Annotated in this window: 42 protein-coding genes and 3 pseudogenes (1 of these 45 cut by a window edge); 19 read left to right on the top strand and 26 right to left on the bottom strand. The window is 59.6% G+C overall.

Annotated features, from left to right (window positions below; translation table 11 throughout):
• Positions 1-622: 622 nt before the first annotated feature.
• The 4 genes and pseudogenes from AB6803_RS28210 (at position 623) to AB6803_RS28195 (ending at position 3849) form a co-directional block, all read left to right on the top strand.
• Complete coding sequence (locus AB6803_RS28210; protein WP_371111999.1) at positions 623-1456, top strand: enoyl-CoA hydratase/isomerase family protein; 834 nt, start codon at positions 623-625, stop codon at positions 1454-1456.
• A gap of 134 nt (positions 1457-1590) precedes the next feature.
• Positions 1591-1884, top strand: a complete 294-nt coding sequence (locus AB6803_RS28205) for a DUF1330 domain-containing protein (protein WP_371111998.1) — start codon at positions 1591-1593, stop codon at positions 1882-1884.
• A gap of 138 nt (positions 1885-2022) precedes the next feature.
• Positions 2023-2636 (top strand): annotated as a pseudogene (locus AB6803_RS28200) (transposase).
• Positions 2637-2886: 250 nt separating this feature from the next.
• Entirely contained in the window at positions 2887-3849 is a 963-nt protein-coding gene (locus AB6803_RS28195) for a dihydrodipicolinate synthase family protein (RefSeq protein WP_371111997.1), read from the top strand.
• Between the two features lie 223 nt (positions 3850-4072).
• On the opposite strand, the gene AB6803_RS28190 is transcribed toward AB6803_RS28195, so the two are convergent.
• Positions 4073-4780 carry a GntR family transcriptional regulator gene (locus tag AB6803_RS28190; protein ID WP_371111996.1) on the bottom strand — a complete coding sequence of 236 codons (708 nt, stop codon included), beginning with the start codon at positions 4778-4780 and terminating at the stop codon, positions 4073-4075.
• Positions 4781-5099: 319 nt separating this feature from the next.
• On the opposite strand from AB6803_RS28190, the gene AB6803_RS28185 reads away from it, so the two are divergent.
• Positions 5100-5588, top strand: coding sequence for a hypothetical protein (locus tag AB6803_RS28185; RefSeq protein ID WP_371111995.1), 489 nt, complete (start codon positions 5100-5102; stop codon positions 5586-5588).
• 99 nt (positions 5589-5687) lie between these two features.
• On the opposite strand, the gene AB6803_RS28180 is transcribed toward AB6803_RS28185, so the two are convergent.
• From AB6803_RS28180 to AB6803_RS28155, 6 genes and pseudogenes are all read right to left on the bottom strand, one after another.
• A complete protein-coding gene (locus tag AB6803_RS28180) occupies positions 5688-6470 on the bottom strand; it encodes a glucose 1-dehydrogenase (RefSeq protein WP_371111994.1) in 783 nt (260 codons plus the stop codon).
• A gap of 53 nt (positions 6471-6523) precedes the next feature.
• Positions 6524-7238: pseudogene (gene tpiA, locus AB6803_RS28175) on the bottom strand (triose-phosphate isomerase).
• A 38-nt stretch (positions 7239-7276) separates the two neighbouring features.
• Positions 7277-8065, bottom strand: a complete 789-nt coding sequence (locus tag AB6803_RS28170; protein ID WP_371111993.1) for an SDR family oxidoreductase — start codon at positions 8063-8065, stop codon at positions 7277-7279.
• Positions 8066-8088: 23 nt separating this feature from the next.
• Positions 8089-9567: a sugar ABC transporter ATP-binding protein gene (locus AB6803_RS28165; protein ID WP_371111992.1), complete on the bottom strand. Its 1479-nt coding sequence runs from the start codon at positions 9565-9567 to the stop codon at positions 8089-8091.
• Between the two features lie 22 nt (positions 9568-9589).
• Complete coding sequence (locus AB6803_RS28160) at positions 9590-10519, bottom strand: sugar ABC transporter substrate-binding protein (protein ID WP_371111991.1); 930 nt, start codon at positions 10517-10519, stop codon at positions 9590-9592.
• A gap of 117 nt (positions 10520-10636) precedes the next feature.
• Positions 10637-11617: an ABC transporter permease gene (locus AB6803_RS28155; RefSeq protein WP_371111990.1), complete on the bottom strand. Its 981-nt coding sequence runs from the start codon at positions 11615-11617 to the stop codon at positions 10637-10639.
• A gap of 223 nt (positions 11618-11840) precedes the next feature.
• Here AB6803_RS28155 and AB6803_RS28150 point away from each other — a divergent pair, with 223 nt between their 5' ends.
• The 7 genes from AB6803_RS28150 to AB6803_RS28120 all read left to right on the top strand — a co-directional run bounded on the left by AB6803_RS28150 (position 11841) and on the right by AB6803_RS28120 (position 19260).
• A complete protein-coding gene (locus tag AB6803_RS28150; protein WP_371111989.1) occupies positions 11841-12650 on the top strand; it encodes a transketolase in 810 nt (269 codons plus the stop codon).
• Positions 12650-13606, top strand: a complete 957-nt coding sequence (locus AB6803_RS28145) for a transketolase family protein (RefSeq protein ID WP_371111988.1) — start codon at positions 12650-12652, stop codon at positions 13604-13606. The genes AB6803_RS28150 and AB6803_RS28145 overlap by 1 nt, the downstream gene beginning before the upstream one ends.
• Before the next feature lie 65 nt (positions 13607-13671).
• The gene (locus AB6803_RS28140) at positions 13672-15138 is read left to right on the top strand and encodes an FGGY family carbohydrate kinase (protein WP_371111987.1); all 1467 of its coding nucleotides are present in this window, start codon (positions 13672-13674) and stop codon (positions 15136-15138) included.
• Between the two features lie 21 nt (positions 15139-15159).
• Positions 15160-16122, top strand: a complete 963-nt coding sequence (locus tag AB6803_RS28135; RefSeq protein WP_371111986.1) for a sugar-binding transcriptional regulator — start codon at positions 15160-15162, stop codon at positions 16120-16122.
• A gap of 177 nt (positions 16123-16299) precedes the next feature.
• The gene (locus AB6803_RS28130) at positions 16300-17250 is read left to right on the top strand and encodes a GNAT family N-acetyltransferase (protein ID WP_371111985.1); all 951 of its coding nucleotides are present in this window, start codon (positions 16300-16302) and stop codon (positions 17248-17250) included.
• Positions 17247-18053 (top strand): SDR family NAD(P)-dependent oxidoreductase, encoded by an 807-nt coding sequence (locus AB6803_RS28125; RefSeq protein WP_371111984.1) that lies wholly within the window; start codon positions 17247-17249, stop codon positions 18051-18053. The genes AB6803_RS28130 and AB6803_RS28125 overlap by 4 nt, the downstream gene beginning before the upstream one ends.
• Before the next feature lie 448 nt (positions 18054-18501).
• Positions 18502-19260 (top strand): SDR family oxidoreductase, encoded by a 759-nt coding sequence (locus tag AB6803_RS28120; protein ID WP_371111983.1) that lies wholly within the window; start codon positions 18502-18504, stop codon positions 19258-19260.
• Between the two features lie 30 nt (positions 19261-19290).
• On the opposite strand, the gene AB6803_RS28115 is transcribed toward AB6803_RS28120, so the two are convergent.
• Positions 19291-20235, bottom strand: coding sequence for a DMT family transporter (locus AB6803_RS28115; protein ID WP_371111982.1), 945 nt, complete (start codon positions 20233-20235; stop codon positions 19291-19293).
• A gap of 231 nt (positions 20236-20466) precedes the next feature.
• Here AB6803_RS28115 and AB6803_RS28110 point away from each other — a divergent pair, with 231 nt between their 5' ends.
• Complete coding sequence (locus tag AB6803_RS28110) at positions 20467-21234, top strand: LamB/YcsF family protein (protein WP_371111981.1); 768 nt, start codon at positions 20467-20469, stop codon at positions 21232-21234.
• A gap of 23 nt (positions 21235-21257) precedes the next feature.
• Here AB6803_RS28110 and AB6803_RS28105 read toward each other — a convergent pair.
• The 3 genes and pseudogenes from AB6803_RS28105 to AB6803_RS28095 all read right to left on the bottom strand — a co-directional run.
• A pseudogene (locus AB6803_RS28105) lies at positions 21258-21437 on the bottom strand (IS6 family transposase); the annotation flags it as partial.
• A 16-nt stretch (positions 21438-21453) separates the two neighbouring features.
• Positions 21454-21594, bottom strand: coding sequence for a hypothetical protein (locus AB6803_RS28100; protein WP_371111980.1), 141 nt, complete (start codon positions 21592-21594; stop codon positions 21454-21456).
• 16 nt (positions 21595-21610) lie between these two features.
• Positions 21611-22705, bottom strand: a complete 1095-nt coding sequence (locus AB6803_RS28095; protein WP_371111979.1) for a diguanylate cyclase — start codon at positions 22703-22705, stop codon at positions 21611-21613.
• Positions 22706-23095: 390 nt separating this feature from the next.
• Between AB6803_RS28095 and AB6803_RS28090 the strand changes: the two genes are divergently transcribed.
• From AB6803_RS28090 to AB6803_RS28075, 4 genes are all read left to right on the top strand, one after another.
• Positions 23096-25042, top strand: a complete 1947-nt coding sequence (locus AB6803_RS28090) for a methyl-accepting chemotaxis protein (protein WP_371111978.1) — start codon at positions 23096-23098, stop codon at positions 25040-25042.
• 494 nt (positions 25043-25536) lie between these two features.
• Positions 25537-26400 carry an ABC transporter ATP-binding protein gene (locus AB6803_RS28085; protein ID WP_371112006.1) on the top strand — a complete coding sequence of 288 codons (864 nt, stop codon included), beginning with the start codon at positions 25537-25539 and terminating at the stop codon, positions 26398-26400.
• Positions 26397-27164 (top strand): ABC transporter permease, encoded by a 768-nt coding sequence (locus tag AB6803_RS28080; protein WP_371111977.1) that lies wholly within the window; start codon positions 26397-26399, stop codon positions 27162-27164. Before AB6803_RS28085 ends, AB6803_RS28080 begins: the two co-directional genes overlap by 4 nt.
• Positions 27165-27195: 31 nt before the next feature.
• Positions 27196-28227 carry an ABC transporter substrate-binding protein gene (locus tag AB6803_RS28075; protein WP_371111976.1) on the top strand — a complete coding sequence of 344 codons (1032 nt, stop codon included), beginning with the start codon at positions 27196-27198 and terminating at the stop codon, positions 28225-28227.
• A gap of 438 nt (positions 28228-28665) precedes the next feature.
• On the opposite strand, the gene AB6803_RS28070 is transcribed toward AB6803_RS28075, so the two are convergent.
• From AB6803_RS28070 to AB6803_RS28055, 4 genes are read right to left on the bottom strand one after another with little or no spacing between them, the layout of a single operon-like run.
• A complete protein-coding gene (locus AB6803_RS28070) occupies positions 28666-29613 on the bottom strand; it encodes a spore coat protein U domain-containing protein (RefSeq protein WP_371111975.1) in 948 nt (315 codons plus the stop codon).
• Positions 29614-29628: 15 nt separating this feature from the next.
• Positions 29629-32043, bottom strand: coding sequence for a fimbria/pilus outer membrane usher protein (locus AB6803_RS28065; RefSeq protein ID WP_371111974.1), 2415 nt, complete (start codon positions 32041-32043; stop codon positions 29629-29631).
• Positions 32015-32734: a molecular chaperone gene (locus AB6803_RS28060; RefSeq protein ID WP_371111973.1), complete on the bottom strand. Its 720-nt coding sequence runs from the start codon at positions 32732-32734 to the stop codon at positions 32015-32017. The genes AB6803_RS28065 and AB6803_RS28060 overlap by 29 nt, the downstream gene beginning before the upstream one ends.
• Positions 32735-32762: 28 nt before the next feature.
• Positions 32763-33260, bottom strand: coding sequence for a spore coat U domain-containing protein (locus AB6803_RS28055; protein WP_371111972.1), 498 nt, complete (start codon positions 33258-33260; stop codon positions 32763-32765).
• Between the two features lie 469 nt (positions 33261-33729).
• Here AB6803_RS28055 and AB6803_RS28050 point away from each other — a divergent pair, with 469 nt between their 5' ends.
• Complete coding sequence (locus AB6803_RS28050) at positions 33730-36291, top strand: FAD-dependent oxidoreductase (protein ID WP_371111971.1); 2562 nt, start codon at positions 33730-33732, stop codon at positions 36289-36291.
• A gap of 108 nt (positions 36292-36399) precedes the next feature.
• Here the strand turns inward: AB6803_RS28050 and AB6803_RS28045 are convergent, their stop codons facing one another.
• The 5 genes from AB6803_RS28045 to AB6803_RS28025 form a co-directional block, all read right to left on the bottom strand.
• Entirely contained in the window at positions 36400-36900 is a 501-nt protein-coding gene (locus AB6803_RS28045) for a GNAT family N-acetyltransferase (protein ID WP_371111970.1), read from the bottom strand.
• A 19-nt stretch (positions 36901-36919) separates the two neighbouring features.
• Complete coding sequence (locus AB6803_RS28040) at positions 36920-37813, bottom strand: carbohydrate ABC transporter permease (RefSeq protein ID WP_371111969.1); 894 nt, start codon at positions 37811-37813, stop codon at positions 36920-36922.
• 5 nt (positions 37814-37818) lie between these two features.
• Positions 37819-38709 carry a carbohydrate ABC transporter permease gene (locus AB6803_RS28035; RefSeq protein WP_371111968.1) on the bottom strand — a complete coding sequence of 297 codons (891 nt, stop codon included), beginning with the start codon at positions 38707-38709 and terminating at the stop codon, positions 37819-37821.
• Positions 38706-39821 (bottom strand): ABC transporter ATP-binding protein, encoded by a 1116-nt coding sequence (locus tag AB6803_RS28030; RefSeq protein WP_371111967.1) that lies wholly within the window; start codon positions 39819-39821, stop codon positions 38706-38708. Before AB6803_RS28030 ends, AB6803_RS28035 begins: the two co-directional genes overlap by 4 nt.
• A gap of 112 nt (positions 39822-39933) precedes the next feature.
• Positions 39934-41190, bottom strand: a complete 1257-nt coding sequence (locus tag AB6803_RS28025; RefSeq protein ID WP_371111966.1) for an ABC transporter substrate-binding protein — start codon at positions 41188-41190, stop codon at positions 39934-39936.
• A 207-nt stretch (positions 41191-41397) separates the two neighbouring features.
• On the opposite strand from AB6803_RS28025, the gene AB6803_RS28020 reads away from it, so the two are divergent.
• The gene (locus AB6803_RS28020; RefSeq protein ID WP_371111965.1) at positions 41398-42150 is read left to right on the top strand and encodes a GntR family transcriptional regulator; all 753 of its coding nucleotides are present in this window, start codon (positions 41398-41400) and stop codon (positions 42148-42150) included.
• A 78-nt stretch (positions 42151-42228) separates the two neighbouring features.
• Here AB6803_RS28020 and AB6803_RS28015 read toward each other — a convergent pair whose 3' ends face one another.
• From AB6803_RS28015 to AB6803_RS27990, 6 genes are all read right to left on the bottom strand, one after another.
• On the bottom strand, positions 42229-42576 hold the full coding sequence (locus AB6803_RS28015; RefSeq protein WP_371111964.1) for a helix-turn-helix domain-containing protein: 348 nt from the start codon (positions 42574-42576) through the stop codon (positions 42229-42231).
• A gap of 9 nt (positions 42577-42585) precedes the next feature.
• The gene (locus AB6803_RS28010; protein ID WP_371111963.1) at positions 42586-42831 is read right to left on the bottom strand and encodes a type II toxin-antitoxin system RelE/ParE family toxin; all 246 of its coding nucleotides are present in this window, start codon (positions 42829-42831) and stop codon (positions 42586-42588) included.
• Between the two features lie 155 nt (positions 42832-42986).
• Entirely contained in the window at positions 42987-44018 is a 1032-nt protein-coding gene (locus AB6803_RS28005; RefSeq protein ID WP_371111962.1) for a GH25 family lysozyme, read from the bottom strand.
• Between the two features lie 180 nt (positions 44019-44198).
• A complete protein-coding gene (locus tag AB6803_RS28000) occupies positions 44199-45386 on the bottom strand; it encodes a galactarate dehydratase (protein WP_007690404.1) in 1188 nt (395 codons plus the stop codon).
• Between the two features lie 80 nt (positions 45387-45466).
• A complete protein-coding gene (locus AB6803_RS27995; RefSeq protein ID WP_371111961.1) occupies positions 45467-47188 on the bottom strand; it encodes an ABC transporter ATP-binding protein in 1722 nt (573 codons plus the stop codon).
• A 7-nt stretch (positions 47189-47195) separates the two neighbouring features.
• Positions 47196-47318: the 3' portion of an ABC transporter permease gene (locus tag AB6803_RS27990; protein ID WP_371111960.1), read on the bottom strand. It continues 999 nt past the right edge of the window; only the last 123 of its 1122 coding nucleotides appear in the window; its start codon lies off the right edge, out of view — the gene reads right to left on this strand; it ends in the stop codon at positions 47196-47198.

Raw genomic sequence — 47318 nt, 5'->3', positions numbered from 1 at the left:
GCATGGCAATCTCCTTTTCTGGAGATTGAATCACACACCAGCACCAACATGAACCCCGTTATGGGGACACGGCCTAGAATCTTTTCCGGATCACACATTCCCGTTCCGCGAAGATAGAGGATCAATGGCGACCATCTGTTGCTGCACGTCCCCCGGTGGACGTGGCAGGGGAAAAGATGCTCGTCCAGGAGCAATGCATCGGTCCGAACTACTTCCATCAAGCCGCACATGTTCGCGTTTCTGCGTCGGACGGACGCCGGATGCGCGCCCGGTTCCCGCAAGTGGAGATTTCAGCATCATTCGAGGGCACATCATCTCCTGTCCGCGAGCCGATACGAGGCCGCTTCGCCCCGATGTAGACTGGGTGCGTCACGGGAAAAACGGTTTCATATTCCGATCTTCCAGGAACCGGGTTCCGGGATCAGTTAAAGGAGATTCGCCGAGCGCATCGGCACACTACGGAATGCGGTTCCGGTCACAGCGGAACGCGCGAGGGATTATTGGGCGGGAGCCGTGGGTCTATATCCATCTCAATCGCTGACACACGTCGAGACTGCGACGAGCAGCGCAGACCCGGTAGCCGCCAGCCACCAAGATGGCCGGCTAGAATGGAGTACGCCTCATGAATTCCAACAACCGCCTTACTATCGTCCGGCAGTCGCCGGCCTATTGGCGCATCGTCATCAACAATCCGCCGCTGAATCTCTTCGACCCGAAGATGTTCGCCGAACTGAACGTTCTCATGGATGACATCGAGAAAGACACCGATCTCAAGGTCGTGGTGTTCGAGAGCGGTGACGAGGACTTCTTCATGAACCACCACGATGTCGAAAACCGCCTCACGGTTCCGGATCAGCCGGGTGCGATGCCATTCTTCGGGAATTGGCCGAAGTTTGTAACCCGCCTTGCGCAGTCGTCCGTAATCAGCATTGCGAAGGTGCGGGGGCGTGCCAGGGCACAGGGCTTCGAATTTGCCCTGGCCTGCGACATGCGCTTCGCGTCCAGGGAGCGGGCGAAGTTCGCGCTGATCGAGGTTGGCGGCTCGTCGATTCCAGGCGGTGGTGGTGTCGAATGGCTGTCCGCGCTGGTTGGACGTTCGCGGACACTGGAAATTGTCTGCAGCGCCGACGATTTTGATGCTGATATCGGCGAACGCTACGGCTTCGTTAATCGGTCAATTCCGGACGCCGAACTCGATGGGTTTGTTGATGCCTTGGCCGAGCGGATGGCGCGGTTCGAGAAGCGCGCGCTCGAGACGGCCAAGAAAATGGTCAACGGGCGTGCCGGCGTTCCGTCAGAAGGGGATCTCTGGACCTCGAACCACATTTTGCAAGGGGTGGACTTGTGGCCCGAGGCGGCGAAGGCATTCACGAAAATGCTGGACGCTGGTCTGGGACAGGTCGGTGAATTCGAGTTGAATTTTGCCGAGCGACTTGGCGACTTTCCATCCGCCTGAAACGCCCGCATGACGTATCTCTGCCATTGCGAGCCGTATTTGGTGAACCATCCACGGCCCGCCATCCGCCCAACGCCGCCTCAGAGACAGGCGCGAACTCTAGTCAATCCGCCACTTTGCATAGGAGAACTTCGATGAGTGCCTATCTCGTTTACGTCCGGGACCGGATCACCGACCTCGTAGAATTCAAAAAATACGAGGAGCGCGCGCCCGCTGCATCGGTCGGGCAACCCATGACCCCGCTCGCTTTTTATGGCGCGGTCGAAACGCTGGAAGGCGATAAAGTGGATGGCGCAGTCATCATTGCGTTTGCGACGGTCGCTGACGCCAAGGCCTCATATAACAGCCCTCTCTATCAAGAAGCCATGAAACACCGCCTGAAGGGCGCCGAGTATCGCGTATTCATCGTTGAGGGCATCACGGGCTGAATTAGTGAGCTGGCCAGTAGGGAACCCGACACCGAGCGTGCTGGCACCCCGCGGAGGAGATAGGAATTGGTGCAGGGATCAAATTTCAACGTTTAGCATCTATGTGGCCGGGATCGAAAATAGGCTGGTCGATCCCGCATGCCGCACAAACATAACGCCGCCCGCCGCCATCACATCGGTAAAATGAAGTTCAAAGTGACGGACTGGGCGGAGTATGAGGCGGGCCTTCGCCGCCGTGGCAGTATGACCCTTTGGGTAACGCCGGAAGCACTTGGCGGTTGGGCTGCCCCACGACGCAAGACGAGAGGAGGCCAGCCTCTCTATTCGGATCTGGCAATGATCAGGCCGACGATGAGATCGACCAGCTCACCGCCGATGGAGCTTATGATGGCACTCCAACCTACGATGCAGTTCTCCGTCACAGCGCAGGCGCAAAGGTCGTCATTCCACCGCGCTCGAACGCGGTGGAACGGCCCAATGTCCAAGCCGCATGCAAGAGAGACGACCATATCGCCTCCCTGCAGATAGATGGCCGGCTGACACGGCAGGCGTCCACCGGTGATGGCAAACGAGCTTTGGCTGAAACCGCGATCGGTCGATACAAAGGCGTCATTGGTCCGCGTTTGCGTGCTCGGTCATTCCTTGCTCAACAGACAGAAGCTGCGATCGGAGCCGCTATCCTGAACCGAATGCTTGCCTGCGGACACCCGAAATCCGTTCGCTGCCCAGCCTCGGCGGGAGCAATCAAATAAGCGGGCCCATCAAAGACCAAATTCCACTCATGTGCTGATCCATGCGCCAACGCCTTCCGCAGGAATACAACATCTTTCCGGGCATGACGATGCACGAGAACCTATAGCCAATGATTACGATGGGCGGTGACAAGCATCAGAAATAAATCCGGAATTTGTGTCGACAAAAAGAATACAAGAAGCTATTATTGTATCACAAGGCGGGGCATTGCGATCCTCCGACGATACGACAGACCAAGAGGAGTTCGATATGACAGCCCAGATTTTCTCCGGCGTTATTCCAGCGCTGATGACCCCTTGCAATGCAGACCGCAGTCCCGATTTCGATGGTCTCGTACGAAAGGCAAAAGAGCTGATTGCGGCCGGCATGTCCGCCGTGGTCTATTGCGGCTCGATGGGCGACTGGCCGCTTCTGACCGATGCGCAGCGGATGGAAGGTGTGGAGCGCCTGGTGGCGGCCGGCATACCGCTCATCGTCGGGACCGGCGCCATCAACAGCGCCTCAGCCGTGGCCCATGCCGCTCATGCCCAGAAAGTGGGAGCGCAGGGCCTTATGGTGATCCCACGGGTTCTCTCGCGCGGGTCGTCAACGAATGCTCAGAAGGCGCATTTCAAGGCGATCCTGTCCGCCGCCCCGGACCTTCCGGCAGTGATTTACAACAGCCCCTATTATGGGTTTGCGACCCGTGCCGATCTTTTCTTCGCGTTGCGGGCCGAACACAAGAACCTGGTGGGCTTCAAGGAGTTTGGCGGCCCCGCGGATATGCGCTATGCCGCCGAAAACATCACCAGCCGCGACGATGACGTTTCGCTGATGATCGGCGTCGATACGGCCGTCTACCATGGCTTCGTAAACTGCGGCGCGACGGGTGCCATCACAGGTATCGGCAACGTGCTGCCGAAGGAAATCATCCACCTTTGCAACCTGTGCCAAGCGGCTGCCAAAGGGAATGCCGATGCCCGCCAGCGGGCACTGGAGCTGGAACATGCTCTTGGAGTTCTGTCCTCCTTCGATGAAGGCCCCGATCTCGTTCTCTACTTCAAACATATGATGGTTTTGAAGGGTAACGCCGAATACGAGCTGCATTTTAACGATAGTGATGCGCTATCCGAGAGCCAGCGCGGTTATGTCGAGGCGCAATTCAAGCTGTTCAACGCATGGTATGCCGAGTGGAGCACACTCCCCGGCGCGGTACAGTCCTTCAAAGCTTGACCGCTACCTGTCATAGGCAAAGTGAGCTCACGATGACGTCGAACTCGATGTCATCGTGATCGGCGCAGGTGTAGCGGACATTCGTGTCGGGGCGGTAGAGCTTGGGCAATTTTGCCTGCCGCCCACATGCCGAGTTCTGAGGCGAAAAGGCCATTCTACTGCCTCTGCGTATGAGGCCAAGTTATTGGAACGAGAGCATTTGAATTCAGCGCCGGCGTGGGCTTCAAAAGTCTGTCAGCTCCATTGATTTGTCTGCGTCGCGAGCGATGAATTCCTGAATTTGACCGATAATCTGTTTGGAATGTGCCTTTGCCAGCTGGTCGGCTCGCTCGACATCGGACACTCGGATCGCCTCGATCATTTCCTCGTGCTCATCGACATATTTGCGTGGCAGCCGATCATCGAATGTCGAGTAATACAGCCGAATAATACGGCGCCCCTCGTCAAGCAGGCGCATGAAAAGACTGGTAAAGTAGGGATTTCCAGCCCGGATGGCGATCGCGACGTGGAACTCGCGGTTGGCTTCGATCATCGCCAATGCATTCTGAGCGTCGACAGCTTCTACAAAAGCGCGCTGGCACGCTAGGATAGATTCCATCCCCTCAGCTCCCTTTCGCATTGCCGCTCCGCGTGTCGTCACGCGATACATCAGCGTCAGCGCCTCGAAGTAATGAGGGAGCGCGGCATAATCAATTCCGGCGACGACAGTGTTGCGATTGGGCAGCGTGGTTACCAGGCCGTCGGCGGCCAAGCGCAGCAGCGCTTCGCGGATCGGCGTGCGGGACATGCCAAACCTCTCCGAAAGGCGGACCTCGTCGAGATGACTGTCCGGACGTAAAGTCATGGAGAGTATTTCGCGCCGCAGCGTTGCGTAGACAGTTTGGGTGCCCTGGCCTCGTGTGCGTGTTACCAACTTCTCTTGTTTCGTCATTTGGTTCACCCTGGTTGAGGCCGTTGTTATCCTCCTGTTCTTCATGGAGTTTCGCTTGCCGTCAAGCGCGATTCAACCTCCTTGTGCACCTCACGACGAGCCTAGACGCATAGGTGACGAATTGTCCGGCGGCAGCACCAATGAGACAGAACTGGGCTAATTGAGAGGAGAGGATGTCTGGTTGATCGTAACCTTGCAAAGGAGCGAAGACGGGTCAGATTCTCCGCAAGTCAATCCATGCAGCGCAGATCCAGCAATGGCGTAAGTGCCTCGAAATTGCAATGAAACAATATTCAGATTGCCATGATCTATTTCCGCGGTGCTGATTGTCCTGTTCGTCTTGCAGGAATTGCGCGCGTCGCAGCCGATGCTGCCGCCCTCGTTGTTCAAGCGCCACATGTTCGCCGTGGCATCGCTCGTGGGCCTTCTTGTCAATGTGGCGTTCTATGGGCTGATATTTGTCTTCAGCCTGTATTTTCAGCGCCTCAACGGCTTGTCGCCCTTTGCAAACGGTTTGGCATTTGTGCCCATGATGGGTGCGGTCTTGCCGGCCAATCTGGCCGCCGCGCGCCTATCGGAGGGCATCGGTGTGCCTGCGACCATCGCCGTGGGCGCGGCGCCGGCGGGCTTCGCATGTCTGACATTGCTCGGCATCCAATATGGCACGAGCTATTGGGCAACTTGCGCGCAACTGGTCGTCATCGGGGCCGGTCTCGGCTTGTTGGTGCCACCGCTGATCATTTCAGCGTGCCTTCTTTTGGCGGCAGCGGCAGCAATTCTGTCCACGCGTCTGTTCGATACAGGGTGAGCATTCGCATCGATGTTCTTGTCTGGTGCGGATGCCGAGGCAATCAAATGCCTGAAGCATCCGGGCATTGGACGGTCTGCTTATGCCTGACAACCGCACTCACGACATGATCAAGCCGCCATCGACGTTGATCGTCTGGCCGGTGATATAAGCCGCATCATCACTGGCGAGGAAGGTCACGAGACCGGCGACGTCCTCCCCGGAACCCGCCCGTTTCATGGGTATGCCTTCCACCCATTCCTTCATGAGCTCGCCGGGGCCGTAGTTGCCGAGCAGCTTGCCCCAGGCCTGATCGTTGTAGGCCCACATGTCGGTCTCGATGATCCCCGGGCAGAAAGCGTTGACGGTGATGTTTTCCACCGCGACTTCCTTCGCCAGGCTTTGTGTGATGCCGACGACGCCCATCTTCGAGGCCGCATAATGTGGCGTGTAGATGAAACCGTCCCGCGCCTGGCCCGATGCGGTGTTGATGATGCGGCCGCCGCGACGATGCTTGCGCATGCGGGCGATTGCCTCTTGGGCGCACAGGAATACGCCCTTTGTATTGACGGCCATCACCTTGTCCCAGTCTGCTTCGGCAAGATTCTCGACACGCGATATGGTGATGACGCCGGCGTTCTGAATGGAAACATCGACGGAGCCGAATTCACGTTCGGCGGCGTCGAAGAGAGCGATGACGCTGGCCTTGTCCGTGACGTCGCCGACGAAGGACGTCGCACGGCCGCCGTTGCTTCTGATGTCATCCGCAACGGTGTGGACAGTCTCTTCATTCGCCGAGACAAGCACACTCGCACCCTCGCGCGCAAAGCGCTTCGCGATGGCAACGCCGATGCCCCGGCTCGCGCCGGTGACGACGACAGTCTTATTTTCGAAGCGATGCATGGAAGCTCCTCCCTTTCATTGTCCGGATAATCCCGTCGGCGCCCGCGTCTCACTTACGAGCCGGATGCGGCGGACAGGATTGATATGAAGTCGGATGCCTTGAGCGATGCACCGCCGACAAGTGACCCGTCGACTCCGGGAATGGAAAAGATCGCGCTGGCGTTGGACGGTTTTACGGAGCCGCCATAGAGCAAACGGATGTCATTTGCCTCGGATCCAAATCTCCTGGAAAGCGCTGCGCGCAAGGCGGCGTGGACTTCGGCGATCTCCTCTTTCGTCGGGACCCGTCCTGTTCCAATCGCCCATACCGGTTCATAGGCAATGGTCGTGTTGGCGGCACCGGCCCCATCGGGAAGTGAGGCCTGCAGTTGTTCTTCGACGACAGCCAAGGTCGCGCCGTTGGCCCTTTCGCTCTCGGTTTCACCCACGCAGATGATGGCGTTAAGCCCGGCGCTATAGGCAGCCGATGCCTTGGCGGCAACCATTGCGCTGGTCTCGCCGTGGTTCGCCCGACGCTCGGAATGGCCGAGGATCACATATGTTGCGCCGATATCAGCGAGCATCTGGGCGGAGATGTCGCCGGTATGCGCGCCGGAGGAATTTGGGTGGCAATCTTGTCCGCCAATACGTAGCTTGGTTCCCTTGGCGACGGTTGCCGCCCTGTCGATCAGCGTGGCGGGGGGGGCATAGGGCAGCTTCGGAACCGGCACTCTCGGCTGCCGCCGCCATTGCCGTGATCTCGGACAGATCCGAGACCAACCCATTCATCTTCCAGTTTCCGGCGATCAATTTACGGGGCATTGCGATCACCAGGCGCAGAATCCGCCGTCGACCAACAGGTCAACGCCGGTTACGAAACTTGCTGCATCCGAGAGCAGGAACACGGCAGGGCCGACCATCTCGTCGACGGCTGCCATGCGCTGCATCGGGGTCTGCTCTTCGAAAAGCTTCGTCTGGTGAACCATCTCCGGCCGGGTGTTCATCGGTGTGGCTGTGTAGCCGGGCGAAATCGTGTTGACGCGGATGCCGCGTCCGACCCACTCCATCGCCATGGACTTCGACATGTGGATCACACCTGCCTTGGAGGCGTTGTAGTGGCACTGGTTAAGGCCGCGATTGACGATGACGCCTGACATGGAGGCGATGTTGACGATGGAACCCTTGCCATGTTTGAGCATGGAGCGCGCTTCCGCCTGGCAGGAGAGGAACACACCCTTGAGGTTGATGTCCATCAGGGTCTGGTACTGGTCTTCTTCCATCTCCTCCGCGGGATTGGCATTCGCAATGCCGGCCGCATTCACCGCCAGCGACAGATGGCCAAGTTCGGCTTCCGTCCGCGCGACTGCTTCGGCAAGGGATGCCTTGTTCGTCACATCAGCCGCAATCTGGATCGACCGGCGACCGGCCTGACGGATAAATCCGGCCGTCGTGGACAGGCCGTCATCGTCCCTGCGATCGAGGAGAGCGACGTCCGCGCCGCATTGTGCAAGACCGATCGCGATGCGTTGTCCGATACCGCTGCCGGCACCCGTGACAAAGGCAACCTGCCCGGCGAGATCGAAAAGCTTCGGCGCATTCAGAGTGATGTCAGGCATCGCTCTTCCTTTCTTCATTCGTTTTAGATTGTAGCCAATTCCATGATGGAGACGTCGTTCGCCTGCGCGCGATCCAGAATGCCCGCCTGCTTGCCTTGCGCAAGCACCAGGATCCGGTTCGAAACGCCAAGCACTTCCTCAAGATCGGAGCTGACGACGATGACGGCGACGCCGCGTTTTGCCAGGCCCACGATAATGTCGTAAATACCGGCGCGTGCTCCAACGTCGATGCCGCGCGTCGGCTCGTCGAGTACGACGACCTTCGGGTCGCGCATCAGCCATTTGGCGATCACGATTTTCTGCTGGTTTCCGCCCGAAAGGTCCGATGCCAGCTGCTCGCCGCGTCCCTTGATCCCGAAGGCCGAGATGGCTTTCTTTGCAAAGTCGCGCTTCATCGATGGTGTGATCCACCGCCGGCCGAACCGATCCAGGTTGGCGTAGACAAGATTTTCGCCGATCTTATGGCTGACGACGATGCCCTGGAGCTTCCGATCCTCCGGCACCATTACGATGCCCCTTGCGATCGCATCGGCCGGGCTGCGCAGCACCAGCTGTTCTCCGTTGAGGTGAACCACGCCCGCTTTCAGGGCATCGGCGCCGGAAATCGCCCGCACCAGCTCGGTTCGCCCGGCGCCGACGAGCCCCGCTATCCCGAAAATTTCACCGGCCCGGACTTCGAAGCTCACATCCTTGAAAGAACCGTCCACGGCAGTCAGGCCCTCGACCTTGAGGACTGGCCGCTCCTGCGGAACCGGCAAGGCGGGAAACAGTCTGTCGAGCGACCGCCCGACCATGCTCTCGACGATGGTGCGAACCGGGGTTGCGCTGTCGGCGAATTCCTGCACCCGCTCGCCATCGCGCAATACGACGATGCGGTCCGTGATCCGTTTGATTTCGTCCATTCGGTGCGAGATGTAGATGATCCCGACGCCTTCGGAGCGCAGCTTGCGGACCTGTTGAAACAGAGCCTCGGTTTCCGCGCCGCCGAGCGCGGCTGTGGGTTCATCGAGGATCAGCAGTTTTGCATCCAGCGCCAGCGCCTTTGCAATTTCGATCAGCTGTTGATTTGCCGTCGAAAGGCCCGCGACTTTCCTCGTGGCGGGAATGTGCAGGTTCAAGCGCGACAGTTGCTCCTGCGCACGCTTGACCATCTGCGCACGATCGACGATCCCGTTCTTCATTGGCCAACGACCGATGAAGACGTTCTCGGCAATCGTCAGTTCCGGCAGGAGCTGAAGCTCCTGATGGATGAGTACGACGCCCTTGTCGATTGCTTCGCGGGGGGAGGCAGGGGCATAAGGCTGCCCCTGCCATATCATCGTTCCTTCAGAAGGAGTGCGTGATCCGGCGATGATGCCCGACAAGGTCGACTTGCCGGCGCCGTTTTCGCCGAGGAGGGCGACAACCTCTCCGGGGTACACGTCGAGGCTGACGTTCTTGAGGACCTCAAGCGGGCCATAGCGCTTCGAGATGCCCCGAAGAGAGAGAACCGGTTCCGTCATATCACCACTCCCGAGCCTGAATTTATGGATGGTTCGCGATAAAGCCTTCGACGTTGTCCTTGGTGGTGAGCGTCGCATCCATCAGCTGAACCGGCGGCACCTTCTCGCCACCAACGATCTTGACGGCCATATCGACGGCCGCGCGACCCATCTTCTGCGTCTGCTGTGTCGCGGTGACGTCGAAAACGCCGTTCTTGAGGGCTTCGAGAGCAGCGGTGTCACCGTCAAAGCCACCAACGACGATCTTCTGCGATGGGTTGCCGACCTTGATGGCCTGCGCCGCGCCCAATGCCAGACCGTCTGCCTGGGCAAAGACGATGGAAACGTCGGGATGTGCCTGGAGCATGTTCTGCATGATCTGGAAGCCCTCATCCTGGCTCCACATGTTGGACCACTGTTCGGCCACGATCTTCACGCCCGGATTGGCCTTGACGGCGTCCATGCAGCCCTTGGTGCGATCGACTTCCGGGGTCGTGCCCTTCTGGCCGTGGATGATCACCATGTTGCCCTTGCCGCCGGCCTTTTCGATGATGTGCTTGCACACGGCATTGGCCGAGGCGACGGAGTCGGTCGCAAGGAAGGTGTCGCCTGGAGCGCCATCGGCGTTGCGGTCCACATTGATGACCGGAACGTCTGCCTGATGCGCGAGTTTCACGGGAATGGTCGCTGCCGCCGCACCCGCCGGGATGTAGATCAGGGCATCGATGTTCTGGGTGAGAAGATCCTGGATCTGGTTCACCTGCGTCGGGCCATCGCCCTTCGCATCGACGGTTACGACCGTGATGCCACGGGTCTTGGCCTCGGCTTCAACGGCCTGCTTGATCTGGTTGAAGAAGTTTGCCTGAAGGTTGGCGACCGCGAGGCCGAGCTTCTTGACTTCCTTGGCCTGCACCGATCCGAGAGAAAGGGCGAGGGCGGCAGCTGTCGTCAGTAGAATGCGGGAAAGTTTCATCAGTTCCTCCTTAGGTTTGACCTTGCCCCTGGGTGTTTCCTCCGCCCCTGAGCTTTTGATCCTCTCCAATCGCCAGGAGAGGAATTCTGCAATGCGCGGCCGAATTGGCCGCTCACATCATCTCTTCTTGCGGCGGAGCGTTTCAGCGCCGACGGCGAGCACGATGACCACGCCGATAATGACCTGCTGCAGGAAGGGGGAGACATTCAGCAAATTGAGACCGTTGCGCAGCACGCCGATGATCAACACGCCGATCAGGGTGCCGCCGATGCCGCCGGCCCCACCCGAAAGTGAAGTGCCGCCGATGACGACTGCCGCGATGGTGTCGAGCTCATAGCCGAAGCCGCTGGAGGGCTGGACGGCATCGAGGCGAGCGGCAAGGACAATCCCCGCCAGGCCGGCAAGTATTGCGCAAACGACGTAAACACCGATGGTTACAAGCGCCACATTGATGCCGGCGAGGCGGGCAACCTCCGGGCTTCCGCCGACGGCGTAGAGCATGCGGCCTTCCGAGCGAAACTGCAGGAATAGCCAGGCGAGGAGGACGATGGCGAGCATCACGAAGACGGTGGCCGTCAGCACGCCGAAATGCCGGTCGATCGCCAGCATCGTGAACCAATCCGGAAAGCCGACGATCTGCTGTCCATCGGTGATCATATTGGCGACGCCACGCGCGACCGACATCATTGCAAGCGTTGCAATGAAGGCCGGAACACGGAAACTCGTCACCATCACGCCGACAATCAGGCCGCTCAATGCTGAGGCAAGGAGAGCCAGGGGAACGGCGACCGCCATCGGCAATCCGGCGACGTTTGCGACCCATCCCATGATCATCATCGACAAAGCGAGCACCGATCCAACCGACAGATCGATGCCGCCGATGAGAATGACGAAGGTCATTCCAACGGACATGACGCCGAGGACGGTGATCTGGTCGAGAATATTCAATGCGTTCCGCGTCGACAGAAACGTATCGGTCGCAACGCTTAAGAATGCGCAGAGCACGAGCAGTCCAATCAGGGGACCCGTCGCTCCGCCGAGCCATGCCAGCGAATTCCTGGACTGTTGAGCCTGCTCTTGAACACCGAGTGCGGACATTGTTCCTCCCACCCATTCACTGATTGCGAGGTTTAATCCTCACAATAGAATAATTATTCACAAGTGTTGAAAAATGCACTACCGCCTCTTTCTGATCGTGTCAATAGGCCTGAAGGTGCCGATGCCCGAGGTCGCGCAGTGTCATATGCAGAAATTGGCTTGACTAGAACGCAGTTTGTGCAAAAATATGTGATAATGAATATTTATGCACAGAGGAAGCATCATGCAGTGGAAGGAACTTGAGCGCATCGCGCGTCAGATACGTCTGCGCGATCTGGAAGCGGTATATGCGGCGGGCGCGGGCCATATTGGCGGGGAGATGTCGGCGATCGATATCCTCACCGCGCTCTATTTCCATGTGTTGAAGATCTATCCTGATAACGCCAAGCATCCTGACCGGGACCGGTTCGTTCTCTCGAAGGGACATACCGCATGCGCCCTCTACATTACCCTGGCGAAACGCGGCTTCTTTCCCGAGGACGAGATCTCGACCTTCCTGCAGCCGCACTCGCGTCTTAATGGGCACCCGAACTGCAACAAGGTTCCCGGTGTCGAGACCAACACCGGTCCGCTCGGACATGGCCTTCCGGTCGCAATCGGCATGGCAAAGGCCGGCAAGCTCACTTCTGCGCGCTACCACACCTACGTCATGACCGGCGATGGCGAGATGCAGGAAGGATCGAACTGGGAAGCGATCATGGCGGCGTCCCAGTTCGGGCTGGATAACATGACGCTGATCATCGACCACAATCGGTTCCAGCAGGGTGCTGCCCTTGCCGATACCAACAATGTAGCGCCACTGCGGCCGAAGCTTGAAGCATTCGGCTGGGAGGTCAGTGAGATCAATGGCAATGAAATGGCGGAAATCGTTCCGGCACTTCAGCATCGGGGCGCCCGCCCGCATTGCATAGTCGCCCACACCAACAAGGGCCACGGCATCTCGTTCATGCAGGACCGGGTCGACTGGCATCACAAGGTGCCAAACAAGGAACAGTACGAACTCGCAGTCGCAGAACTGTCGGAGGCACTTTAATGGACGCGCCCATCTCCACTACCGCTTTGCACGACTGCCGCGATGCGTTCGCCGCGACCCTGGAAGCGCTGGCATCGGCCGATCAGACGATCGTCGCCGTCTGCAACGACTCGGTCGGCTCCTCGAAGCTTGGCGGCTTCAAGTCGAAGTTTCCGGAGCGCTTGATCAACGTCGGGATCGCCGAGCAGAACATGGTCGGCGTCAGCGCGGGACTTGCCAATGGCGGACGCATCCCCTTCGTCTGCGCCGCATCCTGCTTCCTGACTGGCCGTGCCCTGGAACAGATCAAGGCCGACATTTCCTACTCGAATGCCAACGTCAAGCTGATCGGCATTTCGTCAGGCATGGCTTACGGTGAGCTCGGCCCCACGCATCATTCCATCGAGGATTTTGCCTGGACCCGCGTTCTGCCCAATCTGCCCGTTATCGCGCCTTGCGATCGGATCGAGACGGCCGCAGCGATCGAATGGGCCGCGAGCTATGCCGGCCCCTGCTTCCTTCGGCTGTCGCGTGTCGGCGTGCCGGATCTGCTTCCGGAGGGTCATAAGTTCGTGCCCGGCCGCGCAAACCTTCTTCGAGATGGTAGGGATGTGACGCTGATCGCCAATGGAACGCTGACGCATCGCATGATGAAAGCGGCGGATATACTGGCAAGGCAGGGTGTCGACGCGCGTGTGCTCAATATGGCAACGGTGCGCCCCATCGATGAAGATGCGATTGTCGCCGCCGCAAGGGAAACCGGTGCGATCGTGACCGCTGAAGAGCACTCGATCTACGGCGGTCTCGGCTCAGCCGTCGCTGAGGTCGTGGTCGACAATGCGCCGGTGCCGATGAAGCGTCTGGGTGTGCCGGGCATCTATGCGCCGACCGGCTCTGCCGAATTTCTGCTGGATGAGTTCGGTATGGCTCCGAGTGCCATCGCAGAGGCGACGCTTGCCCTGTTGAAGCGGAAGTGAGCAAGCGCTTCTAGCGGCTTTTGAAGCAGCGTTCATGCGCCGATATTGATGTGGAGAAGACTTTCATGCGCGCCATCCTGGCAATCGATCAGGGTACCACCAACTCCAAGGCCATTTTGGTATCGGAGATAGGCGAGCTGGTCTCGCGTGGCGCTGCTCCGGTCGGCATCAGCTATCCTCAATCCGGCTGGGTCGAGCAGGATCCCAATCGGATCTGGCAGTCCGTCTGCGAGGCCGTGCGCCTCTGTATCGAAGCGGCGCCGCAGGTCACGATCGAAGCCGTCGCGGTGTCCAACCAGCGCGAGTCGGTGACGATCTGGGATGGTGAAACCGGAGAGGCTCTCGGCCCTGTCGTCAGCTGGCAGTGCCGCCGGACGGCGCCGGATTGTGCAAAGCTGATCGAGGGTGGTCATTCGCATCGGGTCGAGCAGGTCACCGGTCTTCCCATCGACCCGATGTTTCCGGGATCGAAGGTGAAGTGGCTGCTTGATCGTGCCCCGGTGGGTCGCTCCCTCCGGGTCGGCACGGTAGACAGCTGGCTGATCCATCGCCTGTCCGGTGGCAAACGACATGTATGCGATGCCTCCAATGCTGCGCGAAGCCAGCTCTTCGATCTCAAGTCTCAGCAATGGAGTGACGAGCTTTGCGACTTGTTCGGCGTCGCCAAACAGGTATTGCCTGAGGTCCTGGATAGTTCCGGGGACTTCGGAACGACCGCCAATGTGCCTGGCGTACGCGATGGCACGCCGATCCGTGCGGCAATCGGCGACAGCCACGCCGCGCTTTTCGGACATGGGGCCTACAAAGCCGGCGATGGGAAGGTGACGTTCGGGACGGGGTCGTCCGTCATGACCACATTGCCGCAGTTCATCGCTCCAAGCAACGGCATCACCACCACGGTCGCCTGGCGCATTGCCGGCAAACCGACCTTTGCCTTTGAGGGAAACATCCTTGTCTCGGCCGCCAGCCTGCCATGGATGACGGATGTGCTTGGACTGCCGGATGTTGCAGCCTTGATCGAACTGGCATCGACTGCAGAACCCGGCGGTCCCGGCTTCGTGCCGGCCTTCGTCGGTCTCGGCGCGCCGCACTGGAATTCGGATGCGCGTGCGCTGTTCTCGCAGATCGGCTTCAACACGACCCGCGCGCAAATGGCCAGGGCCGTAACAGACTCGATCGCGTTTCAGGTTCACGATGTCTTTGCTGCGATGCAAAGCCAAAATGGCGGCACGATCGGTGCACTCTATGTCGATGGTGGCCCCAGCAAGAATACGTTTCTGATGCAGTGCGTTGCCGACCTCTTGCAGCACCCGGTTATTCAATGCGAAGCCCCGGAGGCGTCGGCCTTGGGCGCGGCTTACCTGGCCGGTCTGTCGCTTGGCATGTGGCCGGATTTGGAGGCCATTGCGCGTCTGCCGCGCAGCAACACGCTCATAAGACCGCAAGCGAATATCTCGTCGGAGAAACTTAATACGTGGAGCGATGCCATTGCCCGCTCGACGTTCGGCCCGCCGCCCGCTAATGGTGAATAAAAATTCACGGCTGGGGAAAATATGGGACGTATCAACGAACTTCGCCTTATTTCCCGCGTGGCGCAGATGTACCATATCGAGCACAAGCGTCAGGCGGATATTGCTCAGCATCTGCGGCTGTCGCAGGCAACCGTCTCGCGCATGCTCAAGCGCGCGGAAGCCGAAGACATCGTTCGAACCACTGTCATCCCTCCTGCGGGCACCTTTGCTGACTTGGAAGGCGCCCTTCGCGAACGCTTCAATCTTCCCGAAGCCATCGTTGTGGAATGCTCGGAGGATCGCGACGGCGCGATCATGGCACGTATCGGCGAAGCTGCGGCGCACCTTCTGGAAGTAACGCTGGCCCAAGGCGAAATCATCGGCGTTTCAAGCTGGAGCCAGACCATCTTCAAGATGGTGGAAAACATTCATCCCCAGAAGAGCGCGCAGGCGAAATACATTGTGCAAACGCTGGGTGGAATGGGCGATCCGTCAGTGCAGACCCATGCGACGCAGCTGACGACAAGATTGGCTCGGCTGACAGGCGGAGAGCCGAAGCTGCTGACGGTACAAGGCGTCACGAGTTCGCGGGAAGCAAAACTTCTGATGATGGCGGATCCGTTCGTTCGCGAGACCATCGACCTTTTCGGCGCAATCAGCCTCGCCATCGTCGGGATCGGCGCCGTCGAGCCATCCGAGCTGCTGGCGCGCTCCGGCAACATCTTTTCGTCGCGCGAGCTGGCCGACCTGGCGGAGGCCGGTGCCGTCGGCGATATCTCGCTGCGGTTCTTCGACCTGAAGGGCAATGCGGTCAAGACGCCGCTCGACGAACGGGTGATCGGCATTTCACTGGATGAGCTTGCAAAGGTCGAGCGTGTCGTAGCGCTCGCCGGCGGTGAGAAGAAGACTGCCGCAATTGCGGGTGCGCTGCGCATCGGTGTGATCGATACGCTTGTGACGGACAAGTTCACGGCTCAGCGCCTTATCGATCTTGAGGCGCTTTAGACGCTGCTTCTGGCCGGTCGGTCTTTTTTCGGGAGGGAGAGCCTGAGCTGCTTCAGATGCTCTCCGGCGTGATGATCTCGAAGGGAACCACGCGCGGCAGGATCGTCGGCACAGAAAAAAGTTGCATGGAGCAACTATACCAAATAAGTTGTATCGATCAACTTTTTGGCAGGCCTCATGACCACCCAATCCCATTACCCCGTAGAGTCCGTCCGTGCCGCGTCTCGTCAGCTCGTTCGCGAGCTTGGCTTCATGCAGGAATCTCTTGCCGGCACGACAATGCCGCCGTCTTCGGTCCACGCGCTGCTGGAAATCGGAGCTCGCGGATCGTTTACGGCCGGCCAGCTCTCGGAACTGCTTGGCCTGGAAAAATCAAGCGTGAGCCGGATGCTCCGCAAGCTGATCGAGACTGGAGACCTGAAGGAGGAGACGGGTGAACCGGATGGGCGCACCAAGATCCTTTCGCTGACGGACAAGGGCCATGCGGCCGTCGCCGGCATTCATGATTTCGCGCGTCGTCAGGTCGCGGCGGCCCTCGATCGTCTCGATGCCCAGGAGCGTCAAACCGTTGTTGACGGCCTGCGGCTCTATGCCGGTGCACTTGCCGCGAGCAAAGCAAAGACTCCGGAGGACATGTCGCCTCTCCTGATAGAGACCGGATATCAACCTGGGCTTATGGCGCGCTGCATCGAGATGCATTCCCTCTACTATGCGCGAACATCCGGTTTCGGGCAGTTATTCGAAGCCGCGGTTGCAAGCGGCATTGCCGAATTTTCTGCCCGCCTGAACAGACCTTGCAATCAGATATGGCGGGCAATGCGGGCTGGCCGCGTTGCCGGCACGATCGCGATCGACGGTGAGGACCTCGGTGACGACAAGGCGCATCTCAGGTGGTTCATTGTCGATGACGACAGCCGGGGCACCGGCCTTGGTCGCAGGCTTTTGTCGTCAGCGCTCGATTTCTGCGATCGGGGCGGCTTTGCCGAGACGCATTTGTGGACGTTCCGGGGCCTCGATGCGGCGCGATGGCTTTATGAACTGCATCGGTTCGAGTTGATCGGCGAGCGCCCGGGCCGCCAGTGGGGCGAAGATGTCATGGAACAGCACTTTGTGAGGAAGAAGCCATGAGTGTATCGCTGACCGACCTTGCCGGACCGGCCCCAGCCACCATAACGAGCCATCGTTTGGAGGGTAAGATCTGCCTTGTGACTGGTGCGACGAGCGGAATTGGCCGGGCAACGGCGTTGCGGATGGCGCAGGAAGGGGCCGCGGCTGTGGTCGTGACGGGCCGGCGCGAGGTTTTAGGTGAGGCCGTGGTCGCGGAATTGCGGGCGGCGGGCACCGCTGGTCTTTTCGTTTCGATGGACGTGACGAAGGAGGCCGATGCGCGACGGGTGGTCGAGAAGACCATGGAGCGTTTCGGCCGCTTGAACGCGGTCTTCAACAATGCCGGTTATCAGGAGAAGCGCGCTCCCTTGATGGAGCAGAGCGACGAGATCTTCTCCACTGTTTTCGACACGAATGTACGCTCGCTCTTCAATGCGCTGCGCTTTCAGATCGCCGCGATGCTCGAATCGGGCGGCGGAACCATCGTCAACAATACGAGCGTCAGCGGCGTTCGAAACCCAAATCCTGGCCTTTCTCTCTACAGCGCCTCGAAGGCGGCCGCGATTGCCCTGACAAAGGCGGCGGCGATGGAATATGCACCCAAGGGTGTCCGGATCAATTCGGTCGCGCCCGGCCGTGTTGTCACCGATATGATGCTCGGCTCGGGCATTGCCGACATGCGGCAGGTGGCCGCCGGCCTGCCCTTGCGACGTATGGGACATCCCGAGGAAGTGGCGGCGGCAGTCACCTGGCTTCTCTCGGATGAGGCGGCCTATGTTGTTGGCCATATCCTTTGCACCGACGGCGGCTTTCTCGCGTCCTAGAGTATCCGTGTTGGTCAAGTACGAGTTGATGGCCATTTTCGGCCGTCCCTGAGCAATGCGTTTGCGAGGAGGACGAGCTTTCGCATGATGGCCGTATGGCGCTGCACCGGCAGGGAAAAATGGACATTGAAGTTCGCTACGCGATGATGCGGGCGAAAGGCCGTGTCTGGGTCGATTAGGCGGGCGAGCTGCTATTCAAAGTCTTGCTAGGTGTCGACTGGCCGGGGGCGATCGGCAAGCTCTGCGGCGCAACAAGCACGCCTCGCAGAGCTTGTCATTTGTAGGAATCGGTCTGAGGCCATCGGCGCAAATTCGTATCCGGCGGGGTAAGATCGCGCTGGATTATTTCCCAAGGAAATCTAACTTACGCTGGGCTTTATGACCGAAAGAGCATTTTGGAAAAATCATCCCCACGCATGTCGAGGATGAATTGGGAGGACAGCGCAGAATGAACAGCTCTGGCAAAATTGCGATTGTGACTGGAGCCGGCACCGGCGTCGGCAAGGCGATCACGGCTTCGCTGCTCGGCGATGGATTCAGTGTCGTCATGACCGGTCGGCGCAAGGGCGTGCTTGAGGCGGCGGCGGCCGAATTTTGTGAACATTCCGACCGCATCCTGATCGTCGCTGCCGATATCGGTAAGCCCGACGACGTGAAAGCGCTATTCGATGCGACCATCGATCGGTTCAAGCGCCTTGACCTACTGGTCAACAATGCCGGCATGTCTGCGCCCGCGGTGCCTCTGGAAGATGTGGATTTCGAGACCTGGAACCAGGTCGTCGCCGCAAACCTCACTGGCGCCTTCCTCTGTACACAGGCGGCGTTTCGCCAGATGAAAGCGCAGACGCCGCAAGGCGGCCGCATTATCAACAATGGCTCCATCTCCGCCACCACGCCGCGGCCGCGATCGGCGCCCTACACAGCGACCAAGCACGCCATTGCCGGCTTGACCAAATCCACCGCGCTCGATGGGCGGCCGTTTGGAATTGCCTGCGGGCAGATCGATATAGGCAATGCCAGCACAGAAATGACGCGCCGGATGGAAAGTGGAGTGCTGCAGGCGGATGGCTCCATCCGCGTCGAGCCGACGATTGACAGTGCGCTGATCGGGCAGGCCGTGTTGCACATGGCGTCGCTGCCGCCTGAGGCGAACATACTCACCATGACATTGATGGCGACCACGATGCCATTTGTCGGACGCGGCTGAACCGGGAGTATTGCGCTTGCTCTGCGGACGCTATCGCGTTTCCGCTTCGGCAAGCGCCGTCGGCGCCAGTTGAAGACTGCGGCCCAAACGCCTTTCCCGCCAGATCGCGAACATGCCGGCCAAAGCGACGACCATGGCTCCGAAAATTGTTGTGGCAACAGGCAGTTGCCCCATCAGGAAATAGCCGATGAGCACCGACCATACCATCGTGGTATATTCGAATGGTGCAAGCAGCGATGCCTGAGCGTGCCTTAGGCTGAGCGTCACCAATATCTGCGCGATACCGCCAGATAAGCCGGCCGAGATGAGCAGCGACAGCTGCAGCATGTCCGGCATTTTCCATCCGAATGCGGCTGTTCCCAGTCCGATGACCGCCGTTATCAGGGAGAAATAGAGAACAATGGCGCCTGGCTTCTCTGTGCGCGCCAGATGGCGGATCTGCACCGAGGACAGTGCCGAGCAGAAGGCGGCGATGAGGCCAAAAGCGCCGCCGAGGGCGGCTGCCCTGTCGACAGAACCGGCCGTGCCTTCACTCACCTCCCAAAAGCCGAGGTGAGGGGAAAGCATGATGAGTACGCCGCCGAAGCCGACGGCGACTGCCGACCACCGATAGGCGCGAACAACCTCTCCCAGCAGCGTTGCCGCCAAAATGACGGTGAACAGGGGTGCTGCGTAACTCAGCGCCGTTGCGTCCGCGAGCGGCAGATAGGCGAGCGCCATGTAGCTGAAGAACATCCCGCCAGTCCCGGAGAGGCTGCGGATCAGATGGCCGCCGACATGCTTCGGTGTGGTCAGCTCGATGAGGTTGCCCTGCCACCCCAGCCAGATGCCGAGGGGAAGAAGTGCCGCAACCGATCGAAAAAAAACGACCTCGCCGGTCGGAATGGCCCCATCCAATCCCTTGATACTGGCTGCCATCAACGTCGCGGCGAGAGCCGCCAATACCTTGAGCAGAATTCCTTTTCTGGGACCCATAACCGTCCATCGCGCCGTTTAACCCCCATCGTCTTTCAACACGGCAACCACGTTTTGAGAACGGCCAAAGGGACGCCATAGAAACTTTGTCTGACCCCATCAAACCGGGCGTCATGTTAGTTTTCCTCATCGAAGTTGCGGCGTCGCCCGGTCCGATCAGTGCGAAGACGATGCCCGGCGGAGCGGGCGTTGCGGCGAGCGCGCAACCATCTGGAAATCATGGAAGCGTCAATGAAGATCGATCTGAATTCCGACATGGGCGAGGGCTTCGGCCCCTACAAATTGTGCGATGACGAAGCGCTGATGGGCGTGGTGTCCTCCGCAAACGTTGCCTGCGGTTTCCACGCCGGTGACCCGGAAACGATGGTCCGAATGGTTCGCTTCGCCAAAGCGCATGGCGTCGGTGTCGGCGCGCATCCAGGACTTGCGGACCGGCTGGGCTTTGGCCGTCGCGAGTTCCCCGTCGAAGCCGACGACATGAAGCAGCAGGTCCTCTATCAGCTGGGTGCCTTGGCTGCCATTGCGCGCGGCGAAGGCGTCGCGCTGTCCCACATCAGCTTCCATGCGGCGATGGGCAACATGATCAGCCGCGATCCGGCCCTTTCCGAGCTGGTGATGCGCGCCGTCAAGTCGGTGGATCCCGATTTGATCGTGTTCTCGATGCCGGATACCGAAGTGGAGCGCGCCGCCATTTCCGTAGGCTTGAAGACGCTGACGCTTTTTCTTGCCGACCGGGCCTATGACGCCCGTGGCCAGCTCGTTTCCCGCAAGTTGCCGAATTCGGTGATCAAGGATGAAGTGAAGGTTCGCGCGCGTGTGCGGCAGTTCATCGAGAAGGGAACTGTCACCACAATAGAAGGCGAGACGCTTCCCGTCCGCGCCCGCTCCATTCTGGTTCACAGCGATACGCCGGGCTCCCTCGAACTTGCCAGGATCGTCCGCAGCGAAGTGGAATCGGCTGGTGGAAGCATCGCACCGGCGCGCGAGGTGCTAGGTTAAGGCAGGCTCTCTGAATTCAAAACAAAAAGCTCACCGAACTCCGCACCTATTCTACGAGGGTTCGAAGCGGAAGCCCCACGCTCCAGAAGCATTTCCTCGACCAGGCGCAGGCTCAGAGGAAATCGGAAATGGAGCCACACGGCATGGGCAATGATCTGCGGCGGAAGACGGGGGTTCTTATAGCGGATGGGCGACGGGTTCATCCCGCCCGATCAACCATCAACTGTTAAGCCGAAAATAACGTGACATCACCGTGGCGAGTTCAGGGTAGCGGCCCGGCCGCCGCTTGACGTCCGCGGGAGCAAAGTCCTTGCCGATGACCGTCGTGTTCTTGTCGCCGATCATCAGCAGCGTCGGCATGGAGAGCGAGGCCTGCTCAAGCCGCCTCCGACAGCTCCACACGATTTCTGCCGCCGGCCTTTGCGCGATAAAGCGCTTTGTCCGCGGCCTCCAACACATGCTTGAAGTCACTGGTGGGGCTGTGGGAGCATGCAAGACCGATGCTGACGGTGACATGGACCGCGTCGCGATCGAACGTCAAAACCATGGCTTCGATATCCCTGCGGATTTTTTCGGCGACCATCGTGGCGGAACTTGCGCTGGTGCTCGGCAGGAGTACGACAATCTCCTCTCCGCCATATCGCGCCGCTATATCTGTCTTGCGGACAGTCTGCCGTATCACGTCAGCCACCTGTGCCAGGACCGTGTCGCCAAAGGAGTGTCCCCAGGTATCGTTGATCTTCTTGAAGTGATCGATATCGAGCATGATGATCGAAAACGGGGTGTCCCTGGTTCCCGCTTCCTTGCTGCAACGGTCGCCCTCGCGTTGGAGGACACGGCGATTGGGAAGCTTTGTCAGCGGGTCGACACTGGCTTCATTCTCAAGCGCGCGCTGAATTCCGATGCGGTATCGTTCCCGCTCAAGCAGGTCCGACAGCAGGAGAACGCCGAGGATATTGGCGGTCATCACGGGAAGGGTTGCGGAAAAGAAAAGCTCGTGAGCGACGGTCGGGGGCAGGAACACAAGAACGATCAGCGACGTGGCGGTCGCCAAACCATACAGTGCCGACCGCCGCCAGCCCATGCCGACCCACTGTCGCGGCAACAGGGTCAAGAAATATCCCGTGAGCGCAACGATCACGATACCGACGACGCCACCGACCGCCCCGATCCCGCCGGCTGCGAAGCGAAAAAGGCCCATCATCAGCGCAGCCACCGCCGTGCCGATGGGGCCGCCATAGATCGGTGCGAGAACAAGGAGAATGGAGCGACCGTCGTGAAAGACGCCCGGCATCCACCGGATTGGATCGCTCATCGATAAAATCCCACCGAGGCCAAACAGCAGCCCAACCGCAAGGGATTTCAGCGCGCCGCGTTCGACGATCCGGATCACCCAGGAATAGGCATAGACGATGATGGCCACCTGACCCAGAATGCGCACGAGTGACGGGATGTGGGTCTCAATTTCCATGGATATCAGCACTCTTACCCAAAAGCCGCAGGGCGTCCATTCATGTCAGCTCATCGTGCTCGTGGCGTCAGTGGCCCGACAGATAGGCCCGATGGCTGACTCGTCGAACGCTATCCATCATGTCATAGCAATTGACACACGGCGTCGGCAAGCAAAGTCAGGCGCATACGATGAAGGCTGCCGGTGATCGCCTCTCCGGTCGCCAGGAAGCCAGGGTGTGGCCCGGCAGCGAGATAAGTCCGATATTGTCTCTGAAAACATTAAGGCATCATGATAATCGGCATATGATACTATCATTACTTGTGTATCTGAAGTCAAAATAAATGTTTGATAATTAATTAAGGATGTTTTGTTAATTTTAATATTTGAAATAAACCGCGGGAGGCGAGCATGCCGTCGATTCAGCATAAGGTCATCATTGCAAGCGTCGCAATTTTCGCATTGGCCGGAAGTGCAACGGGTGTCGGTATCTGGTCGGCGGGAACCCTCGTCGGCAACAGCGCTGAGGTCGCCCGTTCGGCGGAAGTGCTTCGAAACCACATGCAGGCGGATATGATGCATGACGCCCTGCGGGCAGATGTGCTGGCATCTTTGCTCGCTGCCAACCCAGCGACAGGCATAAGCTTCGACGCAGTGAAAAAGGATTTGGCGGAGCATGAGGCGTCATTCCGCGACATGATTGCCGCCAATAAGACATTGGCAACCGACAAGGCCACGCAGGCTGTGCTGGCAGGGATTGAAGCACCCCTTCTCGCCTATATCGACAGCGCGACGAAAATGGTCGACCTCGCGGTAAAGGATGAGACTGCGGCCATCAAGTCGCTACCCGACTTCATGAACCAGTTTTCCACTCTTGAAGCGGCCATGGAGCACGCGGGAGATCAGATAAGTTCACTGTCCGATACAACGGCAAAACAGAGCGCTGAAACGCAAGCATTTGTCGATCTGCTTTTGAAGGCTATTCTCGGCTTGACGGTACTCTTTTCCTTCAGCCTTTATTGGCTCACGCGCAAGACCGTCACGAAACCGATCCTTGCCCTGTCAGATGATATGCAGAAGCTGGCCGGCGGCAACACGGATATCGCCTGCACTGCTGTCGGCCGTTCGGACGAGATAGGTATTATGGGGTCGGCCGTCGAGGTCTTCCGACAAGCGGCGATCGCCAACAAGCAGCTTGAACAGGACGCAGAGGCGGCCAGAATGCGGGCCGAATCTGATCGGCTGGCCGCGCGACGCCAAGCAGACGAAGACGCGGCGGCACGTCTTCGCGCGGCCACGTCAGGCCTTGCGGCCGGCTTGAAACGGCTCTCCGGCGGCGATCTTGCATTTCAGCTTGAAGAGCCCTTCTCCGCGGATTTCGAAGAGCTTCGGCACGATTTCAACAGCTCGATCAAGCAGCTTGGAGACGCACTTGGCGCAATCTCGCTTGCCATTGCAGCGATCGATGATGGCACGCGGGAGATTTCGTCGGGAGCCAACGATCTTTCCAAGCGCACGGAACAGCAAGCTGCAGCCCTTGAAGAAACAGCCGCGGCGCTTGACCAGATCACCGTCAATGTGACGCATTCGAGCCGGCGCGCCGACGAGGCCCGCACTGCGGCGACGGAAGCCAATCACAGCGCCGCTAAGTCCGCCGAAGTCGTGTCGCATGCCGAGGAGGCCATGCGCCGCATCGAAGCTTCCTCGCAGCAGATTTCCAGCATTATCGGCGTGATCGATGAGATTGCCTTTCAGACGAATCTTCTGGCGCTGAACGCTGGGGTCGAGGCCGCGCGGGCGGGGGAAGCAGGGAAGGGGTTTGCCGTTGTCGCCCAGGAAGTGCGTGAACTCGCACAACGTTCGGCGCAGGCGGCAAAGGAGATCAAGGGGCTTATTCAGAAGTCGTCGTCAGAGGTTGAAAGTGGTGTCAAGCTCGTGCTGCACACAGGCGTCACCCTGAAGACGATCGGCGAGCAGATCACCGACATCAATCAGCATATGGACGCGATCGCGACATCGGCGAAGGAACAGTCCACTGGCCTGGCGGAAGTCAATACGGCTGTTAACTCCATGGACCAGACAACGCAGCAGAATGCGGCAATGGTCGAACAGTCCACCGCCGCCTCGGCCAGCCTTGCAATGGAGGCTGCCCGGCTTCGCGAGCTTGTGTCCCAATTCACGCTGCAGATGAGTGCTTCGGCACAATCCGCGACGCTTCAGAAGACGGCGCGCGCAATGGCTGAACCAGCCCGGTCTGCGACTGGCGTTTCCGTCATGCATCAGCCCAGACGCGTTGCAGTGGCAAGAAGCGCGGTATCGGCCGCAGCGGCGGCCCACAATGAATGGGAAGAGTTTTAAGGTTTCATTCTGGGCTTCGAGAGAAGCAAATTGTTTTGGCCGCCAATTTTGCAGTCCCATGATGTTGCTTTCGTCAATCCCCCTGCAGGTCCTGGATGAGCCGCGTCCTGATGTTGGCAAGATGCGGCGATAGCGGCCGCCGCCCATCCAAAATCGATCCGGCTTCGTTCTTATCAAAGTCGAAGCGGCCATAGGGGCACATAGCTGTATATCGGCAACGCGGGCCATGCTTGATTGTTCGCCCGAGACGATTCCCGATGAAAATGCTATGGAAAAATGAGCAGCTTGATGCCAGACTAGTCTGGTGGAGTTCTGCTTGGAGGAGGCAGCGAGGCGAGCCAACTCATCTCATTTCATCGATGAACGCAGTTCGGCGGCATTGGACCTGCCCAGCCGAGCATGTTTGCGCGCTCCGTATTGTCGTGAAGTGGGTTGGATCGCGGTCGATTTTTGTCTGATTGATCCGGTTCTATGTGATGTCGCTTGTTTGAATGATGGGTTCGGGAGAGTTGAAAAATTTTCAATCGAAAGCGGAAGCCGTGACGATCGCGGCTCCTCGGGCTGTTCGCCTGAATAATGTGTCGATTTCTTTCGGGATCGCCGGTGGCAAGCGCTTCGACGCGGTGGCCGGCACCGATCTCGATGTGGCGGGCGACGAATTTCTGGCGATCGTCGGGCCGACCGGCTGCGGCAAGTCCACGCTTCTCAATGTGGCGGCAGGGCTGCTTGAGCCGGCGTCCGGGTCGGTCGAGATTTTCGGGCGGCCTCTGACGGGGCTGAACAAGCAAGCCGGCTACCTGTTTCAACAGGATTCGCTGATGCCATGGAAAACCGTGCTTGAAAATGTCGCCATCGGCCTGGAAGTGTCCGGCGTGTCGACGAGTGAAGCGCGCAAATCGGCGATGGAATGGCTTGAGCGCGTTGGCCTCGGCGGCTTTGCCGATCGCTATCCGCGCATGCTTTCCGGCGGCCAGCGCAAGCGGGTCGGATTGGCCCAGGTGCTCATCCGCAATCCGAAGCTGTTGCTGATGGACGAACCGTTCGGTCCGCTCGATGCACAGACGCGCCTCATCATGGGCGACCTTCTTCTGAAACTTTGGTCCGAGGACAAGAAGGCAGTGATGTTCGTCACGCACGATCTCGACGAGGCGATTGCCCTTGCGGATCGTATCGTCATCATGTCGGCGGGGCCGAAATCCCGGATCATCGGCGATTTCCGCGTCTCGATCCCCCGGCCGCGTGATATCGCCGAAATCCGCCACGACCCGGCCTTTACCGAACTGCATAAAAGCATCTGGCATGCGCTGCGAGAAGAAGTCATGACCGCCTACCAGCAGACCAACGTGGCCGCCCAATGACCAGAATAAAGCTCCTGGCCTGCCAATTGCTGGTGGCGATCGTCATCGTCGGTGCGTGGTATCTCGCAACGGCAACGCATGTCTTTGGCAATCCGCGAACTGCCGCCTTCTTCTTTGCCGATCCGCTCAAGGTTGCCGCGCGCATCGTGAAATGGTTCGCTGACGGATCGATCTGGTATCATCTATGGGTGACGCTGTCGGAATCCCTTCTGGCATTTTTCATCGGTGCGATCGGCGGGGTGGCCTTCGGTTTCTGGTTTGCGCGGCGGCCCGTGGTGGCCGCTGTCTTCGATCCCTATGTCAAGGCCGCCAATGCCTTGCCGCGCGTCGTGCTCGCGCCGATCTTCGCCCTATGGTTCGGTCTCGGCATCTGGTCGAAGGTGGCGCTGGGCGTCACGCTGGTCTTCTTCATCGTCTTTTTCAACGTCTATCAGGGCGTGAAGGAAGTCAGCCCGACCGTGCTTGCCAATGCCCGCATGCTCGGCATGAACGAGAGGCAGCTGCTGCGCCACGTCTATATTCCCTCGGCCTTGTCCTGGATGTTTTCGAGCCTCCATACCTCGGTGGGATTTGCCGTCGTCGGCGCGGTGGTCGGCGAATATCTGGGCTCGGCCGCAGGCCTCGGCTATCTCATCCAGCAGGCCGAAGGCGTGTTCGATGTGACCGGCGTCTTTGCCGGCATGTTCGTGCTGATGGCCTTCGTCCTCATCGTCGATTGGCTGATGACGAAGGTCGAGCGGCACATGCTGCGATGGCGACATTAGACGATTTCAAACTCGACGAGTGGAGGAAAACATGGAACGCAGGACATTCTTGATCGGCACAGCCAGCATCGGTGCTGCCGCCTTCTTTCAGGCAAGCGGACCGGCCATCGCCGATGACGCGAAGCCGGAAAAGCCGGATCTGACGCTCGCCGTCGGCGGCAAGCCGTTGCTCTATTACCTGCCGCTGACGATTGCCGAGAAGAAGGGCTTCTTCAAGGAAGAGGGGCTCAACGTCACGATCAACGATTTTGCCGGGGGGGCGAAATCGCTGCAGGCGCTGATCGGCGGCTCGGTCGATGTCGTCGCGGGTGCCTACGAGCATACGATCCGCATGCAGAACAAGGGGCAGGATATCGTCGCCATCTGCGGCTTGGGCCGCTTCCCTGGGATCGTGATTGCCGTGCGCAAGGAGCTCGCGGGCGAGATCAAGTCCGTCGCCGACCTCAAGGGGCGGAAGATCGGCGTCACGGCGCCGGGTTCGTCGACGGCGCTGATGCTGCAATATGCCCTGCAGAAGAACGGACTGGCGCCCACCGATGTCGCATTGATCGGCATAGGCGGCGGCGCAAGCGCTGTCGCTGCGATCAAGAATGGCGAGGTCGACGGCCTGTCCCATCTCGATCCGGTGATCGCCCAGCTTCAATATGAGGATCAGGTTTCCGTCCTGGTCGACACGCGAACGGAAGCCGGAACGCGCGCGCTGTTCGGCGGCCCGAACCCCGCGGCAACGGTCTACATCCAGCGCAGCTTCGCCGAGGCCAATCCGGTGACGACGCAGCGGGTCACCAATGCCTTTCTGAAGGCCCTGAAATGGATCGAGCAGGCAAAGCCGGAAGACGTGGCCGACACTGTGCCTGAAGACTACCTTCTCGGAAACCGCGACCTTTACATACAAGCCTTCAAGAATTCGAAGGAAATGTATTCACCTGACGGCATGATTAGCGAGGAAGGCTACAAGTCGATGATGAGCGTCCTGAAGACGCTCGACCCGGAATTGGCCGATGCCGACGTGCCCTACGATAAGACCTTCGATCCCCGTTTCATCAAGGCGGCGAAGATATGATGGCGTGCGGCCCGAATTGACTATCCACGGTTGGCGGGCAGGCGGCTTTTCGGTGCTGCAGTCGATATCGGGGGCGATGGGTGCGATATCTCGGGCAACGCGGCTTCCCTTGGCCCCGCTGCGGAACTTTGCACCCAGTATCCCAGAGCAATCATCAATCCGCCGCCCGCCAGGTTTCCGAGCGTCACGAACGTCAGATTATGGACCGCTCCGTAGAGTGTGATCGTCGTGGGGTGATCACTCAGCATGGCCAGTGCAAAGGCGAGCATATTGGCACGCTGTGCTCGAAGCCCGCGGCCACGAAGATCATGATGGTCCAGAAGCGATACAAGCACCTTCCCAAGCTTGCACCTGCGACGTCGGGGTTTGGCACGTCGGCTTCCCCCAGGTCGGTCTGGAAATAGTCAAGAAAGTCAGTATGCCGTGCAAATAGGTCGATCAGTAGGTCAGCGTCACGACCACGGTATCGGTGTAGGTGCCGGGCGTTGGCGTGGTCTGGGGAGGCACACGACCATAGACGGTCAAGACCTGGGCCGCGCCAGTGCCGGTTCCTGCGACCGTGCTGCCCGGGGTAGTCGCATCGCCCCAGGGCTGCGATCGGTTCGTGTCCTTATAGAGCCCGTAGGTCACGGTTTCCGCTCCCTTCGACATCTTGCGCGCCGTTGGCGCGGCATTTGCGAGGCCACCGCCCAAGGAAATCGTGTAGGTCGTTCCTGCCGTGCAGGTCGCCGTTACCGAACCTGTGGCGTCGACATTGGCGCTCAGAACTCCCCTTGTGCCGAAGTCGACATTCTGGACACTGACCAGGCAATTCGCTGCGACGTTGGCATTGACGGCGAAGGACACGCCTGTGAGAGTTCCCGCGGGAGCATCGCAGGTAGTGTCGGTGCTGTAGCGATAAATGAAATAGGTATCGGCTGACGAAAAAGTCGAAAGATAAGCCCCGGGCGCAGCTGCAGCCTGGCTGCCCAACACGGTGCCGTAGAGGGTGGCTGAACTACTGGCAAACCCGAGTAAGTTCAGTGTGACCGCGAGAGGTGGGGGCTTGGCAGCGTAAGCCCAGTTATTCGAACCCCAGATCACGCTCCGGCCGGAATCGGAATAGAGCTGATAGTTCAGGGAATTGGCTCCATTCAGCATCTGACGCGCCGCCGCCGAGGTCGAGCCGCCACTGCCCGCGCCAATACCAGGGCAAATCAGGATACGTCGCTGCGTGAGAAGCTCTCCGGTGCAGCTGACGCCTACGGTTGCGGTCGAATTGACTGGGCCGCCGGACAGAGTATCGACCGCACCAAAACTCATATTGGTGGCTGTGAAGCTGCAACTTTGCGCAAGGCATAGGGACGGCAGCAGCGAGAAAAGCAGGAAACCGATTGCGCGTAGCATTCCTTGATCCTTGGCTCACAAACATTTGACGTCATTGATGACGACTTGTTTGCCCGGTTGAGGCTTGTAGGGAAATTCGGCGTGGCACGTGCTTCCATCCTGGAGCGGAATGTCGATTGCGTTTCGCGCGCTGAGGCCGCGAATATAGGCCTGGCCGTCATAGCCGATGACAAATTCTTCGCTCGTCCCTTGCAGCTTGCCGCTGAGACCGGCTTGAAGAGGTGTCCCGTTTTTGTCGATGATGGTGATCAGCGCGGCTTGCGGGGCTTTCGTGACGCCGAATTTAACAACGACGCCGCTACGATCGGCGGGAACGACGACCTCCTTCGTCGCCGGCACGTCGGCATCGACGGGAAGGTTTTTCGGATCGATGGACACGGTGTTCGGCTCATAGGAGTTGAGGTTCGGCACGAGGATGCGGCCGCTATTGTTGGTTTTGCCGACCGGCCGGTTTTGCTGCTGGACCTCTACCCCGGGCGTGCCGACATCGACGACGGCAAAAGCGTCATCGATACGGGTGGACGTAAAGACATCACCGCCGGCAACGGCAATGGCGCCGTCCATCTGGCCGGTGGCGCGGACATTCCCGTCATATTGCTGAACGCCGGCCTCGAAGCGCGCGAAGGGTGCACGGTAACTGATCGCCGCTTGCCGGTTCGCGTCCTTTCCTTCGGAGGTTCGCGCGCGCCAGCCAATGCTGCCATCTTCCGGCTGCTCAGACTTGGAGATATCGGCAACGACGTTGAAGCCGTCAGGGCCGCTTTCGATACCGGTGCTGGCGGTGACGTTGTCCCCGAAGGGAATGGAAAGACCGGCGAATATCCCGAAACTCTTGCGGTCGTCGAGATCGGCGAAGGCGGTTGCGTAGAAGCTCGCGCGCTTGAAGGTCTGGCTGTATGAGAGGCCGGCGATCTGGCTCTTATCGCCATTGGCGTTTTCAAGCCTGGTATAGGAAAGATTGAGGCTCGACAGATCCAGCGGCGTCGGAACACTTAACGTGACCTGGTCGATGGCGCGGGGCACGCCGGCGCTGAACACGGTGAACTGTCCGGAGCCGTTGGATGTCGGCTCGGCTGTGACGGAGGCTATGTCGTCGTAATTGTCGAAGGCGCGCTGCATGCGGGCGTAGATCGACCAGTCATTGTAGCTCGTCTCCAGCGAAGCATTGAACAACGCGCCCGAGCGGCTGCCGCTCGAGCTTGCGGCCACGGCCGCCGATGCGACACCCCAGGCCCCGATGGGAAAGGCCGCGCCGACGCCGCCATTGAGCAGATTGGCGCCTCCCTCGAAGTGGCTTTCCAAGGTCAGCCAATCGGTCAATCCGTAGCGCGCCGTGGCGACGCCCATGATGCGGCCGTCATAGTCGTTTGACTCTATGCCGAAGTTGCGGCGCGGGGAGCCGATCTCGGCCGAGAAATCGTAGAGGCCTTGGCGCAGGAGCCGGTTTGACGAATAGAAGGGCAATGTCGTGGCTGTCTCACGACCAAGACTGTCGCGCAGGACCACACGAGCTTCGCCGGCGCCGGAAAAGACCGGCAGGTTGGTGACCTGATATGGGCCGGCTGGCACATCGCCGGAATAGGACCGGACATTCTGGGTGTAGATTTCGAGCGTGGACGGAACCGCAGCCGTTCCGCCGAATGTGGGAAGTGGTTCCGTCACCAGATCGGATCGCAGCGCGAAATTGCGCTGCGCCTGGATGCCGCCGAAATAGACGGGACGTGTCCAAGAAAGACCCCCGGTGGTGAAGTCGCCCACTCGGTAGGTTATCAGCCGCTTCGGATCGGAATAGCTCCAGGTCGTGTTGAGCCTGGTTATGCCGTCAAGGCTGCCGTCGGAATAGCCGGCTAAAAACGACTGGCTAAGCGCCCCGTAGGGGCTGAATATGCGGGCATCGAATGAACCGGAAATACCCTGAAACAGGCCGGCATCGCTGCTGCCCAGACTATTGGAGCTGGCAAAGAGGGAGTAGTTGAGTACACTTCCATAGCCGGATTGAGGCTCTGGAATGTCATTCTTTTGATTTTTCCCGACATTGATAATGCGCGCCGCGCGGCCGTTATTCGTTGTCGTCACGTAAAGTTGCTGGTTTTGCGCGTCGATCCGGTAGGACAGGCCGGGCAAGCTGCCAAGCTCGATCAGGTCATCGTCGGCGACACCCTCTGGAGGCTTTATGCCGACTTCGCGAAGCTCTCCGGCCCTTGCCTTGAGCGAACCGTCAGCCTGCTGCTTGAAATTGCCAATCATCTTCATCGAAGCATCGTTGATGAACACTTCAAGAAAGAGATCCTGCGTATCGGCAGGCATGTCACCGGTATTGGCCGTTGCCGGCTCGCTTGGCACTTCTTGAGCGCGCGGCGCCGAAACGCAGAAAATGAAGCATGCAACGGCGATCCAGAGGCTAGCGCTTCGTGATTGCGATATTGGCATTGAACGGCCCAAGATCACTCTGGCCTTGCAAGGTTACAGCGCCGCCGGAAAGGGACCTTGCGCTCCCGATCGGCCATTGCATTGTTGCGCCGCCGAGAACGTACCCGACTAGGCCGCTGCGACCGCCGATTTTCGCCTCTCCTTGCTTGAGGGTGACGTTCGACAGACGAAAGCGGCTGCTGCCATTGTTCTTTCCGGTCAGCAAAAGGCTGTCGCCCTGCCGGCTCAGATTCCAGGAGACATCGGCCGCCTTGGCATCCGCATTCCTGAAAAAGACGGGGATCGAGTGGCGCACGATCAAGGTCACGGTGCCGGCTTTTGCACGGGAAGGGTCCGGCAGCTCATCGACGATGACACGATAGGTCTCTTCGGTTCGCACCGGTGCCTTGCTCGCTCGGATCACACGGACCGTATAGCCCGCGTTTGGCGCCATCTTGGTCGCCGGCGGACTGGCCACCACGTTTGTCGTCGGCTCGAGCTGCTCGACGCCGCCTGTTTGGCTCCACTTGAAGACACGCACCTGCACGTTAATGGGATGGTCGCCATCATTGGTCATATTGAGCACGCCGGTGCTGTCAGGCGCGATGAGTTCGAGATTGGTGGGTGCCACGCGCAAGGAAGCGGCCTGCGCAAAACAAGCACTCACGAGAAAAAGAGTCGTCGTGGCAAGGCATGTAAACATGCGTTGCATAGCAGCCTCCTAGTCATGAAGTCGGTATTTAGTAGTTGACGGTGATCGCCACTGTATCGGTATAGATACCTGCCGCCGGGGTGGTCTGCGCCGGAACCCGGCCATAGACCGTGAGGTTCTGTACGTCACCATTGCCCGTGCCTGCCAGCGTATCCGTACCGATCGTAACGCCCCAAAGCAGGGTGCGCGCCGTATCACGATAGAGGGAATAATTGATCGTTGCCGCCCCTGGCCCCGTCATCTTGCGAACTGCCGTTGTTGCGCCGGAACCGGCACCGGCACTCAAACCAACATTGTAGGTCTGTCCCGTCGTGCATTGAACGCCAATGGTACTGGTCTGGTCGGTCGCGGCATCGAGAACGCCCTTGGTGCCGAAATCGAGATCGCTGGCGGTCTGGACCTTGCATTCGGCCTGGATGGTAATGCGGACCGTCATACTACCGCTCGCGACGGCAGCCATGGCGGGTGCTTCCGTCATGATAATTGCAGCACCCACGAGCAAGGTACCGCTTAGCGCTTTCAGCATTTGTGTGCCCCTCCGCAGCTTCCCCACGAACCTGCTAATATCCTAAATTAATCATATAAGGATCATCATGGCAACAAGCTAAAAATCTATTTGGCTCTTTTCTTTGGAGAATGGGGCTTGTTTGCAGTAAAATAACGTTTCCCAAAGAAATACCGGATTATATGTCTTTCGTTTAGGTGAAAAAATTAACAAAGTATAAACTATAGTATCGGGAGGCGGCCGAGCGAGCTTTGCCGCCGCCAATCGAAGACCAGCCCCGTCGTTCGGCAAACTGATTCGCATCTCCGGGGTTTGAGCGGGTATGTTCAGACGATCTGTCGTCCGTCGATATATATTCCACCGCTTGAAAATATTTGCCCGCCACCCGTAGGCTGGTCGTGATGCATTTTGATAATGTCGCAGAAAAGCAGCGATGGCGCAGCCGCTCGCGCTAAGGTCTCGACAAATCCAAAGTTCGGAGTCGCAAGCAATGGCAGAGTTTCCCCAGAAGGCCAAGGTCGTCATCATTGGCCTGGGCGGTATCGTTGGCGCATCGATCGCGCATCACCTGATCGAGCGTGGATGGGACGATATCGTCGGTATCGATAAATCCGGCGTCCCGACCGACATCGGCTCGACCGCGCACGCCTCCGACTTCTGTTACACCACCAGCCACGACTATCTCTCGGTCTGGACCACGCAATATTCCATCGATTTCTTCGAGAAGATGGGGCACTATGCCCGTATTGGCGGCCTTGAAGTTGCCCGCACGGGTGACGACACCTGGATGGAAGAGATCAGACGCAAGGCTTCCTCCGGCAAGGCCTTCGGCACCAATGTTCGTCTCGTCACGCCCTCCGAGATCAAGGAAATGTTCCCGCTGATCGAGGAAGATCAGGTGCAGGGCGGTATGTTCGATCCGGATGCCGGCCTTGTCGTTCCGCGCTCGCAGACCGTCGCCGGCAAGCTGGTGGATGCGGCCGAGAAATCCGGCAAGCTGAAGGTCTACGGCAATACGCCTGCGCAGTCGTTGATCGTCGAGGGCGGCCGCATCAAGGGTGTGGTCACGCATCGCGGCACGATCATGGCCGACTACGTCATCGTCTGCGCCGGCATCTGGGGTCGCCTGATTGCCGAGATGGTCGGCGAAGACCTGCCGGTCATGCCGGTCGATCATCCGCTCACCTTCTTCGGTCCCTATAACGAGTTCGAAGGCACGGGCAAGGACATCGGTTTCCCGCTGCTCAGAGACCAGGGCAATTCCGCCTATATGCGCGACACTGGCGATCCGAAGACGACGGAAGGTGGTCAGATCGAGTGGGGTTACTACGAGACCACCAATCCCCGTCTCTGCCACCCGCGCGACATTCTAGAAAAGCATGAGGCCCGCCTGTCGCCTTCGCAACGCGACCTCGAGATGGAACAGATCATCGAGCCGCTTGAGCGCGCCATGGAACTGACGCCGATCCTCGGCGAGCTCGGCTACAATGAGGGCCATTCCTTCAACGGCCTGCTGCAGGTTTCTGCCGCCGGCGGCCCGTCCTGCGGCGAAAGCCAGAAAGTACGCGGCCTCTGGTACTGCGTCGCCATCTGGGTGAAGGACGGTCCGGGCTACGGCAAGCTCATCGCCGACTGGATGACCGACGGTCGTACCGAGATCGACCACAACAGCATCGACTATGCGCGCTTCTATCCGCACCAGCTGACGGAAGAGTTCATCGAGGGCCGTTGCTATGAAGCCGCCCAGAAGATCTACTTCCCGGCCGTGCATACGCGCGAGCCCTACGCCTCGGGCCGCAACGTCAAGCGTTCGCCGTTCTACGAGCGCGAGAAGGAGCTCGGCGGCTACTTCATGGAGCTCGGGGGCTGGGAGCGTGCCCATGGTTATGCCGCAAACGAGCACCTGCTGGAGAAGTATGGCGATCGCGTGCCGGTGCGTCAGAATGAGTGGGACAGCCGCCATTTCTGGCGTGTCTCCAATGCCGAGCATCTCGCGATGAGCGAGGATTGCGGTATCGTCAATCTCTCGCATTTCCACATGGTCGACATCGAGGGACCTGACCATGTCGAGCTGCTTGAGTGGCTGTGCGCCGCAAAGATCGGTGGCGACGGAAATATCGGCAAGGGTATCTACACCCACTTCCTCGACGACGAAGGCATGGTGCGCGCCGACTTTACCGTCATCCGTATGGCCGACCGTTGCCGGCTGATCAACGGTGCCGATGCCGGCCCGCGCGACTTCCACTATATGCGCCGCGTCGCCGAGGATCGGGGCCTTGACGTCACGATCACCGATGTCACCGAGACGTTCATCACCATCGGCATCTGGGGCCCGAATGCTCGCGAGACGCTGAAGAAGGTCGTTGCTGATCCGGCCGGGCTTGATGCGGAAAACTTCCCCTTCGCCGCGATCAAGCAGATTGAGATCGGCGGCAAGCCTGTCACCGCCTTCCGCATCTCCTATGTCGGTGAACAGGGTTGGGAACTGCACATGAAATACGAGGACGGCCTTGCCGTCTGGGATGCGCTGCGCTCCACCGGCGTGATGGCCTTCGGCGTCGAGACCTATGCGAACTCGCGTCGTATGGAAAAGAGCCTGCGCTTGCAGAATGCCGACCTTCTCACCCAGTACAATCTGATCGAGGCGGACCTCGCCCGTCCGAAGGTCAAGGAAGCCGACTTCCGCGGCAAGGCAAAGCATCTGGAGTATAAAGCCCGCGAGCATCAGCCCGCCATGCTTTGCACGCTGGTCATGACAGACAACACCGACAAAAATGGCGTCAAGCGCTACCCGGTCGGCAATCTCCCGGTCATGGACCCCGAAACCGGCAAGGTGCTGATTGATGAGCTCGGCCGCCGTTCCTACACGACCTCCATCGCTTTCGGTCCGACGATCGGCAAGAACATCGCCCTTGCCTATCTGCCCTGGGCCTATTGCCAGGAAGGCCGCAAGCTGAATGTCGAATATTTCGCCGAGACCTATCCAGTCGAGGTTGTCAGCATCGGCTACAAACCGCTGTATGACCCTGAAAACCTGAAGCCGAGAAGCTAAGCGGAGCGATCCGTATTCCGCCTCTCAAGGCTCATGCATAAGACAACGCCGCCTGGATGAGGTGATCTCCAGGCGGCGTTCATTCTTCCAGTCGTGGCTGCATCGATGTCAGTCGGATTCCGACACTTCGCTCGGATTGGCAAGCGGCAGCATGCCGCGATAGATGCCAGGTACGGAGCCTTCGATCGGGATCGCGCCAACGCTCCGGCGATAAAACTCCATCGGCCCGGCGCCGCCGATCACGCCATAAGCGTAACCCTGGGCATACATGTCCAGAAGCGTCGTCAGCAGCAGGGCCTGGCCGACACCCTTGCCGCGCATCGACGGATCGACGCCGGTCGGCCCGAAGAAGCCCTTCGCGGTCGCCTCATGGCATGCGAAGCCGACGAGCACGTCATCTTTGATCGCGATAAAGCAGGATGGCGGCTGGCGCATGGTGGCGGCCGTCGCCTCCGCCGCCCAGCCCGCGCCGAACAGCGGCTGGATCCAGGAAGTCAGCGCGCTGAGTTCCGGCGCCAGAACCCTGCGAATGACGATCCCCTCGCTGTCCATGCGCTTCTGCAGCGCCGGGTCCGGCTTCAATTCATAGAGCTTAACAAGCATGTCCATCGGTCTATCCTTTGCCGCCTCAGCCTTTCACCGCGCCGGCCGTCAAACCGGCAACGATCCGCCTCTGGAAGAAAAGGACCACGATGATGAGCGGTAGCGTCACGGTGACGGAGGCTGCCATGATTTGCCCGAAAGGATATTCGAAGCGGCTGGTGCCGGCAATCAGGCCGATGGCGACCGGCACGGTGCGGTTTTCGTCGGTGAGGGTGAAGGTGAGAGCGAAGAGGAATTCGTTCCAGGCGAGGATGAAGGCGAGGATGCCGGTGCTTGCAAGCGATGGCCCCATCAGCGGCAGGAGTATCTTCATGAGAATCCGGAAATGCGAGCAGCCGTCGATGATCGCCGCCTCTTCCAGCTCGCGCGGGAATTCGCGGATGAAGGTCGTCAGGATCCAGGTGGTAAACGGCACGGTCGACAGCAGATAGGTCAGCACCAGTGCGCTCGGGCGATTGAAGAGCCCAAACCAGTTGATCAGCTCGAACATGCCCGACAGCACGACCACCTGCGGGAAGATCGAGACCATCAACACGATCATCAGCATGGCGCGACGCTGCGGAAAGTCGATGCGGCCGAGCGCATAGGCGGCGCTTAGCCCGATGATGAGGGACAGAAAGGTCGTTGTCGTTGCGACATAGACGGAATTCAAAAGGGACCGCATGAACACCGGATTGTCGATCAGCTGCCGGTAGTAGGTAAAGTCGAAGGCCGGCAGCAGCGCCGAATGGTAAAGTGCAGCACCCTGCTTGGTTGAGGAGACGAAAGCCCAGTAATAGGGAAAGAGCGTGTAGAAGAGCACGAACAGGAGTGCCACGATCTGCAGGGCCCTGACGCACCGCCGTCTCATTCGATAGTAAGAGGACGACTTGCGCTGGGGTTTTTGGATGCCGGATCCTTGCATGGTTGCGTCTGCCATCTGCGTCAGTGCCCCGCTGCCCGGTCGAGGCGAAGCACCCCGATGATGATGATCGCGGCAAGTGCCACGAGCAGAAATACCCAGGTCGATGCGGCCGAGCCGACGCCGAGTTCCTGAAAGCTGATCAACCTGTCGCGGGCGTAGATCGATACGGTCATGACATTCTCGTTGCTGGCGGCCATGACATAGGCAAGGTCGAACATTCTGAGCGCGTCGAGCACGCGAAACAGCACCGCCACGCCGATGGCCGGTCGCAGCATCGGCAGGGTGATCGACCAGAACCTTTTCCAGGCTGGGATACCATCCACCTCCGCGGCCTCGAAGATTTCCGGCGAGATCAGCTGCAGGCCGGCGAGGATCAGCAGCACCATGAAGGGCGTGGTCATCCACACGTCGACGAAGATGACGGCGCCCATGATGAGCGAACTGTTGGCCGTCCACGCAATGCCATGGTCGATGAGGCCGAGTTCGATGAGCAGCTTGTTGATCACGCCGAACTGATCGTTGAGCATCCATTCCCAAATCTTGGTGGAGACGACAACGGGGATCGCCCAGGGAACGAGAATGGCGGCGCGGGCAAGCCCCCGGCCGGGGATCGCCTCGTTGACGAGAAGCGCGATGGCGATCCCGAGGACGGTTTCGATCGCAACCGAGATCACGGTGAAGACCAGGGTATTCTTTACGGCGACCCACCAGCCGTGATCCTGGATGACCTCGATGAAATTATCGAAGCCGATCATAGAATAGGCCGAGGGATTGTCGAGATAGGCATCCGTAAAGGCGAAGAAGAAGGTGCGAACGAGCGGCCAGAGGGCGACGACCAGCATCACCACGATAATGGGAATGAGAAACAGCCATGCGGCTCGGTGATCCCGGCGGGCGAGTCGAGCGCTCATCGATCGTTTGCCTCCCCGGGCTGCGCGGACGGACGATCAAGTACCAGGCGCCTGCCCTCGGCATCGAAGACAAACATGGCCGCATCAGTAAAATCCAACCCGACAGGCTTGCCGATGAGATGTGGCCCGGGTGCTGTCGCAAGCCGGATCACCCAGATGATGTCGTCGGCGATACGGCAATAGCCGAAATGCTCGTGTCCCAGATCCTCGACACGCTCCAGCGTACAGACCATACGGCCTTCGATGGCGTCGACGAGGCGCAATGCTTCCGGCCGGATGCCGATTGCGGCGACGGGCTCAGCCGAAGCCTCTACCGCCGCGCCGATGGAAAGGCCGCCAGCCCCCTCGATCCGGTTGGCGCCCGCCGCCTGGCGCATTGCGACGGGCAGGAAATTCATACGCGGACTGCCGATGAATCCAGCCACGAAGCGGTTGTCTGGCGCATGATAAAGCTCTTGTGGCGTTCCGATCTGCTCGATACGGCCATGATTGAGAACGACGATCCTGTCGGCGAGCGTCATGGCCTCGGATTGATCATGGGTCACATAGATCATCGTCGTCTTGAGATCGTCATGGAGCTTGGCGATCTCCATACGCATTTCCATCCGCAAGTCGGAATCGAGGTTGGAAAGCGGCTCGTCGAAAAGGAATATCTCGGGCTGGCGTACCAGCGCCCGGCCGATCGCCACACGCTGGCGCTGGCCGCCGGAGAGCTCCCGTGGCCGGCGCTCGAGCAGATGATCGACCTTCAGCATGCGTGCGACGGACGCCACCTTCTGCCGGACCGCATCGCGCCCCATGCCTAGGGTTTCCAGGGCAAAGCCGATGTTGCGCGCGACGCTCATATGCGGATAGAGCGCGTAGGACTGAAAGACGAATGCGACGCCGCGCTTGGAGGCAGGCACATCGGTGACGTCGTCACCTCCAATGCTGACCACGCCCTTCGATGCGGAGATGAGCCCGGCGACGATACGCAGAAGCGTCGACTTGCCGCAGCCGGAAGGGCCGACGAAGACGACGAATTCGCCGTCATTGATCTGGAGATTGACGTCTTGAATAACGCTATGCGTACCAAAGCTCTTTGAAACGGATTCAAGCGAAACCGATGCCATTTTACACCCGGGCCTTAGGATCATGGAAGGCTCGCCACCTCTAGGCGGCGAGACAGTGGCTCGTTTTGGCCGGCGGGAAGATGAGATCTTCCCGCCGGCGCTCAAGCTGGTGTCAGCGGCTTTCCTTGAGTTTCTCAAGCCGGCCAGCAAGCGACGTCAGGCCGGATTTGATGTCGGCGCCGCCAGACAGCATGTCATGGACGGTACGATAGAAGGCCTGCGACACCCTGTTGTAGCTGGTGCCGGTATAGCCGGACGGGCGCACGGCGCTGTCGGCAAACGCCTGCTGGTTGTCCTTGAGGAAGGGGATCTTGGCCAGGATCTCGGGATCGCTGTAGAGCGCCGGGATGGACGGATTGACCGCGTCCTTGAGCGCGCGCATCTTTTGCATGTCCGGGCCGGTGATGAAGTTGACGAAGTCGGCGGCGACCTTCGGCTTGGCGGAGTATTTCGACACGCCGTAATACATCGGGCCGAGGCAACCGCTGGACTTCTGGCCTTCCTTGCCGACTGGCAGCGGCATGACGCCGACCTTGTCGATGATGGCGCTTCCCGCCTGGTGCGACGTGCCCCAGACATAGGGCCAGTTGCGGTGGAAGACCGCATTGCCGGATTCGAAGATCGCCCGCGAGGCTTCCTCGTCATAATTCAGCACGCCATCGGGGCTGATCGTGCCTATCCAGCTCTTGGCCTTGCCGATTGCTTCCGCGGCCTGGGGATTGTCGATCGTTACCTTGCCGTCGTCGGAAATGATCGTGCCGCCGCCGTTCGAGGCGATGAGTTCGATGGCGTCGCAGGTCAGCCCTTCATAGCTCTTTGCCTGCCAGGCATAGCCCCACATGTCGCCGTGGCCGGCAGCGCGCTCCTTGTCCTGGATTTCCTTGGCGGTCGCCGCCAGTTCATCCCATGTCTTGGGCGGCTGCTTGCCGTATTTCTCCAGAAGATCCTTGCGATAGAACATCAGCCCGACATCCATATAGGCGGGCATGGCGACGAGGTTGCCGCCCAGTTTCGCGGCATTGAGCGTGGAGGCAAAATGCTTGTCCTGATCGGCCTGCGGGATCAGCGTCTTCAGATCGAGCAGGTTGCTCTTGAACATGCCGAGCCAGATGACGTCGAGAAACAGGACGTCGACATCGGTCGATTTTGCCGCAAGCAGCTGCTGATAAAGCGGGATCGCATCGTCCAGCAGCGCGGGCATCTTGTTGATCTTCGCCTCATTGCCTGTCTTCTCCTTCCAGGCATTGGCGACGTTGGTGCACAATTCGAATTCCGTCGGCGCGCAGAAGACGGAGATCGTCTCGGCATGGGCCGAGACCGTCCAGAGGCCGGCGCAGAGCGAGAGGGCAGCAAGGCTTTTCTTAAACATGAACTGTTCCCTTGATTGTGATAACGCTTTGGCATCGTGCGGAACTCTATGGCTCCTTGACGTTAATAGGACTGGTTATGACCAGTCATGTCAATATGGACTTTCAAGAGATTTGCGTCAAAGATGGCAAAGGCCTGAATGAGGTCGCGAGGGAAACGGCATTTGAATACGCGCCAGAGCAAGGGAACGTTGATTGAAACACAAGACATGGTTGACCGAGGCGATCCGCGCCCGCTGCACAAGCAAGTGTACGAAGCCTTGCTGGCGTCCATCCGCGATGGCAAGCTTCCCTTGCGTGGCAAGCTGCCGTCCGAGCGCGAGCTTGTCGATCTCTACAATGTCAGCCGTATCACGGTTCGCCATGCCATCCGCGAATTAATCCAGCAGGGCGTCGTCCAAAGCCAGCCCGGCAAGGGGCTTTACGTCACCGAGCATGGTGGCGGGTTCGAGCTGCAGGTTCTGAAAAGTTTTACCAGCACCGCATTGGCCAACGGCCGCAATCCCGGCCACCGTCTGATCGAAGCCAGCATCGTCCGCGCGCCGCTCGACATAAGCCGTCCGTTGTTCCTCGCGCCCGGTGCGGAGGTGGTCGTGCTGACCAGGTTGCGTCTGATCGACAATATACCGGCCGTGATACAGACCGACTGGATTCCCGCTGGCCGTGTCACTGGCCTGCTCGATCTCGACTGGGGCGTTGCCAACCGTTCTCTTTATGCGGAACTGCGCGAACGCTATCGGATTTATCCGAAGCGCGGACAAACGACGCTGAGTGCGCGCATCGCCACCGATGAGGAAACGACCATACTGGAGCTCACGCCGCCTGCCGCCGTTCTGACCGTCGACCAGATCGCCTTCGACGATCGCAATCGGCCGGTGAACATGACGGCGCTCGTGCATCATCCGGCCCGTTATCCGTTGACGCTGCTACAGTCGGAAACCGGCGATTTTACGCAATATTGAACTGGCTCGTGCTTGGTGGTTGATCTCGCCGGTGATCATCACTGATTTCCTCCTCCGATATGGAGGTGTGGAGCGGTGTCAAGTCAGATCGTCCAAGCTTAGCATCAGAACGCGGGCAATGGCTTTGAGGGCTTCGATCGAGCCTGCTTTTCTGCCGGTCTCGATCTCGGACATATAGGGCTGGGACAAGCCGGTTTTCTCGGCAAGCTCCGCCATCGTCAAGCCGCGATGCTTGCGGAAAACGCGAACAGGGTTCTCGCCGGCGATCAGCGCGTTGACGATATCAGCAGGCCACGTTTCCTCGCCGGCATCAACGCGAGCCTTGACGGCACGGGCTTCGGCGGTATCCAGCAGGTCTTCATAATCTGCTTCGGGCATCAGCACGTAGCCCTTGCCTTCAATGGTAATGCGGTTGATTTCGCCCATGATGGCCTCCTATTCCTTGTAAATATCACCGCGAGGTCCGGCCTTGACAACCAGTACCAGCATGGTCTGATCGTCGATGATGACGCGATCCTGACCGACGCGGATACGAAAGAACTCGCTGCCTTGCAGCTTTTTCAAATCGACCACTTCACCACGGGCGAAAGCTTCGACCTTCGCGACGATCGCAGCAGCGCGATTGGCTTGCATTTTACGAAGAGCGCGCGTCGCATCTTTGCTGTAAGCGATCTTTTTCATCTAAATTAAATAGCATTTAGCGATATTGTGCGCAAGCGGAGGTGTCGTGATGGGGAGCAGCTTTACCGATAGGACTTCGCTACGAGCCGATATCCTATCCAGACGTAGTTCCAGCGGTTGGCTCGCATTGTGTTGTTATCGCATGCTCAGTCAGCTCAGTTCGTCGCCACCCATTTGTGCCATTCGTCTTCGCTACCATGGAAGGCATTGAGGTCGATACGACCTTCGACGCCATGCGACAGGCCGGAGCCTGAATATTGCCAGAACAGCCACTTGCGGCCCGGATAGACCTTTGACGGATGTTCCGCCACCGCGCGCAGCCAGAAGGGGTGCTCGAGAAACGCCCCCCTCAGGTTGTCGCGATAAAAGTCCGGCGCGGTATAGATGATCGGACGCTGGCCGTAGTACCGTTCCAGCTTGTCCATGAAGGTCTGCATTTTTTCGAGGACGCGTTCGCGCGAGACGCGTTGCTTGCAGCTCGATTCGCCGTTCCACTCGACATCGATCACCGGCGGCAGCGCGCCGGCTTCCCTCGGAACGTTGCGGATGAACCAGTCGGCCTGTTCGCCGGCGGTCCGGCACCAGTAGAAGAAGTGATAGGCACCGCGCTTCAGCCCGGCCTCCTTGGCCTTGCGCCAGTTCTGCCTGAACATCGGGTCGAGATGATCTCCACCATCGGTCGCTTTGATATAGACGAAGTTCGCGCCCTGCGTTTGCAGCGTCTGCCAGTCGATATCGCCCTGCCAGCGGGAAACGTCGACACCGTGCACGGCAAGCTTTCTCGGCGAGGAGACGCCGAAATTGATCGGTTTGGCGTCGCGAAAACGGCGGGCGTAGATCGGCGAACGCGCCTGCGGCGCTATGCTGCTGATCCTAGGGTTGGCCGGCATCAGCATCGCAACGGGTCTTTCCGATGGAAGCGGCATGCCCTCCGTCTTGCTTACCGACAGGAACGCTTGTGGGCGCGGACCTGGCGCTGATGGAGCGTATAAGCCCTGCTGCTGTTCCGCCTGCGCAATCACTTCGCCGACACTTACTGAGGGCACGGGGCCGTCCGACCGGGCAATGGAATTCGTCGTTTCGGCTGATGGTAGACCGGCTGCGAGGTCGCCCGCACCGGAACTGGTGGAGCAACCTGACAATGCCAGGGAGGCAAGAAGGATCGCTGATACAGCCGAAATACGCATAGGAGCCCGCACGCAAAACAAGGATCGACAGCACAATCGATGCCGTCGGGAGTTCACCAGCTCGTATTGCTAACGGACAATTACCAAAAAAGACTGAATCCAATCTTTACGGGCTCGTTTTAGGTGCGAGCCGGGCCGGCATGGTGGCCATCGAGGCAGAATGCCGGCCCAACCGATCACTCAGGCAAAGGCATAGGAGCCGTCTGGACGTTTCGGAACACGGCGCTGCCAATGGATGTAGCCTTCCTCTTCCATCGCCTTTTCGTCCATCTCGACACCCCAGCCGGGCCTGTCCGGCCTGAGCTCCAGGTAGCCGTCCTTCGGCAAATAGGGGTCGACGACATAGCGCGTTTCGCCCTGCCGCTTTTCGATATCCTTGCCGCCGTAGACATAGGCCTGGCCCTTGGGCAGGCGGTATTCGAGGATGCGGAAGTTCTGCGTGGCGGCAGAGAAATGAACATTGACGGCAGTTGCCAGCGGACCCATCGGATTGTGCGGCGCCACCCCGACGAAATAGGCTTCGGCAAGGGTCGCAATACGCCGCATCTCGCTGATGCCACCGACGACGCAGATGTCGGGCTGGATCAGGTCGGCGCCCTTGACCTGAAGCAGGCGCAGGAATTCGTTGCGATTATAGAGCGACTCCCCGGTTGCCAGCACGCAGTTCAGCCCCTGTTTGAGGTCGCCCCACATGTCGATATTTTCTGGCCGCAGCGGCTCCTCGTAGAAAAGTGGATCGTAGGGTGCCAGCGCATTGCCGAGCTGCCTTGCGGCAACCGGCTCGAAAATCTGCGCATGCGCGTCGAAGGCGATCTCGTAATCGTCGCGCACGGTCTCGCGCAGCGAGCGGAAATAATCCGCCGACGCCTTGACCACATTACCCCAGCGATGGGCGTGGATGTCGACACGCCATGGGCTGAGCTTGAAGGCGGTGAAGCCCCATTCGGCATTGAGACGATCGAATTCGTCGCGGGCGGCCGGTGCATCCGGCGCGGTATAGACGCCGGCATAGACCTTGACGCGGTCGCGCACGGCGCCGCCGAGCAGCTTGTAGACCGGAACATTCGCCGCCTTGGCGGAGAGATCCCACAGGCAATGGTCGAGCGCTGAGATGGCGGAAAGGCCGAGCGCGCCAGGCGGGAAGCGGCTTTGCTGGATGAGCAGGTTCACCAGATAATCGATACGGGTCGGGTCCTGGCCGGAGAGGAAACCGTAGAGATAATCGAGAATAGGTGGGAGTGCCTTGTCGGGACCATGATTGTAGCATTCGCCCCAGCCCGTCAGGCCGTCATCCGTGTCGAGTGCGACGATAACGCGGGGGCGGTCCTTGTCCCGGGTCATGAAAACCCGCATGCGGTCGATCTTCATCTGTCTGTCCTTCTATCGATTGCAACGATCATGGTGCGGAAGGGAGCTCCGCGCATGAGGGGGTATCGGCGCGATCCTTGTCACGCGGTACTTCCGTTTTTCAGCACGTCCGGTTCGACGTAGCGGAAACGCCGCGAGTGATCGCGATCACGCGGATCTGGGCGGGGAATGGCGGAGATGAGTGCTTGCGTATAGGCGTGCTCGGGCGTGTTGCAGACCTTGTCCGCATCGCCGACTTCGACGAGCCGGCCCTTGTACATCACGCCGACACGGTCGCACATGTAGCGGATGACGCCGATGTCGTGGCTGATGAAGATATAGGCAAGGCCGAGCTTGTCCTGCAGCCGCATCAGGAGGTCGAGCACCTGTGAACGGACGGATACGTCAAGCGCAGAGGTCGCCTCGTCGGCGACGATGATGCGCGGATTGAGGGTGATGGCACGAGCAATGCCGATGCGCTGGCGCTGGCCTCCGGAAAAGGCGTGCGGATATCGTTCGCGTGTCTTCGGGTCGAGGCCCACCTGTTCCATCAGATCGCAAACGCGCTCGTCGAGGGCTCGGCCCCTGGCAATGCCGTTGACGAGCAGCGGCTCGCCGATGATCTGCGAGACCGTCATGCGCGGATTGAGGGAGCCGAAGGGATCCTGGAAGACCATGCGCAATTCGCGTCGTGCGGCCGCGAGACTCTCGCCCTTCGCGGTCGCCAGATCGACAATGCCGCCATCGGCGCGGCGATAGAGGATCTCGCCGCCTGTCGGATCGAGGAGGCGCATGATCGAGCGGCCCATGGTGGTCTTGCCGGAGCCGCTCTCACCAACGATCCCCAGCGTTTCGCCCGGAAGCAGCGATATGGAGATGTCATCGAGCGCTCTCACTTCGCCGAAGGTCATCGACACGTTGCGCAGTTCGAGAATAGGCGCTGCCGTCCTGTCGAGCGGTGGCCGCGCCAGCCTGATCTCGGCCTTCTCCTCGAGCTTCAGGACGGAGCCGATCAGCATGCGCGTATAGTCGTCCTTCGGCGCGTGAAAGATCTGCTCGACCGGCGCATATTCCTTGGCGACGCCGTTGTGCATGACCAGCACATCATCGGCGATCTGTGCCACGACGCCCATGTCATGGGTGATGAACAGCACCGCCATGCCATAGGCCTTTTGCAGTCGCGCGATCAGGTCGAGGATTTCGGCCTGCGTGGTCACATCGAGCGCCGTGGTCGGCTCATCGGCGATCAGGAGCTGCGGCTTGCAGGCGAGCGCCATGGCGATCATGGCGCGCTGGCGCATGCCGCCCGAATACTGAAATGTGTATCGGTCCACCGCTTTGTCCGGCGATGGGATCTCCACCTGTTTGAGTAGGGATATAGCCTCAGCGCGAGCTTCTGCCTTGCTCATTTTGGTATGAAGGCGAAGCGCCTCGATGATCTGGTCGCCGACCGTGTGCACCGGCGAGAGCGAGGCCATCGGCTCCTGGAAGATCATCGCGATGTCGCGCCCGCGAATGGCGCGGATCTGCCGGCCGCGCGGATTGAGGCTGACAATGTCGATGGAGCTTCCGTCCGAGCCGTTCAGGATGATAGAGCCGCTGGCGATGCGGCCAGGCGCATCGACGATCTGCAGGATCGAGCGTGCCGTCACCGATTTGCCGGATCCGCTCTCGCCGACGACACAGAGCGTCTTTCCCGGCTCGATCGAGAAGGAGAGGTTGTCGACCGCGCGGAAATTGCCAGTGCGCAAGGGAAAGTCGACGCTTAGGTTCTTCACCTGCAGAAGCGGCCTGACGCCGGCCATGGAAACGATATCGGTCATGCCGGCCTCATTTGTTATAGGGGTCGGCCGCATCGCGCAGGCCATCGCCGAGAAGATTGAGCGCCATGACGGCGATGACGACGGCAAGGCCCGGCATGAAGAGCCATGGCGCCGTGGCGATCGAACGGAT

Origin of the sequence: Rhizobium sp. RCC_161_2 (assembly GCF_041355235.1) — a bacterium.
Classification (GTDB): domain Bacteria; phylum Pseudomonadota; class Alphaproteobacteria; order Rhizobiales; family Rhizobiaceae; genus Rhizobium.
Note: the sequence above shows the minus strand (reverse complement) of the source record. Positions and strands in the feature narration are given on the sequence as shown.

What these genes read in the sequence shown, in the direction of transcription:
- AB6803_RS28210 (WP_371111999.1), top strand. Translation starts at nt 623, where the DNA reads ATGAATTCCAACAACCGCCTTACTATCGTCCGGCAGTCGCCGGCCTAT.
- AB6803_RS28205 (WP_371111998.1), top strand. Translation starts at nt 1,591, where the DNA reads ATGAGTGCCTATCTCGTTTACGTCCGGGACCGGATCACCGACCTCGTA.
- AB6803_RS28195 (WP_371111997.1), top strand. Translation starts at nt 2,887, where the DNA reads ATGACAGCCCAGATTTTCTCCGGCGTTATTCCAGCGCTGATGACCCCT.
- AB6803_RS28190 (WP_371111996.1), bottom strand. Translation starts at nt 4,780, where the DNA reads ATGACGAAACAAGAGAAGTTGGTAACACGCACACGAGGCCAGGGCACC.
- AB6803_RS28180 (WP_371111994.1), bottom strand. Translation starts at nt 6,470, where the DNA reads ATGCATCGCTTCGAAAATAAGACTGTCGTCGTCACCGGCGCGAGCCGG.
- AB6803_RS28170 (WP_371111993.1), bottom strand. Translation starts at nt 8,065, where the DNA reads ATGCCTGACATCACTCTGAATGCGCCGAAGCTTTTCGATCTCGCCGGG.
- AB6803_RS28165 (WP_371111992.1), bottom strand. Translation starts at nt 9,567, where the DNA reads ATGACGGAACCGGTTCTCTCTCTTCGGGGCATCTCGAAGCGCTATGGC.
- AB6803_RS28160 (WP_371111991.1), bottom strand. Translation starts at nt 10,519, where the DNA reads ATGAAACTTTCCCGCATTCTACTGACGACAGCTGCCGCCCTCGCCCTT.
- AB6803_RS28155 (WP_371111990.1), bottom strand. Translation starts at nt 11,617, where the DNA reads ATGTCCGCACTCGGTGTTCAAGAGCAGGCTCAACAGTCCAGGAATTCG.
- AB6803_RS28150 (WP_371111989.1), top strand. Translation starts at nt 11,841, where the DNA reads ATGCAGTGGAAGGAACTTGAGCGCATCGCGCGTCAGATACGTCTGCGC.
- AB6803_RS28145 (WP_371111988.1), top strand. Translation starts at nt 12,650, where the DNA reads ATGGACGCGCCCATCTCCACTACCGCTTTGCACGACTGCCGCGATGCG.
- AB6803_RS28140 (WP_371111987.1), top strand. Translation starts at nt 13,672, where the DNA reads ATGCGCGCCATCCTGGCAATCGATCAGGGTACCACCAACTCCAAGGCC.
- AB6803_RS28135 (WP_371111986.1), top strand. Translation starts at nt 15,160, where the DNA reads ATGGGACGTATCAACGAACTTCGCCTTATTTCCCGCGTGGCGCAGATG.
- AB6803_RS28130 (WP_371111985.1), top strand. Translation starts at nt 16,300, where the DNA reads ATGACCACCCAATCCCATTACCCCGTAGAGTCCGTCCGTGCCGCGTCT.
- AB6803_RS28125 (WP_371111984.1), top strand. Translation starts at nt 17,247, where the DNA reads ATGAGTGTATCGCTGACCGACCTTGCCGGACCGGCCCCAGCCACCATA.
- AB6803_RS28120 (WP_371111983.1), top strand. Translation starts at nt 18,502, where the DNA reads ATGAACAGCTCTGGCAAAATTGCGATTGTGACTGGAGCCGGCACCGGC.
- AB6803_RS28115 (WP_371111982.1), bottom strand. Translation starts at nt 20,235, where the DNA reads ATGGGTCCCAGAAAAGGAATTCTGCTCAAGGTATTGGCGGCTCTCGCC.
- AB6803_RS28110 (WP_371111981.1), top strand. Translation starts at nt 20,467, where the DNA reads ATGAAGATCGATCTGAATTCCGACATGGGCGAGGGCTTCGGCCCCTAC.
- AB6803_RS28100 (WP_371111980.1), bottom strand. Translation starts at nt 21,594, where the DNA reads ATGCCGACGCTGCTGATGATCGGCGACAAGAACACGACGGTCATCGGC.
- AB6803_RS28095 (WP_371111979.1), bottom strand. Translation starts at nt 22,705, where the DNA reads ATGGAAATTGAGACCCACATCCCGTCACTCGTGCGCATTCTGGGTCAG.
- AB6803_RS28090 (WP_371111978.1), top strand. Translation starts at nt 23,096, where the DNA reads ATGCCGTCGATTCAGCATAAGGTCATCATTGCAAGCGTCGCAATTTTC.
- AB6803_RS28085 (WP_371112006.1), top strand. Translation starts at nt 25,537, where the DNA reads ATGGGTTCGGGAGAGTTGAAAAATTTTCAATCGAAAGCGGAAGCCGTG.
- AB6803_RS28080 (WP_371111977.1), top strand. Translation starts at nt 26,397, where the DNA reads ATGACCAGAATAAAGCTCCTGGCCTGCCAATTGCTGGTGGCGATCGTC.
- AB6803_RS28075 (WP_371111976.1), top strand. Translation starts at nt 27,196, where the DNA reads ATGGAACGCAGGACATTCTTGATCGGCACAGCCAGCATCGGTGCTGCC.
- AB6803_RS28070 (WP_371111975.1), bottom strand. Translation starts at nt 29,613, where the DNA reads ATGCTACGCGCAATCGGTTTCCTGCTTTTCTCGCTGCTGCCGTCCCTA.
- AB6803_RS28065 (WP_371111974.1), bottom strand. Translation starts at nt 32,043, where the DNA reads ATGCCAATATCGCAATCACGAAGCGCTAGCCTCTGGATCGCCGTTGCA.
- AB6803_RS28060 (WP_371111973.1), bottom strand. Translation starts at nt 32,734, where the DNA reads ATGCAACGCATGTTTACATGCCTTGCCACGACGACTCTTTTTCTCGTG.
- AB6803_RS28055 (WP_371111972.1), bottom strand. Translation starts at nt 33,260, where the DNA reads ATGCTGAAAGCGCTAAGCGGTACCTTGCTCGTGGGTGCTGCAATTATC.
- AB6803_RS28050 (WP_371111971.1), top strand. Translation starts at nt 33,730, where the DNA reads ATGGCAGAGTTTCCCCAGAAGGCCAAGGTCGTCATCATTGGCCTGGGC.
- AB6803_RS28045 (WP_371111970.1), bottom strand. Translation starts at nt 36,900, where the DNA reads ATGGACATGCTTGTTAAGCTCTATGAATTGAAGCCGGACCCGGCGCTG.
- AB6803_RS28040 (WP_371111969.1), bottom strand. Translation starts at nt 37,813, where the DNA reads ATGGCAGACGCAACCATGCAAGGATCCGGCATCCAAAAACCCCAGCGC.
- AB6803_RS28035 (WP_371111968.1), bottom strand. Translation starts at nt 38,709, where the DNA reads ATGAGCGCTCGACTCGCCCGCCGGGATCACCGAGCCGCATGGCTGTTT.
- AB6803_RS28030 (WP_371111967.1), bottom strand. Translation starts at nt 39,821, where the DNA reads ATGGCATCGGTTTCGCTTGAATCCGTTTCAAAGAGCTTTGGTACGCAT.
- AB6803_RS28025 (WP_371111966.1), bottom strand. Translation starts at nt 41,190, where the DNA reads ATGTTTAAGAAAAGCCTTGCTGCCCTCTCGCTCTGCGCCGGCCTCTGG.
- AB6803_RS28020 (WP_371111965.1), top strand. Translation starts at nt 41,398, where the DNA reads ATGGTTGACCGAGGCGATCCGCGCCCGCTGCACAAGCAAGTGTACGAA.
- AB6803_RS28015 (WP_371111964.1), bottom strand. Translation starts at nt 42,576, where the DNA reads ATGGGCGAAATCAACCGCATTACCATTGAAGGCAAGGGCTACGTGCTG.
- AB6803_RS28010 (WP_371111963.1), bottom strand. Translation starts at nt 42,831, where the DNA reads ATGAAAAAGATCGCTTACAGCAAAGATGCGACGCGCGCTCTTCGTAAA.
- AB6803_RS28005 (WP_371111962.1), bottom strand. Translation starts at nt 44,018, where the DNA reads ATGCGTATTTCGGCTGTATCAGCGATCCTTCTTGCCTCCCTGGCATTG.
- AB6803_RS28000 (WP_007690404.1), bottom strand. Translation starts at nt 45,386, where the DNA reads ATGAAGATCGACCGCATGCGGGTTTTCATGACCCGGGACAAGGACCGC.
- AB6803_RS27995 (WP_371111961.1), bottom strand. Translation starts at nt 47,188, where the DNA reads ATGACCGATATCGTTTCCATGGCCGGCGTCAGGCCGCTTCTGCAGGTG.